45 protein-coding genes and 2 pseudogenes (1 of these 47 running past the window's edge) are annotated in these 57671 nt (G+C 43.6%); 20 read left to right on the top strand and 27 right to left on the bottom strand.

Going from position 1 to position 57671, the window contains the following annotated elements:
* The 4 genes and pseudogenes from AB4138_RS20455 to AB4138_RS20440 form a co-directional block, all read left to right on the top strand.
* Positions 1-108, top strand: the end of a protein-coding gene (locus tag AB4138_RS20455) for a hypothetical protein (RefSeq protein WP_229647521.1). The gene continues 1551 nt to the left of window position 1, outside the view; only the last 108 of its 1659 coding nucleotides appear in the window; its start codon lies beyond the left edge, outside the window; it ends in the stop codon at positions 106-108.
* A gap of 123 nt (positions 109-231) precedes the next feature.
* A pseudogene (locus tag AB4138_RS20450) lies at positions 232-1446 on the top strand (carboxylesterase family protein); the annotation flags it as partial.
* 363 nt (positions 1447-1809) lie between these two features.
* Positions 1810-2460, top strand: a pseudogene (locus AB4138_RS20445) (carboxylesterase/lipase family protein); the annotation flags it as partial.
* Positions 2461-2544: 84 nt separating this feature from the next.
* Complete coding sequence (locus AB4138_RS20440; protein WP_029235238.1) at positions 2545-4002, top strand: phospholipase D family protein; 1458 nt, start codon at positions 2545-2547, stop codon at positions 4000-4002.
* A 101-nt stretch (positions 4003-4103) separates the two neighbouring features.
* Here the strand turns inward: AB4138_RS20440 and AB4138_RS20435 are convergent, their stop codons facing one another.
* From AB4138_RS20435 to AB4138_RS20405, 7 genes are all read right to left on the bottom strand, one after another.
* Positions 4104-4868 (bottom strand): aspartate/glutamate racemase family protein, encoded by a 765-nt coding sequence (locus AB4138_RS20435; RefSeq protein WP_017070494.1) that lies wholly within the window; start codon positions 4866-4868, stop codon positions 4104-4106.
* A 228-nt stretch (positions 4869-5096) separates the two neighbouring features.
* On the bottom strand, positions 5097-6815 hold the full coding sequence (locus AB4138_RS20430) for an autotransporter assembly complex family protein (RefSeq protein ID WP_372174441.1): 1719 nt from the start codon (positions 6813-6815) through the stop codon (positions 5097-5099).
* Between the two features lie 231 nt (positions 6816-7046).
* Positions 7047-8336, bottom strand: a complete 1290-nt coding sequence (locus AB4138_RS20425; RefSeq protein ID WP_372174443.1) for a DEAD/DEAH box helicase — start codon at positions 8334-8336, stop codon at positions 7047-7049.
* A 201-nt stretch (positions 8337-8537) separates the two neighbouring features.
* Positions 8538-9278, bottom strand: coding sequence for a DUF1223 domain-containing protein (locus AB4138_RS20420; RefSeq protein WP_372307473.1), 741 nt, complete (start codon positions 9276-9278; stop codon positions 8538-8540).
* A gap of 175 nt (positions 9279-9453) precedes the next feature.
* The gene (locus AB4138_RS20415) at positions 9454-9642 is read right to left on the bottom strand and encodes a hypothetical protein (protein WP_017059812.1); all 189 of its coding nucleotides are present in this window, start codon (positions 9640-9642) and stop codon (positions 9454-9456) included.
* A gap of 313 nt (positions 9643-9955) precedes the next feature.
* Positions 9956-10957 (bottom strand): TerC/Alx family metal homeostasis membrane protein, encoded by a 1002-nt coding sequence (locus AB4138_RS20410; RefSeq protein ID WP_017059813.1) that lies wholly within the window; start codon positions 10955-10957, stop codon positions 9956-9958.
* 574 nt (positions 10958-11531) lie between these two features.
* Complete coding sequence (locus AB4138_RS20405; RefSeq protein ID WP_017069928.1) at positions 11532-13271, bottom strand: bifunctional UDP-sugar hydrolase/5'-nucleotidase; 1740 nt, start codon at positions 13269-13271, stop codon at positions 11532-11534.
* A 238-nt stretch (positions 13272-13509) separates the two neighbouring features.
* Between AB4138_RS20405 and AB4138_RS20400 the strand changes: the two genes are divergently transcribed.
* Entirely contained in the window at positions 13510-15261 is a 1752-nt protein-coding gene (locus tag AB4138_RS20400) for an ATP-dependent endonuclease (protein ID WP_017059816.1), read from the top strand.
* A 171-nt stretch (positions 15262-15432) separates the two neighbouring features.
* Here AB4138_RS20400 and AB4138_RS20395 read toward each other — a convergent pair whose 3' ends face one another.
* Together AB4138_RS20395 and AB4138_RS20390 are read right to left on the bottom strand one after the other, a co-directional pair.
* Positions 15433-15927 carry a DUF1097 domain-containing protein gene (locus tag AB4138_RS20395; protein WP_017059817.1) on the bottom strand — a complete coding sequence of 165 codons (495 nt, stop codon included), beginning with the start codon at positions 15925-15927 and terminating at the stop codon, positions 15433-15435.
* A gap of 205 nt (positions 15928-16132) precedes the next feature.
* Complete coding sequence (locus tag AB4138_RS20390; RefSeq protein WP_010429535.1) at positions 16133-17038, bottom strand: LysR substrate-binding domain-containing protein; 906 nt, start codon at positions 17036-17038, stop codon at positions 16133-16135.
* 273 nt (positions 17039-17311) lie between these two features.
* Between AB4138_RS20390 and focA the strand changes: the two genes are divergently transcribed.
* Positions 17312-18763 carry a formate transporter FocA gene (gene focA / locus AB4138_RS20385; RefSeq protein WP_017064629.1) on the top strand — a complete coding sequence of 484 codons (1452 nt, stop codon included), beginning with the start codon at positions 17312-17314 and terminating at the stop codon, positions 18761-18763.
* A gap of 274 nt (positions 18764-19037) precedes the next feature.
* On the opposite strand, the gene AB4138_RS20380 is transcribed toward focA, so the two are convergent.
* The 3 genes from AB4138_RS20380 to AB4138_RS20370 form a co-directional block, all read right to left on the bottom strand.
* Positions 19038-19607 carry a YceI family protein gene (locus tag AB4138_RS20380; RefSeq protein WP_017064630.1) on the bottom strand — a complete coding sequence of 190 codons (570 nt, stop codon included), beginning with the start codon at positions 19605-19607 and terminating at the stop codon, positions 19038-19040.
* Complete coding sequence (locus tag AB4138_RS20375; protein WP_017067366.1) at positions 19604-20143, bottom strand: cytochrome b; 540 nt, start codon at positions 20141-20143, stop codon at positions 19604-19606. Before AB4138_RS20375 ends, AB4138_RS20380 begins: the two co-directional genes overlap by 4 nt.
* Before the next feature lie 153 nt (positions 20144-20296).
* A complete protein-coding gene (locus tag AB4138_RS20370) occupies positions 20297-20542 on the bottom strand; it encodes a DUF2164 domain-containing protein (protein WP_017059821.1) in 246 nt (81 codons plus the stop codon).
* Positions 20543-20794: 252 nt separating this feature from the next.
* On the opposite strand from AB4138_RS20370, the gene AB4138_RS20365 reads away from it, so the two are divergent.
* Positions 20795-21430: a hypothetical protein gene (locus AB4138_RS20365; RefSeq protein WP_017067365.1), complete on the top strand. Its 636-nt coding sequence runs from the start codon at positions 20795-20797 to the stop codon at positions 21428-21430.
* 576 nt (positions 21431-22006) lie between these two features.
* On the top strand, positions 22007-22744 hold the full coding sequence (locus AB4138_RS20360; protein ID WP_372175682.1) for an EAL domain-containing protein: 738 nt from the start codon (positions 22007-22009) through the stop codon (positions 22742-22744).
* A gap of 179 nt (positions 22745-22923) precedes the next feature.
* On the opposite strand, the gene AB4138_RS20355 is transcribed toward AB4138_RS20360, so the two are convergent.
* Genes AB4138_RS20355 through AB4138_RS20345 form a run of 3 tightly spaced genes read right to left on the bottom strand, consistent with a single transcriptional unit; the run spans position 22924 to position 28123 of the window.
* A complete protein-coding gene (locus AB4138_RS20355; RefSeq protein ID WP_372307469.1) occupies positions 22924-25983 on the bottom strand; it encodes an efflux RND transporter permease subunit in 3060 nt (1019 codons plus the stop codon).
* Positions 25980-27035, bottom strand: coding sequence for an efflux RND transporter periplasmic adaptor subunit (locus AB4138_RS20350; protein ID WP_017065790.1), 1056 nt, complete (start codon positions 27033-27035; stop codon positions 25980-25982). Before AB4138_RS20350 ends, AB4138_RS20355 begins: the two co-directional genes overlap by 4 nt.
* Complete coding sequence (locus AB4138_RS20345) at positions 27035-28123, bottom strand: efflux RND transporter periplasmic adaptor subunit (protein ID WP_017064636.1); 1089 nt, start codon at positions 28121-28123, stop codon at positions 27035-27037. The genes AB4138_RS20350 and AB4138_RS20345 overlap by 1 nt, the downstream gene beginning before the upstream one ends.
* Before the next feature lie 150 nt (positions 28124-28273).
* Here AB4138_RS20345 and AB4138_RS20340 point away from each other — a divergent pair, with 150 nt between their 5' ends.
* A complete protein-coding gene (locus tag AB4138_RS20340) occupies positions 28274-29017 on the top strand; it encodes a TetR/AcrR family transcriptional regulator (protein ID WP_017064637.1) in 744 nt (247 codons plus the stop codon).
* Positions 29018-29132: 115 nt separating this feature from the next.
* Here AB4138_RS20340 and AB4138_RS20335 read toward each other — a convergent pair whose 3' ends face one another.
* From AB4138_RS20335 to AB4138_RS20325, 3 genes are all read right to left on the bottom strand, one after another.
* Positions 29133-30404 carry a DEAD/DEAH box helicase gene (locus tag AB4138_RS20335; RefSeq protein WP_017059829.1) on the bottom strand — a complete coding sequence of 424 codons (1272 nt, stop codon included), beginning with the start codon at positions 30402-30404 and terminating at the stop codon, positions 29133-29135.
* Between the two features lie 57 nt (positions 30405-30461).
* Entirely contained in the window at positions 30462-31073 is a 612-nt protein-coding gene (locus AB4138_RS20330) for an ACP phosphodiesterase (RefSeq protein WP_017059830.1), read from the bottom strand.
* A 205-nt stretch (positions 31074-31278) separates the two neighbouring features.
* Positions 31279-31407, bottom strand: coding sequence for a hypothetical protein (locus tag AB4138_RS20325; RefSeq protein ID WP_017059831.1), 129 nt, complete (start codon positions 31405-31407; stop codon positions 31279-31281).
* Between the two features lie 446 nt (positions 31408-31853).
* Between AB4138_RS20325 and AB4138_RS20320 the strand changes: the two genes are divergently transcribed.
* Together AB4138_RS20320 and AB4138_RS20315 are read left to right on the top strand one after the other, a co-directional pair.
* Positions 31854-33077 carry an aromatic amino acid transport family protein gene (locus AB4138_RS20320; protein WP_017064640.1) on the top strand — a complete coding sequence of 408 codons (1224 nt, stop codon included), beginning with the start codon at positions 31854-31856 and terminating at the stop codon, positions 33075-33077.
* Positions 33078-33225: 148 nt separating this feature from the next.
* Positions 33226-34650 carry a methyl-accepting chemotaxis protein gene (locus tag AB4138_RS20315; protein ID WP_017064641.1) on the top strand — a complete coding sequence of 475 codons (1425 nt, stop codon included), beginning with the start codon at positions 33226-33228 and terminating at the stop codon, positions 34648-34650.
* A 408-nt stretch (positions 34651-35058) separates the two neighbouring features.
* Here AB4138_RS20315 and AB4138_RS20310 read toward each other — a convergent pair whose 3' ends face one another.
* The 3 genes from AB4138_RS20310 to AB4138_RS20300 form a co-directional block, all read right to left on the bottom strand.
* Positions 35059-35784: an HAD-IA family hydrolase gene (locus AB4138_RS20310; RefSeq protein WP_017059834.1), complete on the bottom strand. Its 726-nt coding sequence runs from the start codon at positions 35782-35784 to the stop codon at positions 35059-35061.
* Positions 35785-36087: 303 nt separating this feature from the next.
* Positions 36088-37896: an HD domain-containing phosphohydrolase gene (locus AB4138_RS20305; protein WP_372307466.1), complete on the bottom strand. Its 1809-nt coding sequence runs from the start codon at positions 37894-37896 to the stop codon at positions 36088-36090.
* 60 nt (positions 37897-37956) lie between these two features.
* Positions 37957-38451 (bottom strand): hypothetical protein, encoded by a 495-nt coding sequence (locus AB4138_RS20300; protein ID WP_017064644.1) that lies wholly within the window; start codon positions 38449-38451, stop codon positions 37957-37959.
* 248 nt (positions 38452-38699) lie between these two features.
* On the opposite strand from AB4138_RS20300, the gene AB4138_RS20295 reads away from it, so the two are divergent.
* The 4 genes from AB4138_RS20295 to AB4138_RS20280 all read left to right on the top strand — a co-directional run bounded on the left by AB4138_RS20295 (position 38700) and on the right by AB4138_RS20280 (position 44798).
* Entirely contained in the window at positions 38700-39179 is a 480-nt protein-coding gene (locus AB4138_RS20295; protein ID WP_017064645.1) for a CreA family protein, read from the top strand.
* A 129-nt stretch (positions 39180-39308) separates the two neighbouring features.
* Positions 39309-40613, top strand: a complete 1305-nt coding sequence (locus AB4138_RS20290) for an inosine/guanosine kinase (protein WP_372307463.1) — start codon at positions 39309-39311, stop codon at positions 40611-40613.
* A gap of 294 nt (positions 40614-40907) precedes the next feature.
* The gene (locus tag AB4138_RS20285; protein WP_017059839.1) at positions 40908-42656 is read left to right on the top strand and encodes a formate--tetrahydrofolate ligase; all 1749 of its coding nucleotides are present in this window, start codon (positions 40908-40910) and stop codon (positions 42654-42656) included.
* Positions 42657-42893: 237 nt separating this feature from the next.
* A complete protein-coding gene (locus AB4138_RS20280) occupies positions 42894-44798 on the top strand; it encodes a diguanylate cyclase (protein ID WP_372307460.1) in 1905 nt (634 codons plus the stop codon).
* A gap of 63 nt (positions 44799-44861) precedes the next feature.
* On the opposite strand, the gene AB4138_RS20275 is transcribed toward AB4138_RS20280, so the two are convergent.
* Positions 44862-45467, bottom strand: coding sequence for a beta-phosphoglucomutase family hydrolase (locus AB4138_RS20275; RefSeq protein WP_017069882.1), 606 nt, complete (start codon positions 45465-45467; stop codon positions 44862-44864).
* Between the two features lie 87 nt (positions 45468-45554).
* Between AB4138_RS20275 and arfB the strand changes: the two genes are divergently transcribed.
* Complete coding sequence (gene arfB, locus AB4138_RS20270; RefSeq protein WP_017059842.1) at positions 45555-45965, top strand: alternative ribosome rescue aminoacyl-tRNA hydrolase ArfB; 411 nt, start codon at positions 45555-45557, stop codon at positions 45963-45965.
* 93 nt (positions 45966-46058) lie between these two features.
* On the opposite strand, the gene AB4138_RS20265 is transcribed toward arfB, so the two are convergent.
* Entirely contained in the window at positions 46059-46376 is a 318-nt protein-coding gene (locus AB4138_RS20265) for a helix-turn-helix transcriptional regulator (RefSeq protein WP_017059843.1), read from the bottom strand.
* Between the two features lie 200 nt (positions 46377-46576).
* Here AB4138_RS20265 and AB4138_RS20260 point away from each other — a divergent pair, with 200 nt between their 5' ends.
* Entirely contained in the window at positions 46577-46903 is a 327-nt protein-coding gene (locus AB4138_RS20260) for a hypothetical protein (protein WP_371721399.1), read from the top strand.
* Positions 46904-46994: 91 nt separating this feature from the next.
* Here AB4138_RS20260 and AB4138_RS20255 read toward each other — a convergent pair whose 3' ends face one another.
* The 3 genes from AB4138_RS20255 to AB4138_RS20245 form a co-directional block, all read right to left on the bottom strand.
* Positions 46995-48053, bottom strand: coding sequence for a trypsin-like serine protease (locus AB4138_RS20255; RefSeq protein ID WP_372307456.1), 1059 nt, complete (start codon positions 48051-48053; stop codon positions 46995-46997).
* A gap of 279 nt (positions 48054-48332) precedes the next feature.
* Positions 48333-49466, bottom strand: a complete 1134-nt coding sequence (gcvT, locus tag AB4138_RS20250; protein WP_017059846.1) for a glycine cleavage system aminomethyltransferase GcvT — start codon at positions 49464-49466, stop codon at positions 48333-48335.
* Positions 49467-49913: 447 nt separating this feature from the next.
* The gene (locus AB4138_RS20245) at positions 49914-50537 is read right to left on the bottom strand and encodes a helix-turn-helix domain-containing protein (protein ID WP_017059847.1); all 624 of its coding nucleotides are present in this window, start codon (positions 50535-50537) and stop codon (positions 49914-49916) included.
* Between the two features lie 440 nt (positions 50538-50977).
* Between AB4138_RS20245 and AB4138_RS20240 the strand changes: the two genes are divergently transcribed.
* The 3 genes from AB4138_RS20240 (at position 50978) to gcvP (ending at position 55671) form a co-directional block, all read left to right on the top strand.
* The gene (locus AB4138_RS20240) at positions 50978-52270 is read left to right on the top strand and encodes a serine hydroxymethyltransferase (RefSeq protein WP_017072175.1); all 1293 of its coding nucleotides are present in this window, start codon (positions 50978-50980) and stop codon (positions 52268-52270) included.
* Between the two features lie 51 nt (positions 52271-52321).
* A complete protein-coding gene (gene gcvH, locus AB4138_RS20235) occupies positions 52322-52702 on the top strand; it encodes a glycine cleavage system protein GcvH (protein WP_017072176.1) in 381 nt (126 codons plus the stop codon).
* 89 nt (positions 52703-52791) lie between these two features.
* Positions 52792-55671 carry an aminomethyl-transferring glycine dehydrogenase gene (gene gcvP / locus AB4138_RS20230; RefSeq protein WP_372307453.1) on the top strand — a complete coding sequence of 960 codons (2880 nt, stop codon included), beginning with the start codon at positions 52792-52794 and terminating at the stop codon, positions 55669-55671.
* A gap of 267 nt (positions 55672-55938) precedes the next feature.
* On the opposite strand, the gene AB4138_RS20225 is transcribed toward gcvP, so the two are convergent.
* Positions 55939-57522: an AAA family ATPase gene (locus AB4138_RS20225; protein WP_372307450.1), complete on the bottom strand. Its 1584-nt coding sequence runs from the start codon at positions 57520-57522 to the stop codon at positions 55939-55941.
* Between the last annotated feature and the right edge of the window lie 149 nt (positions 57523-57671).

Raw genomic sequence — 57671 nt, 5'->3', positions numbered from 1 at the left:
TTAACCGGAGTCAACAAACAGATTGGCAAGCATTACAACATGACCGTGTTGTACAACAAAGGTGAAACTCGTTCGGCTGTGACATTGAACCTTGGCTATCGCTTCTAACGGTCAAACCATCGCTCTATTGTGAATATAGATTCGTTAGAGCGATATTTTCATACGAGCCTCTGAAGCTCAGTCGTCCAGCAAGATGACAACTCTAATATATGCCATGTCGATGCTCCATAGATGGAGCGCAATACCCAATGGAACTGCAGGATTGTCGATACAAGTGCGTTTGATCGTAACTATACCGAATATTATTGTGGAAAATTAAATATGAATATTGCATACCGCTCACTTATCGCATTGTCTATTGCTACTGCCCTTATAGGCTGTGGCGACGATAGCCAACCAACGGTTCCTTTCCCTGATAAACCTGAACCTTTAATTCCAGCACCTTCAGAAACCTTTACCACTCAAATCGGCGATGTGATGATTACTGCGACCAAAGAAGAGCTGGTTGTTACATCTAATACCGAAGACGATAAACTGGCTTCTGTTGAGTCTTTTAAAGGCATTAAGTTTGCCGATGCAGAGCGTTTTGAGCACAGTGAAATGGTTGATCTTGGGAGTGACATTGATGCCACTTCGTTTGGTGATGCATGTCCTCAATTGAAGACCGTTTCACAGACACAATCTGAAGACTGTTTGAACCTGAACATTTGGCGCCCAGTAGGCGTAGATGCTGATGCAGACCTACCGGTTTATGTATTCATTCACGGTGGTGATTTCGAATACGGTTCTGGTGCAGAGCCGCTCATCCAAGGTGATACCGTGGTTGCTCAAGGAAGCGACGATGGTAAGCCTTTCATCTACGTAAGCTTCAACTACCGTCTTGGTCAGTTAGGTACTCAATGGATTAAAGGCGAGAACGAAGATGGAAACTATGGCCTAGGTGACCAAAAGCGTGCCTTGGAGTGGGTACACAATAATATCGCTGACTTCGGTGGTAACGCTCAAAACGTAACCGTTATGGGTCAAGGCTCAGGCGCTATGTCTATTGGTTTCTTGCAGCAAGATGACGATATCGCAGGTCAATATTTCCAACGTGCCATCATGCAGAGCAACCCGTATGGTTTTGAGTATCCTAGCTATGACGTTGCAAAAGATCGCAGTAAGGGTTTTACAGCAAACACTTCGCTTGACGTGATCATGGCGTCGCAAGAAACAGCTTTGGATGGTATTGAACAGCTAAAAAATTGGTTATTGAGTTCGCTATCGGTTTCAGTTTCTTATTTGGGTCAAGAGTTAGAAGTAGGCCCCAAATCAGGAAAGACCCCTATGCAAACACTGATGCCATTTGCTCCTTATCTAGGTTGTGAGTCACTTGCTACCACTGATGAGTCAGAGGCAATATGTATAGAACCATCTAAATCACCACTAAATTCTGATCTTTCTGTACAAACGATTTTGGGAAACAATGCTCATGAAGCAAATAGTTTTGGGATGTTGTTCAGTGTGACCTTTTTGATTCCAACTATCATTGACGAATTTCTTTCAACTGAAGCAATAAAAGGTAAGCGCTCAGAGGCCATTGCCTTAGATGCGTTGAAATGGCTAGATGATGAGCACAATCAAGATCGTTTATTGGCAAGAATAAATAACATGAGTTCTAAGGACGTTGCTGCAAATGAAGGTCTTTCACTCACTGCATATACAGCTGTTAGTGAACTATTTTGGGGGATGGATTCATCTGTTGATATAGGATTTCCTACGCCATTTTGTCTAGCTAAAGACGACCCAATAGAGGTAATCGAATGTATCGTAAAAAATGTAGATATTGAACTAAACGGCCATGAACAAACTAATAAAGTTTTAAACCTAACTGACTTTTTCCCTAATTCAGAATCTAGCTTAGGTGGCGCTTTTGACAACATGAAGCAATTTAAAACCCTGCTAAATGACACCTTGTTCAATGGCCCAGCTCGTTATATGGCAGCAAACAGCGAAGTAGAAGCAACGCTATACCACTTTGAGCACAAACCAAGCTTTAACATGTGGAACTATAAAACAGGTCTAAATGAAGAAACGGGCGAATACGACCAACTGTCAATCATTGATCTATTCAAAACGATTGGTTGCATCAGCGGTGCATGTAACGGTTCAGAACTGCCATTTATGTTCAACAAAGCTGTACGTTTTGATGGAAGCGAAGTAAATCCATCAAGCAAAGATAAAGCCCTTATGAACGAAATGTCGCGTCTTTGGTTTAGCGATGAATTGTTCCAGAGCTACCAGTACAGCGATGCTACCGACAATGTGCTTGTCATTGATGGTGCAGGATTCAGCGACAACAGCACTACCTTCGACTGGGACTATGTCACAAACCCAGGTGTTGATCCTAAGCTTCGTGAAGGTCGCTTAACGGGTCTAGCAGAGCAAGGTCTTATGCCTTGGGACTGGTACCTAAACTAAACATATTCAACACCCTTCCTACTTTAACGGCCAGCTCGCTGGCCGTTTCTATATCCAAATTTTATGTTTAAACGCAGGTTAGTTATGACACTTAGCAAACTAAAAACAGCATGCACAATAATGTTGATTGCTTTGGTCACAGGATGTGCCCAACCTTACCCCGATGTTGAACCTGACTTCGAAGCTAACTGGCAAAGCACAGAACATCAAGCCGAAGTCTATTTGATCCCGAGTGCGCCTGAAGCCTTTGCGCGCCGCATTGATCTGGTTCGCCAAGCAAAACACTCGATTGATATGACTTACTTCTCTTGGGAAAACGACACTCTGGGCCTGATGCTGTTAAACGAGCTGAAACACGCCGCTGACCGCGATGTGGCCGTGCGCCTCACACTGGATGACTTGTTGGTATTCAATGACAAATGGCTTGCGGAGTTGGACTCACACGCCAATATTGAGATTCGACTGTTCAACCCTTTTGAGTCACGTAAAGCTGGCTGGATTGGTCGTGCGCTCAACTTCTCTACTCATCAAAAACAGTTAGATAATCGACTGCATGAGAAATACTTTAACGTTGATCACCAATCGATGATCCTCGGTGGGCGCAACATCGGTGATGACTACTTTGGCTACAGCGAAAGTGCCAACTTCTTTGATATGGATGTGCTGTTTAAAGGCGACGTGATTGCTGCTTTCGACCGAAACTACCAAGCGTTGTGGAACAGTGAGCATGTAGTGCCAATTCAAGAACGCATTAAAATCAAAGAGAAAGAGCAATACCAAGCGTTCACCAAAGCGTTGAACAAAGGTGAAAAGAATCAAGCATTGATCACGTCTGAAGTCGAAAGGCAGATAAAGAGCTTAAACCAACCGAAGTTCATTTCAGCCTCTGTCACGCCGGTATTTGACTCACTGGAGAAACTCAATGACAACAAGCCCTACTTTCGCCAACGTATTGAACACTTGATGAAGCAAAAAGTACCGACACCTTCTAAGGTTATTATTTCTACGCCTTATATGGTGCCAAGCGATAACAAGTTTGTATTCGTCGATGCACTTAGAGAGAGCGAAGCCGAAGTCACCTTACTGACGAATTCATCGGCTTCTAATGATTCGGGCTTTGTGCCTGCGTATTACGAAAAACACCGTGAGACTCTACTCGACAAGGGCGTAAGTATCTATGAGTACAAAAGCCAAGCGATCAATGATGATCACTACTTTCATGTTGATACCTACTACCACAACAAGACAGTAATTTTAGATGAGCGTGTCACCTATATTGGCTCTTCTAACTTCGATCCAAGATCAGACTTTCTCAACGTTGAGTTTGGGGTGTTGGTTGACAGTGAAGAGTTTGCGAAGCAAGTGACACACTACTTAACACGTCAGAAAGAGGAGTTGTTCTGGGCTGTGTCGCGAGAACAATCAGGTGACACCATCTGGGCTTCAGAGGAACAAATCCATACTAAGAACCCGAACTACAGTTCATGGAACAAGGTACCTGATTGGTTATTTCGAAAAATGAATGGCGAGTTCGAGCTTTAAGTGTTCAGCTTCGAATCTTAATTTTTAATTTTCTCCAGTCCAAATGTAAAAAAGCCGCGTAATTCGCGGCTTTCTCATGTTTCAAATACACGTATCTGAGCTTATAGACGGTAGGTCATCGCTCTTTGGGCTACGTAGTTCACCATATCAAGCGTTGTGAAGATCGAATTAACATCATTAATGTTGTAATCCACATGTCCACGCTCCACATATTGCTCAGCGAGACGGTAAATATCAACGACACGCTCAGCTACCGCTTCCATAGGATCAATAAAAGTGACTGTTGGAAATGCCGTTTCAAGTTGCTTTCTAACCAAAGGAAGTTCCGTGCATCCCCAAATAACCGTATCAACGCCCTTCTCTACGATGGATTGAATCGCTACAGCAAGCAGTGCGGCATTACGCTCAAACTCGCCCGCTTTGATCCCGTTGGTTTCTCGGATTGCTTGTCCACACTCTGTCATCTCACCGGTTACTTCACCATAGATAGCACTATGCACGTTATGCTCTTGCTCAAAGGAATCTGGCTTAACGAACACCAGATTCGCGTCCGTTAGGTAACGATCATAGATTCCCGAATTGTATGTGCCGTTGGTACATAAAATACCAACAACAGATTCAGAGTTCTGCTCTTTGATTTGATCAACGGTGGTTTGAAGCATGTCGACGATATAAACGTTGGTGTGCTTTTGAACCTCAGGTCTAAAGTAATGAGCGGTGTTACAGGTCATTACGCCAAACTGAACATTGGCATGTTCTAAAATGCACGCTGACTCAATCAGTTCAGGCACAGGATCGGTACCGCCTTCGTTAATCACTTCAGATCGATCGGGGATATCTGAGTTTTTCACCACTATCATGGCCATGTGGTCTTAGTCTTTAAGTGCGCCGTGTTCAATTTCTTTCTTGGCGACGATATCTTGGAACAGAGCATCGGCTTCAGGGCCCATATTACCAAATACACCGAATCGTAGCTTTTTCATTGTTTTTACCTTTGTGTTTGTTAAAGCACAAAGGTTTTTACGCTCTTTCGATTTACTTGAATCCTATTAGATGGTTCGCATCCTCGCGAGTGCATAAACAGCGTACAAAAATCAGAATTGAGTACCAAAGGAAAAATGAATACGAAATTCGTCGCCTTCAGGCGCATCTAAGCCGTAAGCAAAATCGAGCTTAACTGGCATTAACTGTGAGTTCCAAATCAAACTCACGCCCGTCCCACGCTTCCAATCCGCTTGTTGATCAAATGCATCACCCACATCAAGAAATGCGCCCAACCAAATTGAACGATAGACTTGATGCTGATATTCGAGCCCAGCAGTTAACATATAACGTGCCCCCGTTAGTTCACCATTCTCGTCTCTAGGGGAGATAGATTCGTAACCATAACCTCGCAGGTTTCCATCGCCACCAGCAAAATACCGCAGTGACGACGGCACATCAGATAATGATTTGGCAATGTTGATGCCTACGTTGGAGCGGAAATGGAGCTTCTGCCTGTCACTAATATCCCATGAAAGGACACTGTTTCCTTCCAACCGCAACAGCCTTGAGTCAGAGAACAGACTAGGGTCAGAATACTCGACAGAATAGATGTGTCGATGATTGAGCTCCAACTGATCATTTTTACGATCAACCTGAGAAAAACTGATGCCAGGTAACAGTAATTGCGATTGCTCTTCCTCAGACGCCTGACGGTACTGTTCGTGCAAGTATTTGACATAAATGGTGCTTTGCCAATCACTGTCTAATTGCCAGTAACGTTCGAACTTAAGATCGTTTGTAAAGCTATTGGTGTCTCGATGATCAATTCGTTTCGATTCAAACTGAATACCAAAGTAATCCGTTGTGACTTTCTCTGTGGGGATTTTGTACCCCAACTGAAGTGATTGCTCCTGTTCAGACAAATATGTCTGTGTTTCAAAGCTGTGGCCTCTCCGGTTATACCAAGGCTTTGACCAACTGAGAGAGGCGCGTAAACCGAGATCTGTAGAATAGCCGCCACCGACCTGCACGATATTTCGAGAACTTGGCTCGGCAATGATTTCAATTGGAACTTCTAGGTTGTCATCAAGTTTGTCAAAGTCACCATGTACGATGACACTTCGAAACCATTGAGTGTCTGACAAATCAGATTGCAGTTCACCTAACTTGATGGTGTCAAAGTCATCACCTTTTTTAAAGGTGGGTATTTTCTCGATACGAGTAGGGTCAACCCCATCATCAGGAATACTTATAGAACCGAACTTGTAGCGTGGACCACTTGCAAAATACAAGTGTATATTCGCGATGTTCTCGCTAGGAATAACTTCAATCTTTGACTCGATAAACCTGCCGTCAAAATAACCTTTCCGCTTTGCTAAAGAGAAAATCGCACGCTTAGTTTGGTCATATTCTTGGTGAGACAAAGTTAAACCTGAGCCTAACTTGCTTTGATTGAGTATATTGATGAACTCCGCATCTAGGCTAGCTTCACCTGTTATTTTTACTATCGATTCTGCGATGCGCATGACAGGACCAGAATCGATGTTAATGATCACGTTATCAGAATCATTGAGGTCGATATCGAGCTGTGGGTGATAATAACCATAAGGGTTGAGTGCATCTTGAATACGTTTAGATAGCTTCGTTTTCGATATCTGTGATGCAGGAACATCGGCTAAAGGTTCTAAATATAATTCTACATTTTCGGTGAGAGTTTTATTAACCCCTTTAACCTCAAATTCAGCAGCACTAGAAGAGTGTTGGGTAAACAGGAAAAATGAAGTGGCCAGCACTAATTGTTTAATCGAGGTCTTCACGCGGTTACCCAATTGCTCAAAACCCGAACAGGTTATGAGCAAAGCGTTAAATCGCCGAATCTCTTATGGAGGACGCTATCCTTCGAACGGCTTATCGGGTTGTTTAACACTGCAACAGTCGTTTATTAACGACTCAAATCCCAGCCCTACAGACACAAAAAAGGCGCAATTAAGCACCTTTTGAATGTCTATTACTTATTGATTTATATGGCTTGCTGATTTATATGGCTTGCTGACTCAAGATCAGTTGTTGTTCAGCCACACATCTTGGTTTTTTGGAGCTTTCTTCTTCTTTTTCTTCTTGCCAGTACCGGCCGGTGGCGCAACAGGTTTTAGTGCTGCGATCAGTTCAGCTGTCGCTTCTTCATCCACTTCAAAGCCTTCAATTTGCTCACGCTCAAGACGAATCTTGTTCTTCTTCTCGATGATTTTGAAGTGGTGGTAATCTTCGTGATCGATCAGAGATAACGCAAGACCAACTTCACCTGCACGACCACTTCGGCCGATACGGTGCATGTAGTCTGACGGGCTACGCGGTAAGTCAAAGTTGATTACCACTGGAAGCTTCTCAATATCCAGACCACGTGCCGCGATGTCTGTCGCGATCAGAACGTCAATCTCGCCAGATTTGAAATCTTCTAGGATACGAGTACGTGAACCTTGCCCTTTATCGCCGTGGAATACTTCTGCGATGATACCGCGCTTGTAAAGCTTGTCTGCTAGGTGCTCACAGCTGTTCTTCGCATTAACGAAGATCAGAGCTTGGCGCCATTCATGTTGTTGAATTAGGTGTGCGAGTAACGCTGTCTTGCGACCTTTTTCTACTTCGAATACACGTTGAACCAGTGTGCTCGTATTGGCACTTTGAAGTTGAACTTCAATTGGATCGCTTAGAAGTTCGTGAGTCAGCGTTTTAACTTGCTCTGGGAAAGTTGCAGAGAACAACAAGGTTTGTTTTTTGCTCGGCAAGAGCTTCAAGATTGCATCAAGTTCTTCGGTAAAACCTAGGCTTAGCATTCGGTCAGCTTCATCAAGCACTAACGTTTTCACTTTGTCTAACTTGATAGCGTTGCTTGAAATAAGGTCAAGCAGACGACCCGGTGTTGCCACCAAGATATCAGTGCCGCCACGTAGCGCCTGCATCTGAGTGTTTACCGATACACCACCAAACACACAAACCGTTTTAATCGCGCCATTGAAATGCACAGCGTAAGATTTAACGCTGTCAGCCACTTGCTTAGCAAGTTCACGAGTAGGAACCAAGATAAGGCCAGAAACAAAGTTACCTTTGCCTGAACGACGGTCCAGAGGGGCATCTTCATGAATCTTTTGTAACAGTGGAAGTGCAAATGCTGCGGTTTTACCTGAACCGGTATTTGCGCCTGCAATTAAATCGCGTCCTGCTAACACACTTGGAATAACTTGCGCTTGGATAGGCGTTGGCTGTTGGTATTCAAGCTCAGATAAACGAGCCATCAAAGGAGAGATTAAGCCAAGATCAGAGAAGTTGGTTGGTGTAGTGGTGTTAGTCATTAATTGCAGGAACTCAAAGCTAAAATAATAGCGCGCTATATTAACGTATTTCAGCAGTATTACGTAACTAAATCGCCCTTTCGCTTCTATTTCACTGATTAATATCCGTCAGACGCGAAGTTATCGATGTGAGAACCTCGATACTCGCCGTACCAACTTCGTCTAAGAGTATTCCAGCTACACAATTGTCGTGGGTTGCAGTTAGTTCAGCCAACCTGCTACCGTTTGTTCCGGTGCATACGAATTCGGCTCGGTTAACCAGACAGCTACGGCATCGGGCGAAGCGACTAGCGGATCAAAGTCCACATTGAATTGCCACTCAGATTCACCACGTTGGTAGCCATCATACACTACGACAAAATCATGCTCTAACTTCTTACCTCTGTTTTCACCAGCTTTTACACTTGTGACTTCGTTCATCGCCAATAGAGCGATATGAGCAACATAATCCCCTTTGCCTTCGTAACTTACGCTGAACGTATCGCCTTTATAGTTGACCGTTAGCTTGGGGTTATTTTGTTGTTTGAGCGAAGGCAACGTTCTGTCTAACCAGTTAAAGTAACCGCGCCACTCTTTTCCATCGACAACAAAGCCGGGTGTGTAAACCCCACTTGTTAAGCCGTAAGCTTTATACAGTCGTTGCTTCTGACTGAACGCCTTGCTCGCGAACTTATCCCCCCAACCGAGGTAGTCCCAATAGTCGACGTGATAAGCGAGAGGAATGACTTGTGTCCACAGTTGTGGGTCATCTTCAAATGTACTTAGATACGCATCAGCGGGAGGACAACTTGAACAACCTTCAGAGGTGAAGAGCTCGATAACCTGTGCGGGCTGGCCTTCATTACTCCAGGTTTGTGCAAGCGACACTGAGGAATAGAAGCCGATCGGTAAGGCAAATAAACAAAGTTTAATCAATGATGAATTGCGTTTGGCGTGTGGCATACCGAGATCCTTGTACAAAGCGAATTGAATGGCGCTCAAATACAGACCGTTATGCCTAGGTTTTTCTTTCAGGTGCTTAGTTTACGAAGAGATTGAGTTTATTTCAGATACAAAAACGCCAGCTTTAGAGGCTGGCGTTTTCTTAAAATTCTATATTTACATGTTAACGCTGAGATTAACGGTTAATACCGATATCGCGTTGCATGTGACCAGATAGGTCGCTTGCGTAGTAACTACGTGGAGAGTTGTCTACGAAAAGAATATCGAAAATGTGTGCAATCAATCCTTTGAAGTTAACCGAGTAGGTTTTCTTATCCATAGAGTTAGGAACAGCGATAGTATTCATTTGTACTGCTTGAGCCATGATTGCCTCTCTATAAATTTATTAATGTGTTTCGTTCTGATGACAAGAATAATAGGTGATCTTTTGCAGGTTAAAAAATGACTAAAATTAGATTTTGGGATTAGTTTTTCTAATAAAACAAACCATTAACAATACCACAAAATAGATATGCAGATTATGTGAGTACAAATTCAATATAGTGTTTAAATCATGCATTTAGTACAAATACCCCGCAAACAACAGTGGCCAATGTCACAGAAAATTTACATAAATAAATTTTCCACTTCATCAGCCACGTGTTCATTATCGACTTTTCGATAAGTTATATTTGTTTTTAATTTACTTGTTCAATGCCTGGCTTCTTCGCATAAACCGACGCTATAACCGCAATCGTCATCGTAGAAACCAATACCGCCAATGACCAGTAAGTTGGGATAGCCCACTCGCTATCAACCAGAAGCATTTTCACACCAATGAACACCATGATGAATGAAAGCGCGGGTTTCAAATAGATGAACTTGTCCATCATACCTTGCAGTACAAAATACAACGAGCGAAGACCAAGTAACGCAAACACGTTAGCCGCAAGTACCAAGAACGGTTCTTGTGTTACCGCAAAGATCGCAGGGATAGAGTCTAATGCAAACATCACGTCCATGACTGCGATCGCACCGATGACCAACATCATTGGAGTGAATGCCCATTTAGCACCCTGTTTAACCATTAATGCAGGGCCATGGAAGTCCTCTGTTACCGGCATCACTTTACGAAGTAGCTTTTCAGGCAGAGTATTCACACTCTCCTCTTCACCCTTGTCTAATGCCAGCTTAATACCTGTACCAATCAAGAACGCAGCGAACACGTAAAGCACCCAGTGATATTCCGCCAATAGCTGTGCGCCTAGTGCGATCATAATTGCACGAAGCACCAATGCACCAATTACGCCCCAAAGAAGCGCACGAGGTCTTAGATGCTCAGGAACTTGGTATTGAGCAAAGATCATCGCAAAAACAAACAAGTTGTCTACGCTAAGGGATTTTTCTAACAAGTAACCCGTAATGAATGACACGGTTGCTTTTTGCGCTGTGTAGTCACTGTTCGGCGCATAAATGTCCCAAAATAGGTAAATCGAGCCAGCAAACAAAAACGCAAGTACAAACCAGAAAACACTCCAGATTGCCGCTTTCTTGATAGTAACGTTACCGCCACGAGTCTGATAGATATCAATAGAGACGAGAATAACCGTTAGCAGGAAAAAGCCCGCATAAGTCGTCATGATTGGCGATGAAAAAAAGGATTCACTATTTGTAGATAATAGAGATTGAGTTGAGTTCATTATTCCTCCGGGCGGAAGAACTGTACAAAGACCTTCCGCAAACAAAGCATATCAAGCTCCATTACGGATCTTGACTGTGATTGCGTTGGTCTCGTTGAAGTGAAATATGGGATTTCACTTTTACATACCGGATAGACTCTTGGCCTAACGAGATGACGATATGTAAACTTGCGCTAACTACTCCCCAAACGCGTGGATAATAATCCTCTGGTTGTGTTTCGTCTATATAAATTTGCACGGAAAAAGCAAAAAAGGAGCAAACGCTCCTTTCTGATTGATGCCACTTTGTCAAATAGACACGCGAATTGATTCTAAGAATAAATTCGCAAGTCAAACACACTATTGCACTGCGTAATGAAGTTGCAAAAAGAGCAATTTACAGCCCTGCGGCAGGTATTAAATACACTAACGCTGACCAAACTGATACCCAACCGACAACCGCTACCGCATCTAACCAATCTTTCTTATCCATGCATATCTCCACAAGAAGGCGACCTGCAGAGATAAAGCATAAACAATGCCAATTTTATAAATAACCCAAAGTAATAGTGTTAAATATCAGTATCAGCTTTAGTTATCTAAAACACTCCATACAATTCAACGGTTCATTGAGTTGAAGCGACTCTGGGTGGTCTTGCAGAAACTCGATGAAGCAGTCTGCCATAGAGTCAGTGGTGACCGTGCCATCACCGATCATATCCAACACAGCGTTATAGCCCTCTTTGCCTTTCATTGTATAGGCTGACGACGCGCCCCGGTAAATACGGTTGCGAGAAACAGCTTGCCAACCTGAATCATCAGAGTGAATTTCTAGATGGTGAATCCTGTGTCCTATAGGCGCTTCTTTGTGGTAACAAAACCTCAAATTATGTGTATAAGGAAAGCTACCTGAACCTGTGCCCACGACACCATTATCAATCGCGTTATTGATTGCACCTTCAAGCATGCCAGCGATCGTTTCACCTTTTACTTCATACACACCAATAGGTACGGCAAACGGTAGTAGTTTTCCGGCAATATCGGCAACAGAGACATCGCCGCTGTTCAGTGAATTTCTTACACCACCGGCGTTGTGAATGGCAAAGTCAACCTGATGCCCTTTCTTGTTCATTAGATGGTGAAATGATTGAGCAACCAAGGGGGCTAGTTGACTCGGGCCTTTAGCATCTGGAATACGTACATGGCGAAGTTTAGTGTCTGCATGAGCAATCACTTGTTGCTGAAGCCTTCGAACTCGCGGCTGGTATTTATCCGTCAGAATGCTCTGCAGCTCAGGATCTTTCTTACACACTGCAATATTAGGGTGATTGTTTAAAAACTCACACGCCATATCGTGGGCATCGTCTTGCCCTACTTCACTCAGTTTCGCGTCTATAAAGAGTCGACGGCCTAATAACAGTTCGTTTTTACCATTGAAGTGCGTCACTTTGCCTTGAGAATCGAACTCGATTTCGCAGTGTCCTAAGCTCATGGCGTGGAAACCCGCTTGCACAACATAGGTATCGCCAATTTTCACACCGTATTCATCATCTTTAACTAAGCCGATATCAGAGAAATCACCTTGTAAGCGATGACTATGACCACCAACGATGACACCAATACCTGTTACGTTGGCTGCTAACTCTAAATCAGCTTCGTAACCAAGATGGCTAAGTAACACAATCTTGTTGATACCTGCTTGATGGATTTGCTCAATGGTCCCTTTTGCTGTTTCCAAAGCATTTTCAAACGGTGTATCGATATCTGGGTTAGCGATGCCTGCCATCTTGTCGATGCTTAAGCCGAATATTGCGACCTTCTCGCCATCAAACTCTTTCGTTATAAAAGAAGCACTTCGTGTTTCAGGCAGATAAGGCTTAACAATGTCGTTGTCCGCTAGCGTATGAGTTTTATTGATATCCTCATTCGATAGATTCCAGTTACCGGCCAACAGCGGGAATTTGATTCTTTTCGCGAAAATCGCAACGGGCTCATTACCCATGTCTAACTCGTGATTACCGAGCGTCATGGCATCTATATTAAGGGCATTCAACAAATCGGCATTGGCTTTTCCCTTGAATAAGGAAAAGTACAACGTGCCCTGGAAGCAGTCACCAGCGTGCAAGAACAAGGTTCCAACCTTCTGACGCTGGGCATCTTGTTCTATTTGTTTGAAGCGTGTTGAAATTCGAGCAAAGCCACCAGCACTGACATAAGGTTCAATGATGTGGTTGTTCATTTTAAGTGATAGCTGTAACGAGGTTGGTTCAAAGTATGAGTGGGTGTCGTTGATGTGTGCCAACACTATTTTTGTCGGCTTATTCTTTTTAGTCATATTTTCTTCTCTCTTTGTCCCTTCATACTAGGTCGAGAATCATGACAGAATCGTGAATTTTATGAAACTGCACTGCAAAAAAATACTCGAGATAGATCAAAAATCTCATTTTGCACCGTATTAATAAACAACGGGTTTTGTGACAGGTGAGCATACCGGATTTGGATTTTTCGATTATGATTAAAGATATCTGTTAGCTTTCAAATAATTAGCAGAGCCTTCCGTTAGGAGTAAGCCTATGCAACTAGAAAGAATCGAGATTTCTGGCTTTCGAGGTATCAAGCGCATGTCACTCGCGTTTGACGAGCTAACCACGCTTATTGGTGAAAATACTTGGGGTAAGTCTTCATTATTGGATGCCCTTTCCGTCATTCTGCCCTCAGACGGTGTGCCATATCACTTTGAAATGACCGATTTTCATGTCGATTACTCTGTTTCACACCCGCAGTCTCAACATCTTCAAATTGTTCTCGCTTTAAAAGCTAACGATAAGAGCGAACTTAACGCAGGTCGTTATCGCAAACTCAAACCTATTTGGGTTCAAGATGAATTTGGCGTATTTCGCATCTACTATCGCATCAGCGCGACGTTAGAACAGTATGAGACAACAACACACTATGCATTTCTTGGTTTGGACGGTAATCCGCTCAAGCTTCATCATTCAGAAAAGCTTGCTCAAGAATTAATGACCTTACATCCCGTTATCCGTTTGCGTGATGCAAGGCACTTTGATCGTCCTTTCAACGGCAAGTCCCTTAACCACAATGCTCACCTGCCGACTAATGTTCACGCAACTAATGCAAATTCAAACGGGAACGGGAACCATCACACGAGCAATGGCACAACAAATGGAAACGGCGCCAATAACGGTAATGGTCGACAAGCAAGAATAGAAAAACGAATAGACAACACCTGCCGCCGTCTTATGGCGATACCCGGACATGTTAATAAAGGTGAAATGCGCAGTAGCCTAGAGTCGATGCAAAGTTTGATTGAGCACTATTTTTCTTTCAAAAGTACTTCTCGTCGTAACCCTAGAAAACAGCGAGACGGATTGCTTTATTCTGCGGGTACCAATGATCAGAGTATTCATCAACTCGTCGAAGAGACCAAGAACAAACAAACTCGCTTATTATTCATGGGGTTACTTAACGCTTATCTACAAGCTAAAGGGCCAAACGACTTAAGGCGATGTGCGCGCCCTCTGTTGATCCTTGAAGATCCAGAAGGTCGATTGCACCCAACACACTTGGCAAGGGCTTGGAGCTTGATGCAGAAATTGCCCATGCAGAAAATCCTGACCACCAACAGTGGCGACCTACTTGCGGCGGTCCCACTTCAATCGATTCGTCGCTTGGTTCGTCAGTCAGACAAAACCATCGCCAATCAACTCAACATGAACCATTTCAGTAAGGATGAACTTCGACGAATTGGTTTTCATATCCGCTTCCACCGCTCTGGGGCACTATTTGCTCGCTGTTGGCTATTAGTAGAAGGTGAAACCGAGGTTTGGTTGTTCAATGAACTTGCCAACCAATGTGGCTATAACCTAGCAGCAGAAGGTGTGCAGATTATTGAGTTCGCCCAATCAGGACTTAAGGCACTGATTAAGGTCGCGCAAGAGTTTGGCATCGATTGGCATGTGGTAACTGACGGCGATGCGGCGGGTAAAAAATACGCAGCAACGGTGCTATCGAAGCTTGGTAATGATCAGGAAAGACATCGACTCACGGAACTGCCAGATAAAGATATCGAGCATTACCTATATATGAATGGATTTGAGAGCTTTTTCCGTGACATGGTTAAGATTCCATACGATCACCCTATCCCTCCAAAGAAAGTGGTTGCCAAGGTATTGAAGAAACATGCAAAACCCGACCTTGCACTCGCCATTGTTTCTCATTGCGAGAATCAAGGACAAGAATGCATTCCGCTTTTATTAAGGTGGACATTAAAACGCGTGATCACCATGGCGAATGGAAATACCTAAACATAATTTGTTTTATAGATGCTATCAGTTGCTCTACTGATGAAATATTTAGCTAGTCGCCTCAACCAAAAAAGGCACACCAAACGGTGTGCCTGTATAAATCGATATACAAATTAATTGGGGGTTATCTTGCAAGAGTTCACAGTGACTAACTAAGGTTAGGTTAACGAATTAAGCCTTTGCCTGTTTAGCGTGTTGTTCAACAACTTCCGAAGATTGAGTCGATTTCTCGTGAAGCCATAGCCCCGTTGCTTTCATCAAGTATCCAAATACACCACCAAGCAGTAAAGATGGCACTACAAGTTGCCAATCACCACCTGCAGCAAACGTCGCACAGCAACCAATGAAGGTGCCTGGGATATAACCTAGCCACGCTTGTTTCGCTTGAATACACATAAAGAAAGCCACAATAGCAGTAATCATGTAGCCTAAAATCTCTAACCCTGCGAAGGTTGAGCTTTCGATAATCACCATTGCCCAGAATACGCCAGTCATGTTGGTCAATAGGCTACCTGCAAGTCCTTTAACGCCGCCTGTTGGCGAAGCAAAGTAACTGGTGCAACCTAAGAAACCTGCCCATGACAATAAGCCGAAAGAGATAGCAATCCATCCCCATAGACCTGACAAAATACCTGTTGTTAATGAAATCGCGACTAATGTACTCATACTATTTCTAAAGCCTAATTACGTAATTGAACGCAACCGGATTTAGCCTCACTTAAAATCAAGTAAGCATACTATGGGAAGATAGCCCTTATTTAGCCGATCACGATCACATTAATAATGTATGAAGTTGTTCATTTATCACTAGATAGAGACCGGAATCGCTTATTCAACACATTTAGTTATTAGCATTGGTGTTGAATAGCGGCTAAAGAACCGACCGTTTGCCTTTCATCATGCGCTTACCTTCACGCTTGATACATTCAGCAAGTGGGTTCTCTGCCATATCTGCACGCCAAATAAAGGACAAGGTTCTTTCCATTTCAAGCTCAGGGACATTTAACGTCACAAGTTGACCTGACTCAACAAACTGTTCGACATCTAGATAAGGTAAACACGTTAAATATGGGCCGTTTGCAACCAAACTTCTTAAAACAGGAACGTGTTCATACTCTCGCCATACATCGAGATCGCCAATTAAATGGTGAATAGAGCTATCAAAAACTTTGCGAGTACCCGAACCATGTTCACGTAATACCCATTTTGCTTGTTCTAATTGCGCCAAGCTTACTCGTTCACGCTTCGCAAACGGGTGATGAGCCGATGCAACCACCGTTAAATGGTCCGTACACCACACTTCTTGGTGAACTCGGTTGTCATCACAACGACCTTCGATAACACCCAAGTCATATTGATAATCTAATACGCCATCAATAACCGCATCGGTACTTTGTACGCCGAGCGAGATTCGCATCTCAGGAAAGTCGTTATCAATAATACTGATGAGGTCAGGAACTAGGTGTTCCGCTGGTGTTTGGCTTGCACCGAGTTTGAGCTCTCCACTTAGTAAATGCTGCTCATAAAAACCCATCTCAATTTGCTGCGCATCTTGCAGTAAACGCTTCGCTTTAGGCCTTAGCCACATCCCCCAATGAGTAAGAGCCATTTGCTTGCCCTGCCTTTCAAACAAAGGCCTGCCGAGCATTTTTTCCAACTGTGCAAGAGACATACTTGTCGCCGACTGAGTCAACGCCAATTTGTCTGCTGCCTGACTAACGCTCCCGGAGTCTGCTACTGCATCAAATACCGCGAGTTGCTTTAATGAATAACGCAAAATTCATCCTTAATGCTTTTAATTATTTGTGTCCTGATGCTCGTTTTTTATAAAGCCAATGAGCAATCAATTTCATTCTACGCGTAACCCAATCTATATCAATAAATTTGATGTGGTTTCTAAAAATTATCAATTTTACCTCTACCCATCAACGCCCTAATCTGGAATGGCAGGACACAACGAGCCCTGCAAAACATTACTGATTAACCATTACGGATTAACCAAGTCATTAACACTAGGAATTACACATGACGGATTGTTCAAGGGGGGGATATGGCAACCAGCACTTCTGAAAATCATCAACTGTTCTCACCAACAGAAATGATGGCGGAAGCAGAGAAGTTTGCATTAAGTAAAGCAAATAAAACCAGCAGCATGACATTGAGTTTGGCAATCATGGCTGGCGCATTCATCGGGCTTGCTTTTTTGTTCTACATCACGGTAACCACGGGCAGCGCTGATGCTGGATGGGGATTGAGTCGCTTAGCCGGCGGTCTTGCATTCAGTATGGGTTTGATCTTGATTGTGATTTGCGGTGGTGAGCTATTTACCAGCTCAGTGTTATCCAGCATCTCATGGGCTAACAAGCAAATCACCTTCACTAAGATGCTGTCTATCTGGGGCAAAGTGTATGTCGGCAACTTTATCGGTGCCATGTTCCTATTGGCTTTGGTAAGCGCAGCAGGCTTATATCAACTGGATGGCGGCCAATGGGGCTTAAACGCTCTAAACATTGCTCAACACAAGCTGCACCACAGCCCAGTTCAAGCGTTTGCTTTGGGTGTGCTTTGTAACTTGTTGGTGTGTTTAGCGATTTGGTTAACGTTCAGCTCTGCTAACGCAATGACCAAAGCAATGATGACCGTGTTACCCGTTGCAATGTTCGTAAGCTCAGGCTTTGAACACTGTGTGGCGAATATGTTCATGGTTCCGCTAGGCATCACGATTCAAACATTCGCCCCGGAAAGCTTCTGGATGCAAATCGGTGCAACACCGGCGCAGTACGCAGACTTAAACGTCATGCAATTTGTCACAGCAAACTTAATACCAGTGACAATCGGCAACATCGTAGGTGGTTCAGTATTGGTCGGCTTAGCGAACTGGAGCATCTACCGTCGCCCACAACTTAAAGCAGCAAAAATTACCGCTATTACACAAACAACAGAAATTACGTCAGTTAAGGAAATTACTATGAACACAGCAACTACTATCAAGCAAATCATGAACACTCAACCAATTACACTGAGCGTAGAAATGCCAACATCAGTCGCGATTGATACACTTTTAGACGCGCAACTTGTTAGCGCTCCTGTTTGCGATGTTGAAGGTCGTCTAGTGGGTATCTTCTCTGTTCATGACGTAATGGTTGACCTTTGGTGCCAAGATTACATCCCAACTAAAGGCCAAAAAGTTGTAGACCTAATGAGCCGTGACGTTGTGGCAATCGACGCAAACGACAAGCTAGTGGACGTTGCTGAGTTCCTATGCATCGACAAAGAGCAACTGTACCCGACGACAAGCATGGGCTTCGCTACTCGCCTGACATCTCTTTCTCTAGAAGAGCGTGCAAAAGCGATGAAAGTAAGCCAACCACATATGCTTCCAGTGTTAGAAAATGGCGTGATGGTGGGTGTGTTGACTCGCATTGAAGTGATGCAAGCACTGCGTCCAATCTACGGTGACCGACTAAACGTGGTTCCTCAAGCTGAACTAGAAACAGCTTAACTAATCGTAAGTTGAACTATTAGGGATTAGTAGTTCAATTAGATAACTCAGTCATGGCAACGTTGACTGGCTAGAGGCAAATGGTGGCTTTTAACGTACTAAACGGTTTGACACAAAACAGACCTAAACGCGTTGCCATTTATCTCAATAAAAAAGGCGCAAAGTGAAAACTTTGCGCCTTTCTCTATTTCTAACTGCTGACCTATTTAGTATCGACCAAACTTTTGATATTTCTAAATAATGTTGATACCTGTCAGAGAGCTAGAAAGCTAGATTACTTTTTTACGCCTTCAACGTGTAGTTCCATGTCTACATAGCTTGAAGCGCCCATTACTGGAATGTTGAAGTCAGCAAGTTCTAGACGAGTTGTACCCACGAAACCAGCACGCTCACCGCCCCAAGGGTCTTGACCAGCACCGATGAATTCAGCTTCGATAACGATTGGCTTAGTTACGCCGTGAAGCTTAAGGTCACCCATTACTTCAAGTTTGCCGTTGCCTTTATCAACCACTTTTGTGCTGTTGAAAGTAGCGTCAGAGAATTTACCTGCATCAATGAAGTCAGAGCTACGGATGTGCTTGTCACGCTCTGCGTGGTTTGAATCAAGGCTTGTTGTATCAATAGTTACGTTTACTTTTGATGCTTCAACGTTGCTTTCATCAAATGAGAAATCACCTGAGAATGTGTTAAAACGGCCTTGGATAAAGCTATAACCTAGGTGGCTAACTTTAAAGTTAACTGAAGCATGCGCACCTTTTGTATCAATCACGTAATCAGCGGCGTTCGCAGCGAAAGGCATTGCCATAGCAAATGCTAATCCTGTAGCGATAATTGACTTTTTCATTTTGAAGCTCCTATCATTTTTCGTAGCGTATCGTCTTTGTCGATAACGTGGTGTTTTATCGCCGCTAAGGCGTGCACTGATGCCATAATGATCAGTACCCATGCAGCATAGTAGTGAACCGTACCTGCGAGATCAGATTGGTTTGCAAACAGTTCGCCCATACTTGGTACAGTGAACCAATTGAATACCTCTATCCCGCGGCCATCTGATGTCGAAATCAAATAACCTGAAATAAACAAAACCGCTAAGTTGATGTACATGAAGCCGTGAGCGATCTTCGCTGCTGCAACTTCATAGCTTTTACCTTCCACTTTAGGTGACGCGGTAACCAGTTTCCAGACCAAGCGGATAACGGTAACGGCAGCCAAAAGAATGCCTACCGAGCGGTGATAGTCTGGCGCTGTTTTGTACCACTCGCTGTAGTATGAAAGATCAACCATCCACAGGCCTACACCAAATAAGCCAAATACCGCGAGAGCTGAAATCCAATGCATCGCTCTTGCTAAAGGGTTGTAATTTCTAACGTTGTTGTCCATGCATCTCTTCCGAATGTTAACGAGTAGTGTAGTTTCGAAAAGCGTACCCTACACCAAGTTTGTGTAACATATTATTTACCAAGCTTTACATTGGTAACATCATTTCAAATTAAACGAGTTATTCAAATTATTTGAACAAGTTTGGGCTAAACGTTAGATTTCAACGATTTGTTCGATCTCGTAAAGCTCATCTGAGATATCTAACATTTTACGTTCCATGACTTTTTGAGCGTCTTCTATCCCTTTGTTGTAGTAAACCGCCCCAAACTTTTTACTTATGAAATCGACCAAGAATTCTGTGTCGAACTGACCAAGCTCCACATCGAGTTCATCCTGCAGGTACTTTTGGAGCGTATGAGTAAGCTCAGACTTTTGTTTCGAATCTAATTGAATGGTCATGAATGTTTCCAAATAAAGAGTAAGTAGATCAATTGTGATTTGCTGACTAGACTATAGTCGAGGTAACTAGCTAGAATTCCTCATAATTTAGAATACAGACCTGTAGAGCGCCAGTGCTATCCATAAAATCACTCAGCAATGGTTAATTTTGATATAGAGATCAAGAACTCGCACTTTGACGATAGGTAACGGAACCGCAATTACCGTACTATTGCCCATCAATAAGATAGTAGCTGTGTATAAGGGACTTCATTGTTATTAGATCTAGTGATTAAAAGCGTTAATCAATTTCAAGACGATTGCCTAAAGCTCTGTGAACGCCACTACCCTACTGTACACAATCAAGGGATCAGTGAGCACCATATAGGTAAGGCATTTGCCCGCCGAATGGAGCACACCTTCGTTAGCTTTAATCATGCAAGCAACATCAGCCCACTTGAAATGCTTTCCTCTAGAGAAACGCCTCGACACTTCCGAATATCTTCCGAAATCGGTACCGTTTGGATGATCAGTCATCATATGGTGAGCGCCGGGAAAACCTGTCGTAGAAAGTTAATGTTGGACATCCATAATTGGCAACAAGAGTATGGATTTTCCATTCAACCCAATGACGTTTTGATCATTGTCTCCGACCATTGGATTAGCCGAAGTAAAAACAGTGGTGAATTATTGCATTGGTGGATGGGTGAACTCCCAGACGAGATCACGGAATATAGCCAACAAGGTATCACGCTAAGAGAGAGTGATTCTCAATTCGCTACTGACTTAAATAATAATTTTAAAATCAGCCCTTGCTTCATTAAATTTGGACACCCTTTAAAGCGGTCAGGAAATCAACAACTGGTTCGTAAATATCTGCAACTTTACGCAGTACTTCAATGGCAGTAAGAATACGGGTCAACTTTTTTAATCAGTCTTGAAAGTAAATAGTTAGACCTCCATCCCAACATTTTATAAAACCTAACTCAAGCCCTACCCAATAATCAATCAAAGTTTATCTTCGATAAAATAATAACTTATCAGCTCATCGATCATATTTTGAGAAGTAGATATCATTTATATGCAAACAGAGTTGTTTGTTAATAATGTAACTTTGACATTCCCCCATAACCTGAGGCTTTATCCTTACTTTCACCTGGTGTATTGGCGTTGAAAGCTTATATTGATTGGTGTTGATATGAGATAGATTACTCAGAGATTAAATTCACAATAGTCATTATTAATGGTGAATGATAAGTAATTTTAATGACTAATATCAATTATCATGCTGTTTTTTCGTTAATTATATTTATTTAAATATTGACTCTACAAATGAGTTTTTATTAATTGACAATTTACTTACACCTGTCAATATTGTGACAGCCGCGACATGTACGTCCGCCATTGAATAAGCCCTCTTTACTAGCGACTATGATTTTATCAGACAGAAGTGAATTTATTAGCTGTATATCCGTAGATGCTGATATGCAGTTTATTGCGAAATACCAAGACCTGACGCTTAGAAGCGTCTATCAACCTATATTCGACTCTTCTATGACTCAAATAGGTGTTGAGGCTTTGGTGCGCATTTCAAATAACAAAGGTGATATTGTTCGTCCTGATCACTTCTTCCATTCCGACGAAACCTCAAGCACAGACAAAATCAATGTAGAGAGGTTGAGTCGAGCGATTCATATCCGTAACTTCGCACAATCGACAATCCGTCATTTACATCTATTTTTGAACGTTCTTCCAAACGTTGGTGAGTTGTTTGCTGCAGAAAAGGTCAGCGATAGCTTGTTAGCTAAACGCCTTCACGAGCTTAACTTATCGTGCGAACAAATTGTGATGGAGTTGGTCGAGCTTAATGTAGAGAGTGAAGAACGTTTGAAAGACGCAGCCCATTCATTGGCGGAAAATGGTTTTCAAATCGCTGTTGATGATTTCGGAACACAAGCGTCAACAGAACAGCGGGTTCGCCATATTAATCCTCATATCATCAAGATAGATCGCTCTGTGATGTTGGATTTTGAACAAGGCGACACAAGTGAAATGGAGTTGGCCCTAAAGCTTGCTACTCAAATCGGTGCGAAGACGGTAATCGAAGGGATAGAAACCCAACAACAACTCGAAGCGATGCAGGGCTTAGGCTTCAATATGTATCAAGGCTACCACTTAGCCATGCCAAAGCCGATTGAGTTAGACATACGGCTAGCAATTTAGAATCGCCCTATTGTTCTTAAAGCCGCTTGCCCATTGAGTAGCGGATTTTTTAATGCTTGCCTATTCGTACCCTCTTACCGCTCTCACGTGTCAACACATTTCAGGACGGGACAACACGCATAAAAAACCCAGTCAAATTTGACTGGGCTGGCTTAAAAGAATCTGTTTTATATCATTCCCTAATAACCCGCAGTGGACGGTTTGATTCTATATAAAATAGCGAACATCACCGGTACTACTATTAGCGTTAGTACGGTAGCAAAGCCTAAGCCTGCCATGATGGTAATCGCCATCGAGCCGAAAAATGCATCGAATACCAAAGGAATCATACCCAAGATAGTCGTTAATGCTGCCATAGATACCGGTCGTACACGACTGATCGCACTGTCGACAACCGCTAAATATGGGTCTTTACCTGTTGATAGCTCACTGTTGATCTGGTCAAGCAGTACAATGCCGTTCTTCAAAATCATGCCGCTTAGACTCAATAAGCCAAGGAACGCTGTGAAGCTGAATGGCATATTGGTACCTAACAGACCAATTGAAACACCAATGATAGAGAGTGGAACCGTAAACCAAATCACAAGCGGCTTACGAACCGAGTTAAACAGAAGCATCGTGATGATAAACATCAGCAAATAACCCATTGGCAGTGAGCCAAACAGAGATTCTTGCGCATCTTTAGAGCTTTCGTACTCACCACCCCAGCTAATGCTGTAGCCTGCTGGTAAATCTAATGCTTCTACCTTTGGTTTCACACGAGCAAACAGACTCGCTGGCGTTTCATCACCAAGAACATCGTGGTCAGCCAATACTGTTAGCGTACGTTTTCTGTCGCGACGCTGAATCAGTGGCTCAGACCATTGAAGCTCTACGCCATCAATCACTTGCTCAACTGGGATGTAAGTTTGTAGTGATGGGCTCCAAATCTTCACATTGTTTAGCGATTCGAAATCAAAACGCTCTTCTTCCGGTAAACGCGCCACGATAGGTAACATATGAGTACCATCACGCAGTAGGCCGATGTTGTAACCGCCAAACGCCATCTGTAATGTCTCAGACAAGTCAGTTTTTGAAATGCCTAGGCGACGAGCCTTAGATTCGTTGAACAGTGGTACAAGTTCTTTAGTGCGTTCACGCCAGTCATGACGAACATTTCGAGAGCCTGGATCGGCAAGCAAGATGTCTTCGACTTCAACTGCAATGTTACGCAGTACTTGTGGATCGGCACCGATAATACGCGCTTCAATTTTTGAAGCGGGTGACGGACCAAACTCAATCAACTTGAACTGGAACGTCGGTTGCTCAAATTCGTTCGCTAAGTCTTTGTCTAGCGCCGCTAGAGCCTTAAACATAGTGTCGCGGTCAGTGGTTCTTACTTGTAACTGGGCGTACGCTTCGTAGCTTTTCTCTGGTTGGTAAGTCAGTGCGAAACGTTGCATGCCCTGCCCAACCGTTGTCGTTACAAACTCCACGTCGTCTTGCTGGCGAATGTAGCTTTCAACCTTTTCAGTCTGCTTGATGGTTTCACGAACATCTGTGCCTTCTGGCATCCACATGTCTACGTAAAACATTGGGGTATTTGACGGCGGGAAGAACTGCTGCTTCACCATACCAAAACCGACGACAGAAACTGCTAATAGAGCGACCATACTAATTACAGTAAGCCATCTAAATCGAAGTGCTACTTTCAGACACGCACCGAATACCACAAACAGGATGCCTTTGTATGGGTCTTCGTTCTCATCAACCTTGTCTTCTTCTTTAAGCAACATCTCGGCAAGGAATGGCGTTAGTGTTAGTGCAGTTACCCAACTCAAAAACAGTGAGAAACACAGTACCCAAAACAGTGAACCCATGAATTCGCCTGTCGCATCCTTCGACAAACCAATCGGTGCAAACGCTGTGATAGCGATAATGGTCGCACCTAACAGTGGCCATTGTGTTTGCTTGACGATGTCTTTCGCTGCTTGAAGCTTGGTTTTGCCTTTCTTCAAGCCCACCAAAATACCTTCAACGACAACAATCGCATTATCCACCAGCATACCCAGCGCGATGATCAGTGCCCCCAGAGAGATGCGGTGCAGTTCAACATCGTTGTAATCCATCAGGATGAAGGTACCGAATACCGTCAATAGAAGAACCAAACCGATGATCAAACCACTGCGTAAGCCCATTGCGAACAACAATACAATGATAACGATGGCTACCGCTTCAACTAGGCTGATTAAGAAGTCAGCCACAGATTTGTCTACTTCTTGCGCTTGGTTGTAGAAGTAATTCAGTTCTACACCCGCTGGCTTAATGCTTTCTAGGCGATCCAGTTCCGCATCCAGTGCTTTACCAATCTCAACCACGTTTACACCAGAAGAGAACGCAATACCCAAGTTGATTGCTGGTTTACCGTTGTACGTTAATACATTGCCCGGCTTTTCTTGAATACCACGAGTTACTTCAGCGACATCTTTCAAGCGAATCAGGTTACCTGTATCGCGACCATGAATGATCAGGTTTTCTAGTTCTTCAACCGTGCTTAAGGTGCCGTTTGGCTTGATCGTAAGGCTTTGACCATTCAGCATCACCTCGCCTGCCGATACCACACTGTTTTGCTGTGCTAGCAGTGACGTAACCGTCGACATATCTAGGTTCAATGCGGCTAAGCGTTCCAGTGACATCTCAACAAACAGTTGTTCTTGTTGGTCACCTGCAATGCTAACTTTACCGACACCGTCAACCAGTTCGATTTCACGCGTTAGGTAATCTGCGTACTGTTTGAGCTCAACGTAATCGTAACCATCACCGGTCAGCATGATCATCACACCAAACACATCACCAAAATCATCGATGATCTGAACGGAATTTACACCACTTGGCAGTGTTGGTTGTAGATCGTTGATCTTACGGCGCATTTCATCCCAGATCTGAGGCAGCTCGTCTGGACCGTAGTCCATCTTCATACTGACCATAATTTGGGACATACCGTTCGATGATGTCGAGGTAATCTTGTCGATGTACGGAAGCTGTCTTATCTCTTTTTCTAGTGGGTAAGTCAGCTCTTCTTCAACTTCCATTGACGTAGCGCCAGGGTAAGTTGAAATAATCATTGCATCTTTAATGGTAAAAGCTGGGTCTTCTAAACGGGATAGATTACCAAAAGACGTCACACCGCCAATGGTCAAAATGACTAGAAACAGCCAGCTGATTACTTTGTTCTTTATTGAATATTCTGCGATGTTCATTCTGCTTTTCCTGACAATTGGATTCCGTCACGGAGTTTTCTTAAATTCGAATTTACGAGTAGCTCACCTTGCTCAACACCATGAGCGATGAGTGCGCCTTGGCCACTGATCTTGTCGACTTCTACTTCGCTTTTGAATGCTTGTCCGTCTTCCATTTTCCACACATAGAACTGATTCGCTTCAGAGCCCGCTTCTAGCGTTGTCATTGGTAATTGGTAGCCTTGAACATCGCTCAGGCCCGCTTTCGCCATATCTACATTGACCGTAACGCTCGTGCCTGGCAGGATTTCACTTTCAGGCTGCTGCATCTGCATCCAAAATTCGTAGGTACGGGATTGTGGGTGCAGTTCACTGGTGTGTTCTAGATACGTCAGTGGATATTGGCCTGTGTGACCGCCAAAGGTCGCCTCAGGACGATAGCTATTTGAACGCATGTCTGGGCTAATTGACGCCAAGATCGAATCTGATACTTGAATTCGCACATACACCTTGTCGTTCTGGTACACACTCAGTAGTGTTTCTCCAGGCGTCGTATTTTCGAATCGTTGCTTATCGACAGTTGAAACTGTTCCTGAGAACGGCGCTAAAAGTTCTGTGTAACTCAGCTTGCGTTTCGCCGCCGCCAAATTCGCCGATGCGAGCTTATAGTTAGCCGTCAGTTGGTCGTGTTCTGATTGCGATAACATTTCGCTGCCAAACATCTCCGTTCCACGGGCCAACTGTTTGCTTGCCAGTTTGAATTGAGATTGAGCATCAGTCAGATCTTGTACGTACGTTGCGTTATCTAAGGTGGCTAATAACTGCCCTTTTTCGACATTGTCGCCCGCTTCTACTAATACTTGTTGAATCTCGCCTGCTAGCTTAAATGCCAAGGGAGTCAATTCAGCTGGCATCACCTGTCCATTAAAACTTCTGAACTGATTAGTAAGCGGTGCGCCAACTTCAAAGGTAGAAACCAACAAAGGTGGTTGTTCACGGTGTACAGCTTCATTGTTACAGGCTTGAAGTAACAGAACCGACGCGACAACAACTGATAATTTTGAAAGGTTCATTAAATACCGCCCTCACGAAGCCAAGCTTTTACTTGTTGTCCGTCTGATAACACATCCACACCCGCTTCAACGATAAGGTCACCAGACGACAATCCGTCGATAACCTTGCCTTGCTCATCAAGAAGGACTTGTACTTTAGAAATCAGTTGAGAGTCAGGGTTATAACGCCATAGTTCACCATGGCCTACGTCTTTGTTTAACCAAGCTGAATCCACAATACCAATGCCGTAGTCAGATTTACTTTTCTGAACTTCAACTTGCGCTGTCATACCAGAAAGTAGATTGATGCCTTCTGGCTTTTCGATAGACACAACCGCTTGGTAGCTGTTGGTATCTTCATCTGGTTGCGTTGAGATTTCTTTAAAGCGAGTCGGGATACGAATGCCGCGGTGGCTGTCCATCACAACCCACATGTTTGAGCTCGTTAGGTCTTGAATAGAACGGTCTTCAAGCTTTGATACTGGAATTGAAAACGTCACATCCATTTCACTGTGATTCAAAATATTCAGTACAGGCTGCTTTTCTGCGATCAATTGATATTGCTTTCCAAACACCATCGATACCACGCCATCGAATGGAGCAACTAAGGTAGTGTAGCCAAGGTTTGTTTTTGCTTGGTCCAACTCAACTTCAGCGGCAGTAAAGGTGTTTACGGCTTGGTCGTAGTAATCGGTACTGACCAGTTTTTTCGCATACAACTCAGAAGCTTGTTTGTATTGGCTGTTCGCCAGATCAAATTTAGCTTGGGCTGCGTCAACGGCAATACGGTAATCCGTCGCGTCTAATACGGCTAACACCTGACCTTTCTTCACTTCTTGTCCCATACGAACATCGAAGGTTTCTATATCTCCACCCACTTGGAAAGAAAGTGCCGCACGGTCGGTTGCATCAACCTTTGCAATGAAGCTATCGAGATCAATATCAGTCTGTTGTGGGATTTCGAACAGCTTGACTGGCTTGATTACCTGCACATTTTCCTCTGACTGAACTTTGTCACATCCAGTTAGAGAGCCTGCGAGCAATAGTGCTGCAATAACAGCTCCCATGCGCTTGCTCGATATGGCATTGATCGACAAATTGAACTGCATGATGCCTCTCCGTTTAATTATTATGATTTATTACACAGGTGGGCAGTATATTTAATATTAAATAATTCTCAAGCTTTACTTTCCACTTGTGCAGTATTTTTTATTTCAGTAAAAACAGTGTAGAATGTTGTAATCAGGTAATTATGTGAAATGAAGATGACCGAAAAGAAGCAAGGTAGAAGAAGTGCAAAAGACGCCGAAGAGACGCGTTTTTTGATCATGAGCGTTGCCGCAGACATGTTCTGTGACTTTGGCTACGATCGTGTATCACTGCGAAACATCAGTGAAAAGGCAGGCGTCTCGCATAGCCTTATCCGCCACCACTTTGGTAGCAAAGAAAAGATTTGGCATGCAATAAGTGATTGTTTACACGATTATTTTCAGTCTTACATCAGTAAGATTATGGAAGAGCTGCCAAAAGATGTTGCGCCAAATATCGCTATCTACCTGTTTAGCATGCGTCTGTTCACCAACATGATTCACTCACGTAGGCCAATGCAGCTTATTTCAGACTCTGTTCGCCAAGAAGACAACCTAGTTGATTACTTCATCGACAATGTCGGCGATGTTGAAAAAGAGATTAACGGGCTTGCCGCTGAGTACAATGCAGCTAACCCAGACAAAATGATCAACATTTACGAAGTTAAATGGCAAATGATCATGTACGCAAACGGCGCTGTATGCCTCACTCCCTTTATGGAAAGCACTTGGAATGAAGGTGATATGGTCACCTCACCCGAAGACGCCCTACTTAAGCATTGGCAGCTTTTCAACACGCAGATGGTCAGCAAGTTCAATATTGATGAAGAGTGGGCTCTAAATCCAACCTCGATTGAAGAGCTGATTTATGAAGTGCCATGTGAATGGAAGTGTAACCAGGAACATAAAGCTTAATCAGGTTCATACCCATGATGAGCTTATAAGATACAAAAACGCGCCGTTACAGAAGTCACTGTAACGGCGCGTTTTTATATGTATAGATCTTTAAACTGGAGCTTTGTACAGCTTATTAGCGACGTGCTTTACCGCGGTTTTGGTGAATCTTAAGCTTCGCTTTCATCTTACGTTTTTCTGATGAACGGCTTTTGCTGCGACCACCACGATCGGGCGCTAGATCTTTTTCAAGGCTTGGTTCAAAGCCCTCTAGCCACTCTTGAGGCAAGCGCGTATCAAGTAATCGCTCAATGTCACCCAATAGGTAAGCTTCATCCTGACTCATCAAAGAGATCGCTAAGCCGCTGTTACCCGCACGGCCAGTACGTCCGATGCGGTGAACATAATCTTCTGCTTTAAATGGCATGTCATAGTTCACAACTTGTTCTAGCTGCTGAATATCAATACCACGAGCTGCCACGTCGGTTGCGATCAACGCACGAACTTTGCCTGACTTGAAATCGTCTAGGGCTTTTTGACGCGCACCTTGGCTCTTATCGCCATTGATTGATGCCGCTTTAATGCCGTCTAACTTAAGCTCTTTAACGAGAGCATCAGTGCCCTGCTTAGTCTTTGTGAACACCAACACTTGTTGCCAGTTTTTTGAACCAATCAAATACGCTAATAGCTCACTTTTACGCGACTTATCTACCGGGTAAACCATCTGTGTTACGGTTTCAGCGGTGCTGTTTTTTGGCGTAACTTGGATTTCACTTGGCTTCTGCATCATACGGTGTGCAATCGCTTTGATTTTGTTATCAAACGTTGCAGAGAAGAACAGAGTTTGACGCACTTCGTTCATGCGAGAAAGAATACGCTTAATGTCAGGCATGAAGCCCATATCTAACATACGGTCAGCTTCATCCAGTACCAGTACTTCCGTTTGGCTCAACATGATGTTTCTAGTGAACATGTGATCAATAAGACGACCAGGCGTCGCGACAAGAATATCTGCGCCACCGCGTAAGTTATCAGTTTGCACCTTCATGCTAACGCCGCCGTAAGCCACCACGACTTTAATGTCGGTGCCCTTTGCGTAGCTAGTTAAGTTATCGAAAACCTGTTGTGCCAATTCACGAGTTGGCACTAATACAAGCGCACGAACGAGCTTAGGGTTCGGAATAACGTTGTCTTTTGTCTCGATTAATCTTTGAATAATCGGTAAACCAAACGCAGCCGTTTTACCTGTACCCGTTTGAGCACCAGCCAGTACATCTTTGCCTTCTAATACCAATGGAATTGCTTGTTCTTGAACACTGGTAGGAGCCGTAAAATTAAGCTCAGACAACGTGGCAAGAAGATGCTCAGATAATCCTAGTTGGTTAAAAGATTTTGTAGATTCAGACATAGTATGATGCTCAAAGATTAAATAGGCGCGGATTGTAGCAAACCTGCATTACGCTGTTTACCTTTCCTTTTGATTTTTCTTCATTTGAAGCGCATTAAACTGCTTAGCTTCCTCTAAAACGTTGGGATAAAGCTCATTAAAGTGACACTGCAACGTATCATAGTGACGTTCGAGGTCATCGTAACATGCCTCGAGCATACCGAGCTTAGGCCTTCTCAACGCCATTCGCTGCAACACCACCTCTATAGATGACATGTCTTGATAGCTCTCTAACCATCTATGCTCAGCCATTTTCTGATGAACCATAACGAAATTTTCAGGCCAGTGTGGCTCTTGATGTTCAAAGATCTGCTCATGGCTATCTAAACAAAAACGCTCTAATGTCTGCTGTGAAAACTGATCCCAATGATTGGCTAAGCAGTGATCCCAAAATACATCGAGTGCGATAGGCGCAAAGCGTCGTGTTTGGTCTGAGAAAAGTGATTTTGCAGAACGAGATACATCATGACGATCAGTATAGCTATCAACAAATCGATGAAGCCTAATACCGTCAGAAAGGGAATCAGAATAGTGTTTATTAGGGTCGCCTTTAACAAAATCACCTAACAGGTTACCTGCTAAGTTGCTGTTACAGTGCTTGGCGATGTGAAGGTGTGCGAGAAAGTTCATTGAACCTCATTAAAGTATCGAGAACTAAGTAACATGGTAAACGTACTCGTTTATCTTCGCGAACTTTAATGAGGATAGTTTTGGTATGACGTGTGAGCGAATACGATTTGCTCAGTTTAGAATTGTTTGCTTTGAGAAGCTTTAGCTAAGAAAACTTTTAGCTTTAAAACGTTTCAGTTGAAACTGAATTAAAGATCTTAAAAGCTTAGTTCGAAGACTTGAAAAGCTCTTCTGCTAACTGTTTCACTGTCTGCTCATAGTCAGACAAATCAATGCCAATTTCCATAGCATCTAACAACTCTAGACTTTCGTCATTATAAGATTGGTCACTCATTGTGCCCCCTCTATTCCTTGATGTGGACATGATGTCCGATTAACTAGTGCACCATCTTGGACTTATATTATGTCACTTTGATGAACGCACTCTACTCTACCCATTCCATATTCATAGCTTAAAGCTACTCGCGATCATTAACGCTTTTTTGCGCTAAAGGGGTATACGCGAACGACATATGTACTGCCACCTTACACCAAGTACAATAAATTACTCTATAAATTTTGAAACCGATCATGGTCAAACGTTTGCTTTGCTCATTTGAATGCTGACACGCCCCTTTGTGTAAATATTAATTTACAGTGGATGTTTTTAATTACAATAAGAATTGCATTTGGAATTAAACTCAATCAGAATACTTCAAAATCGAGATATTCTTTGGGTTTATGCGCTTAAGCTAGAAGAATTACAATGAAAACACACCCTAACGTAAAGAATTATATACAATGAATAAATCAAAGGTTTTTGGTAGTACTTTGATCATTGCAGGCACAACCATTGGTGCTGGCATGCTCGCTCTTCCACTTGCTTCTGCAGGTATTGGCTTTTCAACTTCACTTTTCTTGATGCTGGGTTTATGGGCGTTAATGGCTTTTACTGCGCTATTAATGGTAGAGCTTCACCAATTCGCAGAATCTGACGCTACCCTACACACGTTAGCTCATACCATTTTGGGGACAAAAGGAAAGTGGATTGCGAGCTTCGCGGTGATGTTTCTTTTCTACGCTCTGTGTGCGGCATACATAGCTGGCGGCGGTGCGCAATTTAACCAACGAATTTCGGATATCGCGGGTATCGAACTTAATGCTCAAATCACCACGCTTCTATTTACCCTATTAGTTGCCGGCGTTGTTACGATTGGTACACACAGTGTTGATAAAGTTAACCGCGTTTTGTTTGGCTTAAAGCTTATCGCGATGGTTTTGGTACTCAGCTTCCTAGCGCCAAACATTACCTCTCAATACTTAATGAGCATGCCTTTACAGCAAGGCCTGATTGTTGCGGCTATTCCGGTTGTGTTTACCTCTTTTGGTTTCCACGGCAGCATCCCATCAATTGTTCGATACCTAGATGGTGACGTTCGTTCTTTACGTAAGGTAATGATTATTGGCTCGGCACTGCCTCTGGTTATCTACGTTTTCTGGCAAAGTGTTACTTTGGGCGTGATTAGCCAAGAGCAGTTGTTGTCTGACACAAGCTTGGGCGCGCTATTAGTCTCGCTATCGCAAACGGTTCATCAATCCAACCTAAGCGTGATCGTCGGTGTGTTTGCAGACCTTGCACTGCTGACATCTTTTATTGGTGTGAGCTTGGGCTTATTTGAATTCATGGGCGACTCACTGAGCAAGAAACTAGGTAACGCAAAACGTGTTAAGACAGCTGCTATCACCTTCTTACCGCCACTGGGGTTTGCCTTATTTTACCCACAAGGCTTCATCATGGCTTTAGGCTACGCAGCCATTGCACTTTCAGTGCTCGCGATTCTGTTACCAACAGTGATGGTCTACAAGGTTCGTTACACTGATTTCTCTGTCAAACCTCAATCTGCAGAAGCCAGTTACCAAGTGTTAGGCGGTAGCAAAGCGTTGTTTTTAGCAGGTAGCGTTGGCGTATTTATCATTGCGATTCAAGTTCTTATTTCAGTAGGGTTACTGCCTTCTTTAGGCTAATAAACCTATACAGAACTAATTTACTTGATTCAGATCTCATAAATGACATATCACTATCATTAATTTTCACAATTAGTCGATTGAAGTCACATTTTTATTGAGGTCGGTTATTTAGAGTCCACGGTAAAGGATTTACCGTGGAGTTTTTATGAAAGAAGTACAATTTCGAACGATAGACAAACTGTTTATTAAGATGTCGATCAACGACAAATTTTGGGTCATTTTCTTAATCTTTTTTGCCGCTTTGGCAAGCCTAGCTGGACTGAACTACGTCAACAAAATGGAACACATTGACGTAACTGCAAAACAGCAGGTCGAGTATCAACTGCAAGGCATTTTATCAGCATCAGATTCCCCTGCTTCTGTTCGCTCTGTTAGCCAGCAAACTCGCGCTCAACAAACCACTATTTCAAACAATGGTTCGGTGACTGCCACAGCACTCGCACAAGATGGCAACTACTACTCACTTACCGTTTCAACTAACGATATACAGAATCAAAAGCAGCAAGCACTGTACACTTTATTACTGAGCTTCTTGTGGTGTGTGCCTTTTGGTCTTTTCTGTTACTGGGTAGCGACTTTCCTAGGCGGCGCACTTTGGGTTCTTTATTCAACGACTCAAAAGATTGGTGATGGTGACTTAACATCACGCCTTGGCTTCCACCCTGGCCGTGATGAGTTCGGCACGATTGGTTGTGCGCTTGACCGTTCAATGGACACGCTTAGTGAGTTAGTCAACAACGTAAACCACAGTGCAGCAACGCTAAGCGAAACATCGGCTTCTTTCGAAACTGAGATGAAGCGCAGCGAAACACAAATCATGAGCCAAAATGCCTCTCTAGACTCTGTAGCGACAGCAATGGATCAGATGACAGCTTCGGCAAATGAAGTCTCTAACATCTCTGCACGCTCAACTGAACAAACAGAACAAGACGCGCAGCAAATCAACGATAGCCACGCGAAGGTTCAACAGGCAATCTCGGAAATCACCACCCTTTCTTCTTTGATTGAGCAAACCTCATCTTCTGTTACTAGCTTGAATGTGAATACGAGCCAAATTAACGAGGTCATCACGACGATCAATGCTATTTCAGAGCAAACTAACTTACTTGCTTTAAATGCCGCGATTGAAGCCGCTCGTGCGGGCGAGCAAGGCCGAGGTTTCGCTGTTGTTGCTGATGAAGTAAGAACACTGGCAAGCCGCACTCAGTCGGCTACTGTAGAAATCCAAGCGATGATTGAACGCTTACAGCAAGAGAGCCAAAATATCGCGAAGATCACCGAACAGACGGTTGACCAAGCGCAAACCAGTAGCCAGTTGATTTCAAACATTGGTCACGACGTAAACTCGATTGCAGATTCAGCTCAAGCACTAATGGACATGAGTATCCAAATCGCAACATCAGCCGATGAGCAAAGTAACGTTGCCAATACGATTGCAGCAGAGCTTAACGATATTCGAAGCCAATCCGATGTGATTAAAGACGTGGCTCAGAATTCTTCAAATGGCGTATCTAGGCTAACAGAAGCGTCGGTTTCTCTATCTCAGACATTGGCACGCTACCGAACTTAAGGATCAACTGGTGAACTAGCGGCGTGAATTGAAAACAAACTAATGAGGACTCGTAATGGGTCCTTTCTTTTTGGCTTTTGTTTAATAACATTACAAGAACCATGGTCAATAACGATGACATTGTCAATTACCATGAAGCAAGTCGCAAAGGAGAGATTAAGAAGTGTCAGAACTGTCTAATATTCGAGCTTAGGAGTAATCTAATTGAACGGGTCTTTTTTCGCTTACCCCCTTGCTGCAGGTGACACATAATGAATAAAACAGAAACACCAAACACCGACGACATTACATGCCCTTTATGCCAACACGACGAGTATCTGCTTTCAGAAAGTGGAGAAAAGTTTACTTGTGCATCTTGCGGTTTCCACACCAAACAATTTAGTAAGGTAGTCAGCCTTCAACTAAGCTCTACCCCACCAAAGCTGCAGAATTCGATATACCACCATTTGAGCAGTGCTTGCCATTAATCCAAACTGAAATTTCTTCTAAACTGTAGATATCCTGAGCCGCGAGTTCTGCTGAGTCGGCTTCGGGATCTACGATTGCTTCATCAATACTCGGGCGTAATCGAAACGATTGGATACCCGCGCGAACACCAGCCTCAATCCCTTTCAACGTATCATCCACGTAGATGCACTCATTTGGCAGAAAGCCCATGTTCATGGCCGTGTACATGATTAGATCAGGCTCTGGCTTCCAGCTGTTAGCATCAAAAGCTGAGAACACTTTGCCTTTGAAGTCGTCTAGCATGCCTGTCATCGCCAATGAAGATTCAACCCTAGATTTCGGTGCATTGGAAGCAATACAAAACTCGATGTCTTGTTGTTTGAGGAATTCAATAAGTTCGATAGCGCCATCCATCGGTTTTAAATGACGCTGGAACAGTGCTTGTAATTCATTGCGATATAACGGCTCAAGTGTATCAATCGAGATAGATAACCCAAGACGTTCTTGTGTATCCATTAAGATGTCGGCTAGCTTCCCGCCTTGAAAGTGCGCATAGCAGTCGTTGACGTTTAGCTCCGCTCCAAAGCCAGTGAAAACGTTCACCAAAGCTTGGCAGCACAGCTTTTCACTATCGATAAGTGTTCCGTCACAATCGAAAATCACACATTTAGTCTGTTCTAACCGCATAGGTATCTCACTCAGATTGAATCCAAGTTTTATCCTATAGTGTTCTTTCAATGCGCGAGATGATTGAGGTAACAGTTTGCAGATACAGGCTTATTTCTCTTCGCGAAATATGGAGTTGATCACTTTATCGCTCAGCATAAGCAACAGTTTTCATTAAATTAACCCAGATTCTACGAAACCAAATACTGCGAGGTTTACATAAGCTACTCAATTTCAGGAGAAAATATAAATCACTACTTCCTAGCCGGATCGTGGTGAATCGATAAAAAAAATGGCTTATAGGCTACTCAGATAGAGCGACAATTAGCTAACAACCGACTCTTCTAAGACCTTAGCTTCAAGCGAAGGTGAAGACGCATATTCTACAGTTCCAGTATCGGGGTACGAATCTCGGATAGCGACAAACTCGGATAAGTGTTTCAGTAGCAATTTAGTTAGCTGAGGATCAAACTGGTAGCCACACTCTCGCTCAAACAAATCGACCACCATATCTAACGGCCACGGTTCTTTGTAGCAACGTGCACTAAGCAGCGCATCAAACACATCGGCTACGGCAGTGATACGAGCAAACAGGTGTATTTCATCACCCACTTTTCCATTCGGGTATCCAGCACCATCCCAACGCTCGTGATGTTCGTTAGCAATGATTGCCGCGAGGTTGGTAATATCACCCGCTCCGCTCTTTAGTAAGTTATAGCCAGCCGTAGTATGAAGCTTCATCACCTCCCACTCTTGGTCGGTTAATTTCCCAGGTTTATCCAAGATTGATTCAGGGACTGAAATCTTACCCACATCGTGCATTGGGCTGATGATCTCAATCATCTCGACCTCGCGATGGCTCAAGCCACGATACTTAGCAAGCAGTGCAGACAACTTGGCTACACGCTTAACATGATTACCAGTTTCGCCAGAGCGGGTTTCAATTGCCTCTCCGAGAACATGAATCATATCCTTTTGGATATTCAAGGTCTGTTTCTGAAGCTTTAAGATTCGTTTGTTCTTATTCGCCAACTCTTTCTTTTGGCGCAGAGTGACAAATTGCATCAAGATGATCAGGCTCAAACCCGCAATCACCATCGACAGCCCCAATAACAACTGGAAGTTTTTGCGAATAAAGGATGAAGGCTCGTTAATGAAAACCGCTTCGTCAGGTAACGCGTTTCCACTAATCCCGTATCTCTTCATTGCAGGGTAATTGAATACAAAACGTTTGTTGTCTCCGGGAGTTAACGGTGTAGTAAAACCAAGTGGAAGGTATTTATCCAACGCATCGACGGCCTGTTCACCCATGCTTTGTGAGTGATTAACGTAACCACCGAGTACATCACCCGAAATATAGAACTGCCATAAAGCAAACACCGGAGCAGCACTCGCTTTTGACAACGTATACGCAATCTCTTGGTAAGTGTGATAAACCCCTTGCTTTAACTCGGTGTTGTAATGACTGAGCAATACCGCATCGTCCGCAGAGATCCCTTCCAAAAATTGGCTCGTATGCTCCAGCGACAAGTCGCGAATTTCTACGAGATTGATATTTGAAAATTCAGCCATCATTTTGTTCATTTCTTTATGAATCAATTCAGACGTGACACTGTAATCATTTACAAAATAGAGATTCTTTAGATTAGGTCTTAATTTGGAGATCAGCTTAATATTAACGTCTATCTGATCGTTCTCGTAAAGCACAGTTGCTCTGTCAGACACCGCGTACATGTCGGTGCTGAAATCATTGATGCCGGCTGCAACGACAGGTGTTGAGCGATCAATCAAATTAGGCAGAGATTCAAGAAAATTGGCCGCGTTATCGTCCGTCGCAATTACGCCATCAAACTTATAACCTGCATATTTCGCACGTAAGTAGTTCGCGAGAGAGTCGTAATACTCTCGGCTGTGAACACGCTTAGAATCCAAATACTCTATTGAGAGTTTAACTTCGGTTTGAGACTGGCTGAACGCACTGTCTATCCCTTTTTGGAAGTCAGCAGTCCATTGATAAGAAGGTTCGTATGAGTGTAAAACTAGGATGCGTTTTATATCCCAGTCGTTAGCAAAGCTGAGTGAAGAATAAGCGCTAACACACAATACAGCGATTGATATCAATAGCTTGTACATACAATACCTTTTAAATAAGACGGGGTATTGTACTTAGATTAACGCTTTGTCAAAGAATCTTTAGTTCTCGATCCACACTTTATCGCAAGAAGCATGATCTTGTGCCCAAAAATCGTGTAACTGCTTAGCAAAGTTGTTGATACTTTGACCATTTTCAGCAACGACATCCGAGATCAATAGGGAACCATCCGCTTCTGTGACGATAGCGCTCGCCACAACTTCACCGTTTTGAGTACCAATATATAATACATGATCGTCAGAAAGCATAATTTGGCTCAAGAACTCAAGCATGTGTGCCCTTTCGATTTCATCTTGGTAAACGCTTGCTTGGTTGAGTGAAAATAGCACGGTCAATTTATGGAAATCGACTTTATGCAGTTCATCAATTTGGGAAGGAGTTTGATCTTGTGCTAGGAGTTGGTATGTCTTGGATGGAAGTTTGCTTTGATAAAGTTCACGGCCGAGGAGGCTCTCTTTTGCGGGGTAAGCAATATCGAGCTGACTAAATAGCCATTGGTTTTTCTTGTGTGCAATTTCAGGTATTTCGTTATTCATTCTTTTAGTACCTACGGTTAGTATCCCCAAATATCGCAGTTATTTGGAAGACATACGGTCGGCTGAGGTGCCGAGCTACAAGCAGAGAGCATACAGAGCATGACCAAGGCCAACAAGTACTTTAAATGCTTCATATTTTTCATTATCCAACAACATCCTTTAAGAACTTAACGAAAAGCTCTACACTCGTATCCAAGCTTTCAATATCCTTATAGTAAACAGAACTATATAAATAAAAAGGACTTCTTATGAAAAAAGCCTTAATAGCAGCAGGTATCGTGACAATGTTAGCTGGCTGTTCGGACAACGAGGTTGGCGACGTCTCACTGGGTTTCTTCACAATGAAGGATATCAAGATGTCTTCATTAGATGACGATAAGATCGCGGGTGTTACCTGTCATATCGCATCAATCGAAGCAAACCTTAGCCTTTCTGATCCAAGTGATAGCTCTATATCTTGTCGTCAAACAGGTGAAATTACACCAGAAATGATTGCTCAAATAGACAAGAGTAAGTCTGGCGAAGTGGTATTCAAGCAATCGAAAAGTATCTTCTTTAAAACAATGAAGGTTCGTCGTATCTACGATGCAGAGAATCAGTCGCTGCTCTACTTGTCTTACACCACCAAAGAAACAGAAGGTAGCTTCAAACACAGCCTTTCAACTGTTCCACTATGGGGTACAGAGGCTTACGTTGATCCAGCGACGTTAGTACAGCCAACCGAGTAGTTTCAAACATATAGTTAGTTGAATCACCTGTACAGACATTGTGCAGGTAATTCAAAATGTAATAAAAATGAAAGAAACAGAAACAAAATGTGATATCATGCGGCAAAATTTTTTCACTGTATTTTTCATATGAAGTTTCCTGGACAGCGTAAATCTAAGCACTACTTTCCAACTCACGCACGTGATCCGTTGGTCAACCAAATTCAACAAACGCCTAAGCTTCACCGCGCAACGATTGTGGGTGTTGGCCAAACGATTGTTGATATCGAAGCCCGTGTTGACAACGAGTTCCTAGAAAAATACGAGCTGAGTAAAGGTCACTCACTGGTATTGGAAGAAAGTAAAGCAGATGCGCTGTATGAAGAGTTAGTTGAGCGCGGTTTGATCACGCATCAATATCCTGGCGATACTATCGGCAACACACTGCACAACTATTCCGTACTTGCGGACAGCAAATCTGTCCTGCTTGGCGTAATGTCTAAGAAGATTGAAGTTGGCTCATTTGGTTATCGTTACCTTTGCCGCACTTCTTCTCGTATGAATCTAAACCACCTTCAAACTGTTGATGGTCCAATTGGTCGTTGTTACACGCTGATTTCTGAAGATGGCGAACGTACGTTTGCAATCAACGAAGGCCACATGAACAAACTTCTTCCAGAAAGCATTCCTGAAAAAGTCTTCGAGAAAGCTTCTGCATTGGTTGTGTCGTCATACCTAATGCGTGGCAAACCTGAAGATCCGATGCCAAAAGCGGTACAAAAAGCGATTGAATACGCGAAAGCGCACAATGTGCCTGTTGTACTAACACTTGGTACTAAGTATGTGATCGAAGGTAACGCTGAATGGTGGCAAGAATACCTGAAAGACAACGTAACCATCGTCGCGATGAACGAAGACGAAGGTGAAGCCCTAACAGGCGAAAAAGATCCTCTGCTAGCTGCTAACAAAGCACTTGAGTGGGTTGACCTAGTTCTATGTACTGCAGGCCCTATTGGCCTATACATGGCAGGTTACACTGACGAGCCAGCGAAACGCGAAACCACACTGCCATTGTTACCGGGTAATATCCCTGAATTCAATAAATACGAATTTAGCCGCGCTATGCGTAAGCAAGACTGCAAAGACCCAGTAAAAGTGTATTCTCATATTGGCCCTTACCTCGGTGGCCCACTTGAAATTAAGAACACAAATGGTGCTGGTGATGGTGCACTTTCAGCACTGTTACACGACATGGCAGCAAACAGCTACCACCACGTGAATGTACCAAACTCAGAGAAACACGAGCACACTTGTCTAACTTACTCTTCACTGTCTCAAATTTGTAAGTACGCAAACCGTGTAAGCTACGAAGTGTTGACTCAGCACTCTCCTCGCCTTTCTCGTGCATTACCTGAACGCGAAGATAGCTTAGAAGAAACATACTGGGATCGTTAATCGGCCATATTAGGTAGTTACCTCTTAGAGGTTAACGCCAAGTGAGATTACCCATTCCTTGAAGGGCTGCTATATGCAGCCCTTTTTGTATTCAACGCCAATATAATTGCAACTGAAGGTAATCAGAACGAATATTTTGCTCGTTTAAGATTTGATCTCGCGCAATGACTCTTTAGATCTGTTATCTTCCAGCACATAATTCGTGTGGTTTGCCTTTACTTGGCAAATTTATACAGTACTATCGCCACGCAAACGTTTACGTACCGCCTTTCGGTTCTGATATAAGGATCAAATATGCTGTCTGATATTGATATTTGTCGCTCTACTCCCCTTAAAAACATCAGTGAGGTTGCCAAGCAAGCTGGCCTGCACCACAACGAACATCAGCCATTAGGGCAATTCAAATCTAAAGTGTCTCTCACGTCACTTGAACGCCTCGCCAACCAACAAGATGGTAAATTAGTCGTAGTCACGGCGATCACACCGACACCTCTTGGTGAAGGCAAAACCGTCACTACTATCGGATTAGCACAAGGCCTCGCAGAGATTAACCAATCTGCAATGGCCTGCATTCGCCAGCCTTCAATGGGTCCGGTATTTGGTGTAAAAGGTGGCGCTGCGGGTGGTGGTTACTCTCAAGTTGCCCCTATGGAACAATTAAACCTGCACCTGACGGGCGATATTCATGCTGTTACGGCCGCTCACAACCTCGCCTCTGCCGCCATTGATGCACGTTTGTATCATGAACAACGGGAAGGCTTAGAGGCGTTTGAAGCGCGTTCTGGCTTAAAAGCCTTGGATATTGACCCAAGCAGAATCGTTTGGCGACGTGTACTTGACCACAATGATCGCGCACTACGCATGATCACGGTTGGCAAGAACGAAGCAGACAAAACAATTAACGGCTTTGAGCGAGAAGATGGATTTGATATCTCAGCTGCTTCAGAGCTAATGGCCATTCTTGCTCTAGCCAATGACCTTCAAGATTTGAGAAAGCGCATCGGACGAGTGGTACTTGCCTACAACAAACAAGGCTTGCCGTTGACCGCAGATGACTTCAACGTTGCAGGCGCAATGACCGTAACCATGAAGGATTCTATTGAACCAACATTGATGCAAACCCTTGAAGGCGTTCCTACCCTAATTCACGCCGGGCCTTTCGCGAACATCGCACATGGTAACTCTTCAATTATTGCCGATAAAATAGCGTTAAAGCTGAGTGACTTTGTGGTAACTGAAGGTGGTTTCGGCTCAGACATGGGCTTTGAGAAAGCGTGCAACATAAAAGCGAAAGCGTCGAACAAGAAGCCCGATTGCGCTGTGGTTGTCGCAACCTTACGTGGATTAAAGGCTAACTCTGGTTTATACGATTTGAGACCGGGCACTCCGTTACCTGATTCAATCTTTAATGATGACCAAGACGCGCTAATTGCAGGCTTTGAGAACCTAAAATGGCACATCAACAACGTTAAGCAATACCAAGTGCCTACAGTTGTTGCGATTAACCGATTCCCACAAGACTCAGCTCAAGAGCTCGATGCTTTGAAACAGATGATCACCGACTTCGACTCAAGCGTTAACGTTGAGGTAAGCGAAGCATTTGGTCAAGGTGGCGAAGGCGCAACTCAACTGGCTCACGCTGTAGTCAAAGCTTGCCAAAAACAGAGTGAATTTAAGCCTTTGTATCACTCAGAGCAAAGCCTAGAAGAAAAGCTGATGGCAGTTGCTGAAGTTGGTTATGGCGCGGCAAGTATTTCGCTATCTCCACTGGCTAAAAAACAACTGGCTGAATTCAAACTGCATGGCTATAGCGACCTATCAGTTTGTTTGGCAAAAACACCACTATCGATCTCGACAGAAGCACACGTAAAAGGTGCACCAACCCAATTTGACGTGCCGGTTAGAGAACTAAAATTGTGTGCTGGTGCTGGCTTTATTTACGCGTTGTGCGGCAATGTAATGACCATGCCAGGCTTGCCTGACAAACCGGCGTTCATGTCGTTAGATATTGATAGTAATGGAAATATCGTCGGCCTAAGCTAGCTGCCCTTAGTTAGATAATCGGCAATTAATCGCGATTAATTTAGCTTAGGTTTCGGAGCAGTGTTCTATATTGAGCAATCATTTACTAACGAAGTGATTGCTCAACAATCAAGCTTAACTGCAAAAAGTTGCACTTAAATCGTAGTTATATGCGAATCTTGTCTTAACTTCTCGGTCAAGATCACATTAAAAACCCTATAAAATATATAGTATTGCGCTGATTCTTTGAGGACAGTGATGAATACAAGTATAAAAAAACTAGTCAGCCAATTTCTATGTACCATCTTTGCCCTAGGACTAGTCCCTGCCCTCTACATCAATTCTGAACTTGACAGAATTGATGCTCAGCACACTCTAAATATTAAGCAGTCTAGCCAAAATCAAATCGAATACAGCTTTCATGAACTCGCTGTTATTGTTGAGCAAATCTCTAACTCTGTTCCGTCAATCGCCGACTCTCAAACACTACTCCGAGCGATTCGAGAACCTTCTATTATCCATAAAGAAACCCTGCAAGATCTTTGGGTGATGTTAGCTCGTGGCCAAAAATACTATTCCCATCTTCGTTACCTCGATCTAGCCGGCAACGAAGTGTTCCGTGTTAACTACAAAGACGGTCGAGCAACAGTCGTCCCCGAGAGCGAACTGCAGAACAAATCTTCTCGAGATTACTACCAGATGCTACAGAAGTTAGAGATTGGCGATGTCAGCTCTAGAGGCATTGATCTTGAAATGGAAAATGGAGAAATCATCCACCCGTTAACGCCGGCGCTACGCATTATGACGCCAGTCGCTGAAAACAACCGCATTATTGGTTACTTCATCGCAAACCTGAACATGCTTGAGATTTATAAGCGCCTTCACTATCAAATTGGTGCATCTTCTGCTGTTCCTATTATTCTCAACAAAACCGGACACATAATCATGGGGCCGGATCCTACGGAATCTTTCGGACATGTAATTGAATCACGTTCAGAGCAGACTTACGCAAAGTTATACCCTGAGCTTTGGACTGCGATTCAAGACAAGACATCTTCGAGCTATTTCGATGGTGAGAACTGGTATTTTCATTCCGACATCAGCCCTAAAATCAAACAGTTTGAAGGCCCTATTTACATGGTTCTTCACATTGAAAATCAGCAGTTCAGCAGTCAATACCGACAAGAAAAACAAGCGATCGTCGTTCAGATCATCACCTTGTCTTTCTTGATTTCGATGATCTCCGCTGGCTTCGTATTGTGGAACAGCAACCACAAGAAGAACAGTATCGAGAGCCAACTTGCTAAGGCCGCAATGAATGGCATGTCTGCCTTGGTGATTACCGACAGAAACAACCGAATCATCAAAGTAAACCAAGAGTTCACCCGTGTGAGTGGCTACGAGTTAGAAGACGTAAAAGGCCGCCAACCGTCCATGTTTGCCTCTGGTCGCTACAACGAAGAGTTCTACATCAAAATGTGGAGCATCATCAAAGAGAAAGGCATGTGGGAAGGCGAAGTGGTTAATCGTCGTAAAGACGGGTCTTTGATCACGGAAATATTGCGAATCCAAACCATTAAAGACTCGAAAGACGTGATTCAGTTTTATGTCGCTTCATTTGTGGATATAAGTAAACACAAAGAGCTAGAAAACAAACTGAGAAACCTGAGTGAAAAAGATGCCTTAGCTGGGTGTTGGAACCGCCGTAAATTCGATCTTGAGCTGCGAGATGAGTGCTCTCGTGTTAATCGTTACCCTACTCGCGAACAGTCTTGTTTAGCGATTTTGGACATAGACCACTTCAAACGCATCAACGACAGATTTGGTCACGATTATGGAGATCGCGTCATTCAAACCGTTGCTCAAGTATTACAACGAGAGTGCCGAGAAACTGATTTTGTGGCTCGTATTGGTGGCGAAGAGTTTGGCGTTATTCTGCCTCATACCACAACAGAAGAAGCTGAGTATGTACTTAACAGATTGAGAATCGCAGTCAGTATTGAGCTCGATAACGTGGTGACGGTCAGTGGTGGAATTACCAACCTGACCAACGACCCTGCTCTTAACTACAAGTGCGCCGATTTAGCACTTTATGAAGCCAAAGCAGCAGGTCGAAACAGTGTGTGCCTGTTCCTAGACAGCGAAATGAGCGAAATCGCCTAACAGAAAATCAGTATTGTTCCGCTAGGCTATTAGTTTGGCTGTTTAACAACCCAATCCTTGCAATCAGCTTGGTGCAGGATAGAACTCTAGTTTGTTCCCCTCTACCACTAGAATACAATCCATGTTCGCAGCATGAGCAGCCTGCTTACCTAGGTTCGTATCTTCAAACACAACACACTGCTTTGGCTGCAAACCCATACCAAAACACGCATCTAAGAAAGTATCCGGATTTGGTTTGTGATTCTTAACGTCTGTTGCTGTCACGAGAATATCGAGCTTACTCAAGATCTCTGTCTTATCCAGTAACTGTTCGGCACTTTTACGTTGACTGCCCGTTCCGACTGCAATCTTCTTGTTACCCAGATGCTCTAACAACAGAGAGTGAGTACAAGGGATAACGTCTCCTTTGTCTTCGATAGCCGCAAACGACGCCATTTTAAACGTAGAAACCGCTTGTGGGTCGAGCGATAAACCGTATTTGCTGTTCACCTCACCGGCTATCTTATAACTCGGCATGCCACCTAAGCTATGCAGCCAAGACGCTTCAAAATGAAAGCCAAACTCTTCAGCCGTTCGCTCCCACGCCTTTACATGTGCAGGCATTGTATCGATCAACGTACCGTCCATATCAAAGATTAATCCTTCATATGCCGTTAAATCTATTTTCATCACTACTACCACTCTTAAATAAAGTTACTGATACCATAACCAATATTCAGTATCATGGCGCCATATTACCGTTCAAAATGGATGTTTATGTTACAAATATCTAACTCTGTTTCGATTCAAGACTGGGAACTCCAGTTAACAGCGATCAGAGCACAAGGAGCCGGCGGTCAGAACGTCAATAAAGTATCGAGCGCGATACATTTACGTTTTGATATCAAGCACTCTACCCTACCTGACTTCTATAAAGAAAAGCTCCTCGCACACAAAGATAGCCGCATCACCAAAGACGGTGTGATTATCATTAAAGCGCAACAGTATAGAACTCAGGAACAAAACCGAGATGATGCTTTAGTGCGCTTGAAAGAATTGATCTTGGAAGCGACAAAGGTTCAAAAAGTAAGACGAGCAACTAAGCCGACGCGTGGCTCTCAGAAAAGACGTTTAGAAAGCAAAAAACAAAGAAGCACCACCAAACAGCTGCGTGGAAGAGTGAGCTGATGGCTTCATGCCCTCAGAGAACACATTACCCTAGAAGTATCTGTCAATTTGACTAACGAATCGATCTATTACGCTGTTTATTTGAAAGAAAGACTACTGCTTCTTTTTGACCGACAAAATCAGCTTGATCAACAACAGGCGCTCTTCGCTGGTCAGCAGACGACTGACCGCAGCTACATCTTCCGCTGTTACTTGTGATGCGCCAACAATATCAAGCACCACATCCAAATCCGTCACTTTTAAGGTTCTAGTGATTGAACGATACTGAGACATCTTGATGTCCGCCTCTCCGCGTTCAATCCTTTGATAGGTTTTTAAGCTCATTCCTGCACTCGAGGCTAACTTTTCTTGAGACAAGTTGGCTTGTTTCCTACGCTCAATCAGCGCCAATATTATGGGTTCTTGTGACATAAGCTCATCCTCAAAAGACAGTTATGTCCTAAATTCAGCAAGAAGCAGACCATATTGACTTGTGATGGTTTACATAAGCCATCAAAGGCATATTATTCGCTTGATAAAACCGTTACGTTTCATAAGCCTTCACACTGATATCAGTTGTGAACGTACAGGCTAGGTAACTTGAGTATTCAAGTGTTGGGAAATTAGAAAAATTGCAAATTGCGAATAAGAAAGACGTCATATTGGAAATTGCGAATCGTTATAAATTGGCATTTCCTTGCATTAAGCACGCATTAGAAACGGACAATGCCCGCTCCGAAATTATTGCAGTGCAGCATAGGCTACTCACTTACAAAGAAGTGCTGCTGCACGGAAGTATGTTGGAAGAGAAAGAATTGAAGCAGGCCTTTTCTGCTCTGAACCAAAATGAAAAAGGTGTCGCACAAGGCGGTATTCAAAGCATCAACGACGCAGTTAAAGAGATGGATGTGATTGTCGAAAGGTACAGTAGAAAAGCGTCTACTGAATTCTGTGCCTAATCCTCTGAACGGCTTAAACAAACAAAACAAAAACGGCCAGTCATAGTTGAATGACTGGCCGTTTGTTTAGCTAACATGAAGACGTGGGTATCTAACAAGACATCGCTCTTCTAAACCTACCGAGTAACATCAACGCGCCTAGCACGCCAAACGACAAACTGCCTCCACTGCCGCCTGAACCAGATGAAGTCCGTGCATTCACATAAGCCGTTCGCTTAGCATCAGTAGAAACAAACTTAGCTGTTTCAGTACCAGCAATAACACTGTCTATCCAAGCTTCATAGTCATAGATTTCAGTGAATACCGATGTCACAGTAGCACTACCACCACAAGTATCTGGTCCAAAACTGGTAATACCAACTTGTCTGTAATCAGCACCGTCTTTCCAATACACTGGGCCGCCTGAATCGCCTTGGCACGTACCGCCGTACAAGCCAGAAGCAGCTCTGTCACCAACAAAACAGATTTGATTATCAGTTAACGCAGAACCATCAGTAAAGGCTGAAGCACAAGTAGCGTTATCTACGTAATTCAGGTCAGCCTTCTGCAACAAAGTTGTCCCGTCAAAGCCTGAACGTGTATCACCATGGCCAACAGCAACAAAGTCATTAACACCAATTCGATAGTTCGTGTTTGACGGACGCTTAACAACATCATTAATTGAATCGATATTCAGTGCGCTTTCTAACTTAAGTATTGCAACGTCATTGCGTAATAGGTCGCTCAACGCATTTGAATAATCGCTGCGATAGTAAACCTCAGATACACGAGCTTTTTGGATGTTACCGTTGGGAAACTGAGAAGTATCTTCAATTTGAGGGACGACAACAGTAAACAACTGCCCTTCTTCATTACCGTATATACAATGCGCTGCGGTTAGAATATGCGTTGGATCTAAAATTGTCGCACCACAGTAAGGGCCTGTTGAGTAAACACCGTCATAATCAATACGATCAATGAACAAGCTTGCCATCGAAGGAAATTCCGTGACTGAAGCGTCGCTACCATTCACAATATAGGGTGTTACACCCAAATCAGGAGTACTTTCGTCCGTGTTTTCCGTTGCCATAACACTTGATGTGTAAATTAATGGCGCTAAAAGCCCTAAAACGGCTTTACGAACCGGACTCATTGTATGGTTTACGTTCATAGTTAACTCCTTGTAACCCCTACTACTTATTTACAAAAATGATGAATCGCCACCATAACACGTCACAATCGTGATTATAGTAAGTATTTGTAACGATATCGCCACATATCTCATTTTATAAACGAATTTTAAGTAACCGTTGTTAGTGGGTAACGTTAAAAGCAATACGTTACCAAAGACATACGCTACCAAAATCAAAAAAGCCTACCGTTAGGCTTCCCAATAAAGAGAAGCAAACAATAGGCTTTCATTTAGCTTAGTGGTTTCTCTTAAAAGAGATTAGCCACGATAGTAACGCTGAGGTACGAATGGCATTTTTTCTACTGTCATTGGTAGCTTCTTGCCACGAACTTCAGCGAATACTTCAGTGCCAATAACCGCTAGGTCAGTACGAACGTAAGCCATAGAAACAGGCTTGCCCGCGTTAGGACCCGCAGTACCACTTGTTACAACGCCAATCTTGTTGTCTTCAGCATCGAACAGCTCAGCGCCTTCACGTACTGGTGCTTTAGTCTGACCAACAAGACCAACACGCTTGCGTTGAACGTCTTTAGTCGCGATTTGCTCAAGGATGATATCAGCGCCAGGGAAACCGCCTGCACGTTCACCGTCAGTACGACGCACTTTTTGGATACCCCATAAAAGGCTAGCTTCTACCGGCGTTGTTGTTGTATCTAGATCGTGACCGTACAGACATAGACCACACTCAAGACGAAGTGAGTCACGAGCACCAAGGCCAATCCACTCTACTTCTGCTTCTGATGTTAGTTTACGAGCAAGTGCTTCAGCGTGATCGTTCGGTACTGAGATTTCGTAGCCATCTTCACCGGTATAACCACTGCGGCTTACGATGCACTCTACGCCGTCGATATCGACTTTTTGAACATCCATGAACAGCATGTCTGCAACGCTTGGTTGGAAACGAGCCAGAACTTCAGACGCTTTCGGACCTTGAAGTGCTAATAGAGCGCGGTCATCAATCACTTCCATTTTTACGTCTGCAGGAAGGTGAGCCGTTAGGTGGTCGATATCTTGTGTTTTACACGCCGCGTTCACAACAACAAATAGGTGATCGCCAAGGTTAGCCACCATAAGATCATCCATGATGCCGCCCTGTTCATTAGTAAAGAAGGCGTAGCGCTGCTTACCAGAAGGCAGGTCGATAATATCTACTGGAACCAGAGATTCTAAAACAGCGGCTGCATTTTCACCGTGTAGACGCAGTTGCCCCATGTGAGAAACATCAAAAAGACCAGCAGCGTCACGAGTGTGTAAGTGCTCTTTCTTTACACCTAGTGGATACTGAACTGGCATGTCGTAGCCAGCAAAAGGAACCATTTTTGCGCCGACTTCAACGTGAAGTGCATGCAGAGGTGTTTTTAGTAGGTCTTGATTAGCGTGTTCTTGAGTCATTTTATTCTCCATGAAGCGTTGCAGGCTTTCCAAATCGAATCTGCCGCTTATATCTCTATTTAGAGTCGCCTCTAACGATATGGGTTAACGTTAGAAACAGTAGATAGTAAAAAGTGATGTCTTCTATATAGGCTTTTATTACTAGCGATATAAAAAGAGGCTTCTGTATAAAAGCTATACGACTCACTTTCTAAGAATTCACTTCAGTAAACTTCAATCAACATGAGTAAACCGTGTTCACTATAGTAAACAAGCCTGAGTCAGTTTTACACCCTTAACAAGATTAAAACAGCTCAAAATGTGATATTTAACAATTTAAAAACAACTTTCAGTCGCATACAAAAACGCGATATTGATGCTTTTCACACCAACATCGCGTCTTTTGGCAAACGTTAGAAACAAAAGCAAACGTTTGCATTCACTATAAGAAATTCTAACTTTGTTAACTTATTTTGCAGTCACCCACAAAATCAGTGCATCTTCTGTACTAGTAGAAATCAACATATGCCCCATGTTGGCGTCGTAATACATGCTGTCACCTTCGCTCATGGGTACCGGCTCATAGAATTCTGAGTAGAACATCACATCACCAGAGATCACCATCAAGAACTCCTCACCATCGTGGCGAACCCAATCGTTATACTCTTCAAAGGTGCGTGCTCTCACTCGGCTCTTGAACGGCATCATCTTCTTATTCGAAAGTTCTGTCGCGAGCAGTTCATGCTCGTAAGTCGGAGTTGGGTGAGGTTTGCCCTGACCTGCTTTAGTTAAGTCACGACGTCCTGTGGCAACCTTTTTTCTTGGTGGCTCAAAGAGTTGCGGCATATCAATTTGCAAACCCATAGCCAATTTCTGCATCGCTTGGAACGTCGGTGAGATTTGTTCGTTCTCGATTTTACTCAGCGTAGAGCGCGCCAAACCAGTACGTTGGCTCGCCTCTTCTAACGTAATGCCCAGCTTGCTGCGGATATCTTTAATACGCTGGCCGAGCCTAAGTGGTTCGATATTCTGATCTAACGTCTCTTTCGCCAACGTTAAAGATGGGTACTCATCATAAATGTCTTCTGACATAGGTCCCTCATTCATTTCTTACTTCCTGTCTATTGATTTCATTGTTGCATGAAGCGCTTTGTTGATTAAAGAGCACACAGGGAAATAAAGCGTGCTCCCTGTAGCAAAACGAGAAAATCTGTTTCCTATTGGAAATTTTTGTTGAAAATTGATTTTATCGGAGCTATGTTATCGACTTGTTAGATGAAGAGATGCTACTTCAGCTTGCAGCAAGTGATAGATTTAACATTTGTAAGAGCTGTTTTTTACCCGAAATTTTTGGGAACCAATTCGTGCTGCATTGACCCTACAACGATCGCTTTGACGCTATAGTCGTATAAATAAGAAGCAACGCACTATTTATACACCTATATAACGCAAACGATACCGATGCAGAAATCAACGTAAGACCTAATGGACTATAAAAACAATCACCATTAGCTTAATGAAAGGTCTCGACAATGAACGCTTATCAAAACCATAGCTTAGACAGTTTTTTCTCTACGAACCTATCTGCGACTGACGACGCAGTATTTGCTGGAATCCAAGCAGAGAACACTCGTCAAAACGAACAAATCGAACTTATTGCTTCTGAGAACATCGTTTCTAAAGCAGTAATGCAAGCTCAAGGCACTTGCCTTACCAACAAATACGCAGAAGGCTACCCAGGTCGTCGTTACTACGGTGGTTGTGAGCACGTAGATACAGTAGAAGCTATTGCGATTGAACGTGCTAAACAGCTATTCAAGTGTGAATACGCGAACGTACAACCTCACTCAGGTGCTCAAGCGAACGGCGCAGTTAAACTTGCCCTACTTCAACCTGGCGACACTATCCTAGGTATGTCTCTTGACGCTGGTGGTCACCTTACGCACGGTGCACGCCCTGCGCTTTCAGGCAAATGGTTCAACGCAGTTCAATACGGCGTAGACCGCGACACTCTTGAAATCGATTACGAAGCGGTACGCGCTCTCGCTATCGAATGCCAACCTAAAATGATTATTGCAGGTGGTAGTGCTATCCCACGCGTTATCGACTTCGCTAAATTCCGCGAAATCGCTGACGAAGTTGGCGCTATCCTTATGGTAGATATGGCACACATCGCGGGTCTTATCGCGACAGGTGCTCACCCTAGCCCACTACCACACGCACACGTTGTTACAACAACAACGCACAAAACACTTCGTGGCCCACGCGGCGGTATGATTCTGACGAACCACGAAGACATCAACAAAAAGATCAACTCTGCAGTGTTCCCTGGCTTACAAGGCGGCCCACTCATGCACGTTATCGCGGCTAAAGCAGTGGCGTTTGGCGAAGCACTTGGCCCAGAATTTAATACTTATATTGATTCAGTGATCGACAACGCAAAAGTTCTTGCTGAAGTGTTGCAAACTCGCGGTTGTGACATTGTGACTGGCGGAACAGACACGCACCTAATGCTGGTTGACCTTCGTCCTAAGGGCTTGAAAGGTAACGTAACTGAAGAGGCATTAGAGCGTGCAGGGATCACATGTAACAAAAATGGTATACCATTCGATTCAGAGAAGCCTATGATTACCTCTGGCATTCGTTTAGGTACGCCAGCTGGAACCAGTCGTGGTTTTGGCACTGAAGAATTCAAACTTATCGGTGAATGGATCGGCGATGTACTTGATGGCTTAGTTGAAAGCCCTGAAGGCAACGCTGAAGTTGAGCAACGTGTTCGCAAGCAAGTTAAAGAGCTTTGCAAGCGCTTCCCTCTTTACCGTTAGACCGTTTTTAAGATTTAAATTAAAACCTCATAAATTTTTGGAGAATAAGCAATGGACAATACACTAAAGTTTGCAGACAGCCACGAGTGGGTAAAAGACAACGGTGACGGTACTGTAACTATCGGTATTTCTGAGCACGCTCAAGAGATGCTAGGTGACGTTGTGTTTGTTGACCTGCCTGACACTGACGACGAAATCGAAGCTGGCGAAAGCTTCTCTCTAGTTGAGTCAGTGAAAGCTGCTTCTGATATCTACGCACCAATCTCTGGCGAAATCGTAGAAATCAACGAAGAATTAGAAGATAGCCCAGAGCTAATCAACGAAGAACCTTATGAAGGTGGCTGGATTGTTAAAGTGAAGATGTCTGATGCGTCTGAACTAGACAACCTTAAAGATGCGGAAGAATACCTAAGCTCTATCGAAGAAGACTAATAGGTAACCTCATTACGATAAAGCTGCTCTTTTGAGCAGCTTAATTTTAGGGGCTAGCTCACGGCTCCAGAGAGAAAGTAGAACATATCATGACTGAATTACTTCAAAGCCAATTACTGAAAGACCTGGGTACTCAAAACGAGTTTGTTGCTCGTCATAACGGCCCAAATAAAGCAGACCAGCAAAAAATGCTTGAAGCGATCAACGCGACTAGCCTAGACGCACTGATCGACGAAACGGTTCCTGCACAAATCCGTCTTGAAAAACCAATGACACTTGCTGCGCCACTAAGCGAAATGGACATGCTGGCCTCTCTTAAAGAGATCGCTAACCTAAACCAAGTGAAACGTACTTTCATTGGCCAAGGCTACTACAACACATTCACTCCAAACGTTATTCTACGTAACGTTTTAGAGAACCCAGGCTGGTACACAGCTTACACACCATACCAACCAGAGATCTCTCAAGGTCGTCTTGAAGCTCTACTAAATTACCAACAAATGGTAATGGACCTTACAGGTATGGAAATCGCGAACGCGTCTCTTCTTGACGAAGCGACAGCGGCTGGCGAAGCAATGACACTGTGTAAGCGTGCTGGTAAAAGCAAGAGCAAAGTATTCTTCGTTGCTGACGATGTTCACCCTCAAACACTAGAAGTTGTTAAAACTCGTGCTGAGTACATCGGTTTCGAAGTAATGGTTGGCGCTCTTGAAACACTTCCAGAGCAAGACGTATTTGGTGCACTAGTTCAATACCCTGGTACAACAGGTGAAGTACGTGACCTAACAGACGTAATTGCTAAAGCTCAAGCAAACAAAACGCTTGTAACTGTTGCAACAGACCTACTTGCTTCTGCTCTACTTAAGCCAGCAGGCGAAATGGGTGCAGACGTAGTAATCGGTTCAGCTCAGCGCTTTGGTGTTCCTATGGGTTACGGCGGTCCACACGCTGCATTCATGGCAACTCGTGAAAAGCACAAGCGTACAATGCCAGGTCGTGTAATCGGTGTTTCTATCGACACGCACGGTAACCAAGCGCTACGTATGGCAATGCAAACTCGTGAGCAACACATCCGCCGCGAGAAAGCGACATCGAACATCTGTACAGCTCAAGCACTTCTAGCAAACATGGCGTCTTTCTACGCGGTTTACCACGGCGCAGAAGGCCTACGTACTATTGCTCGTCGTACACACCACATGACAGCTATCCTAGCGGCTGGCCTGACTAAAGCCGGTTACGAGCTAACGAACAACAGCTTCTTCGATACCATCACAATCAACTCTGAAGAGAAGACAGATGCACTGTACGCGAAAGCGCAAGCAGCAGACATCAACCTACGTCTACTTCCAGGTAAGATCGGTATCAGCTTAGACGAAACAACGACAGTGGATGATGTGAATGCCCTATTCGCTATCTTCGACGTAAAAGAAGACGTTCAAGCACTATCTTCTGACATTGCATCAAACGAGTTTGCAGCAATTCCAGAAAACTGCCGTCGTGAATCTGAGTTCCTAACTCACCCAGTATTCAACACGCATCACAGCGAAACGCAAATGATGCGTTACCTAAAACAGCTTGAGAACAAAGACTTCTCACTAACGCACGGCATGATCCCACTGGGCAGCTGTACGATGAAGCTGAACGCTGCTGCTGAGATGATCCCAGTAACATGGCCTGAGTTTGGTTCTATTCACCCATTCGCACCTCTAGAGCAAGCGGCTGGTTACACAGCGCTAGCGAAAGATCTTAAAGAGAAGCTATGTGAAATCACTGGTTACGACGATTTCTCACTACAGCCTAACTCTGGTGCTTCTGGTGAATACGCGGGTCTAATCGCGATTCAACGTTACCACGCAAGCCGCGGTGAAGCTCACCGTAACGTTTGTCTGATTCCAAGCTCTGCGCACGGTACTAACCCGGCAACTGCATCTATGGTTTCTATGAAGGTAGTGGTTGTTAAGTGTGATGAAGATGGCAACATCGACATGACAGACCTAGCAGCGAAAATCGAGAAGCACAAAGAAAACCTATCAAGCATCATGATCACTTACCCTTCTACGCACGGCGTATACGAAGAGCAAGTGAAAGAAGTGTGTGAACAAGTTCACGCAGCGGGCGGTCAGGTTTACCTAGACGGCGCGAACATGAACGCTCAAGTAGGTCTAACTTCACCTGGCTTCATCGGTTCAGACGTATCCCACTTGAACCTACACAAAACATTCTGTATCCCACACGGTGGTGGCGGCCCGGGTATGGGTCCTATCGGTGTTAAATCGCACCTAGCACCTTTCCTACCAGGTCACATCGAAAACGGTGTTCAAGGTTCTGACTACGCGGTATCAGCAGCAGATCTAGGTAGTGCTTCAATCCTACCTATCTCTTGGGCTTACATCTCAATGATGGGCGAACCTGGCCTAACAGATGCAACGAAAGTAGCGATTCTGAACGCGAACTACGTGATGGAAAAACTACGTCCTCACTACCCTGTTCTTTACCGTGGCACTAACGGCCGCGTAGCGCACGAATGTATTATCGATATTCGTCCACTTAAAGAAGACACAGGCATCAGCGAAGAAGATATTGCTAAGCGTCTAATGGACTTCGGTTTCCACGCGCCTACAATGTCTTTCCCAGTTGCCGGCACGCTAATGGTTGAGCCAACTGAATCAGAAGATTTAGAAGAGCTAGACCGTTTCTGTGAAGCGATGATCGCAATCCGCCACGAAATGGCAGCAGTGAAAAACGGTGAATGGCCACTAGACAACAACCCTCTAGTGAACGCTCCGCACACACAAGTTGACCTTTCAGGCGCAGAATGGGATCGCCCTTACTCTCGTGAACTTGGTTGTTTCCCATCTAAAGCAACGAAGAACTCTAAGTACTGGCCAACAGTTAACCGTGTAGACAACGTATACGGCGACCGTAACCTAATTTGTTCTTGCCCAAGCATCGACAACTACGAAGACTAATTCGTAGCGTTGATCACAGATAACCAAGTTGGAAACTGTGATAACCGAGTTGGAAACCGATAACCGAGTTGGAAACTAACGTGAATAACAAAAGGCGAACCATTTGGTTCGCCTTTTGATGTGAGCAATCAAACTGAGTCAATTGCTGCTATTGGTATCTACTGGTTAACATATATCCTTATGATGATTTCGATGTTCATAGCTTACAAACAAATGAAAGCACCATAAAAATCAAGAAGCTAAAGTAAATGTGTTATCAAAACCCTATCACAATCGTGATATGCGGTGAAACCTTTTGCTGAACGCCTCTCGTCCACCTTCCATTATTTCACAGACTTCGTCTCTAATATGTTGCTCTATTAAACTACCACTGGCTTTGATTTGTACTTGTCCTCCGCGAAACTCCATTACATTGACTAGTTCAGCGTCTCCATTTACCACAATGTTAGGGTTATGCGTAACAATGATAATTTGTCGTCGTGCCTTATTATTTTGAATCTGATTAACAATCAAGCTATAGACTAGAGCATTATCTAGATCATCTTCAGGCTGGTCGATAATGATTGGTTCCTCTCCGTGACTTAACAAGAAAGCGAGTATCGCAGCGGCCTTTTGACCAGCAGATCCTCTGCTAATACTTGCAAAATGAGTCCCATCCCCACGTGGTGAGTACTTAACTTCTAGCAAATCATCGGGCTGCCAACAGTCTAACCTTGCCATAAATTCAGGCTCTCGCTCATACCTTTCTGTAAGGAAATCCATGAATCGACGATCAATTCTGTATCCATTAGGTTGTTCACCCAATACCAATGATTTTATAGCACTCTTGAGTTCCCCAAGTGCCGATGTTTTTTCTTCGAAAGTACTACTTGCATTGAAAAGTCCATACAGTAACGAAGTATCATTTCCCTCTTCGTATACAGAAGAAGAGAATCTATCATGCCCGACAATAGTTCTGAATTGACGCTCTGCTTTGGATAAGTCTGAAAATGGTTTGATTGTCATCTGAACATAATCGTTATTGATAAGAACACTACCTATAAACTCTTGCCGCTTAGTCTGTAGTTCACGTCTAAGTTCTAACATCGTATTAAGTACACCTTCCTTTTGTGCACTTACTTCACTCAACCGCGCCTTGTCTACTTCGATGCATTCTAGTTGTTGTTCTATCCTCACTTTTTCTGAAGTCCACGACTCATATTCCTGTGTATTAAATTCAGAGCCACGTTCTTGATATTCACTAACAAGGTCTTGATAACGCTCATCCGACAACACTTTTTGCGTATGCCAATTGGATGATTGAATAGCTTGGTCACGTAACTCCTTAGCTCTAACTATCCGAGTTTTAAGTGTTTCAATTTGGCCTAGTACTTCATTCACTTCAGTTTCAAATGCACTTTGTATAGCAACAAGCTCTTCCTTAAGAGGATCCTCAAGCAACTCTATTTGAGTCGTATTCAAGCTAGGAACGGTTTCTTGAAGCAATTCATCGAAGCTGTTCGAAATATCATCGATGTTACCTGCATTCGAAAGTAGACGGCTTGATGTCGTCATCAGTTGGTTTCGAATCAATACTTGACTATGCCCACCAGACTCAAAGCCATTTATGTCGCTCATCAATTCTTGGAGCCTTGAGTTCTTAGAACCTTCTTTCGAAATGTTGCGACTTAGCTGAACTTCCTCTGAACTTAGCTCCATATAGAGTCGCTGGTGAGGTTCAAATCGAGAATTCCAGCTTTCTATATCTACAATAGGAGAACGATCGACTAGTTCTAAAAGGCTTGTTGGGTTTGAGGCAAGTGCGTTTATTTGCTTTTGGCTGTATATATTAACGGCATACCTTTCACTCACATCGCCTTCATCTACAACCCAACTGTAGTGGTACGCTGAATTTGGTCACTTAGTTAGAGGTGATATCATCACCTCATAAGTTAACAGGTGACACTATGACAAAACGTACAAGAAGACTATTTAGCGCTAAATTCAAATTAGAAGCGGCA

It is taken from the genome of Vibrio sp. 10N.286.52.C3 (genome assembly GCF_041468865.1).
Classification (GTDB): Bacteria; Pseudomonadota; Gammaproteobacteria; order Enterobacterales; family Vibrionaceae; genus Vibrio; species Vibrio crassostreae_C.
Note: the sequence above shows the minus strand (reverse complement) of the source record. Positions and strands in the feature narration are given on the sequence as shown.

Coding starts and splice junctions, on each gene's coding strand:
- AB4138_RS20440 (WP_029235238.1), top strand. CDS start 2,545: ATGACACTTAGCAAACTAAAAACAGCATGCACAATAATGTTGATTGCT.
- AB4138_RS20435 (WP_017070494.1), bottom strand. CDS start 4,868: ATGGCCATGATAGTGGTGAAAAACTCAGATATCCCCGATCGATCTGAA.
- AB4138_RS20425 (WP_372174443.1), bottom strand. CDS start 8,336: ATGACTAACACCACTACACCAACCAACTTCTCTGATCTTGGCTTAATC.
- AB4138_RS20420 (WP_372307473.1), bottom strand. CDS start 9,278: ATGCCACACGCCAAACGCAATTCATCATTGATTAAACTTTGTTTATTT.
- AB4138_RS20415 (WP_017059812.1), bottom strand. CDS start 9,642: ATGGCTCAAGCAGTACAAATGAATACTATCGCTGTTCCTAACTCTATG.
- AB4138_RS20410 (WP_017059813.1), bottom strand. CDS start 10,957: ATGAACTCAACTCAATCTCTATTATCTACAAATAGTGAATCCTTTTTT.
- AB4138_RS20405 (WP_017069928.1), bottom strand. CDS start 13,271: ATGACTAAAAAGAATAAGCCGACAAAAATAGTGTTGGCACACATCAAC.
- AB4138_RS20400 (WP_017059816.1), top strand. CDS start 13,510: ATGCAACTAGAAAGAATCGAGATTTCTGGCTTTCGAGGTATCAAGCGC.
- AB4138_RS20395 (WP_017059817.1), bottom strand. CDS start 15,927: ATGAGTACATTAGTCGCGATTTCATTAACAACAGGTATTTTGTCAGGT.
- focA (WP_017064629.1), top strand. CDS start 17,312: ATGGCAACCAGCACTTCTGAAAATCATCAACTGTTCTCACCAACAGAA.
- AB4138_RS20380 (WP_017064630.1), bottom strand. CDS start 19,607: ATGAAAAAGTCAATTATCGCTACAGGATTAGCATTTGCTATGGCAATG.
- AB4138_RS20375 (WP_017067366.1), bottom strand. CDS start 20,143: ATGGACAACAACGTTAGAAATTACAACCCTTTAGCAAGAGCGATGCAT.
- AB4138_RS20370 (WP_017059821.1), bottom strand. CDS start 20,542: ATGACCATTCAATTAGATTCGAAACAAAAGTCTGAGCTTACTCATACG.
- AB4138_RS20360 (WP_372175682.1), top strand. CDS start 22,007: ATGCAGTTTATTGCGAAATACCAAGACCTGACGCTTAGAAGCGTCTAT.
- AB4138_RS20355 (WP_372307469.1), bottom strand. CDS start 25,983: ATGAACATCGCAGAATATTCAATAAAGAACAAAGTAATCAGCTGGCTG.
- AB4138_RS20350 (WP_017065790.1), bottom strand. CDS start 27,035: ATGAACCTTTCAAAATTATCAGTTGTTGTCGCGTCGGTTCTGTTACTT.
- AB4138_RS20345 (WP_017064636.1), bottom strand. CDS start 28,123: ATGCAGTTCAATTTGTCGATCAATGCCATATCGAGCAAGCGCATGGGA.
- AB4138_RS20340 (WP_017064637.1), top strand. CDS start 28,274: ATGAAGATGACCGAAAAGAAGCAAGGTAGAAGAAGTGCAAAAGACGCC.
- AB4138_RS20335 (WP_017059829.1), bottom strand. CDS start 30,404: ATGTCTGAATCTACAAAATCTTTTAACCAACTAGGATTATCTGAGCAT.
- AB4138_RS20330 (WP_017059830.1), bottom strand. CDS start 31,073: ATGAACTTTCTCGCACACCTTCACATCGCCAAGCACTGTAACAGCAAC.
- AB4138_RS20325 (WP_017059831.1), bottom strand. CDS start 31,407: ATGAGTGACCAATCTTATAATGACGAAAGTCTAGAGTTGTTAGATGCT.
- AB4138_RS20320 (WP_017064640.1), top strand. CDS start 31,854: ATGAATAAATCAAAGGTTTTTGGTAGTACTTTGATCATTGCAGGCACA.
- AB4138_RS20315 (WP_017064641.1), top strand. CDS start 33,226: ATGAAAGAAGTACAATTTCGAACGATAGACAAACTGTTTATTAAGATG.
- AB4138_RS20310 (WP_017059834.1), bottom strand. CDS start 35,784: ATGCGGTTAGAACAGACTAAATGTGTGATTTTCGATTGTGACGGAACA.
- AB4138_RS20305 (WP_372307466.1), bottom strand. CDS start 37,896: ATGTACAAGCTATTGATATCAATCGCTGTATTGTGTGTTAGCGCTTAT.
- AB4138_RS20300 (WP_017064644.1), bottom strand. CDS start 38,451: ATGAATAACGAAATACCTGAAATTGCACACAAGAAAAACCAATGGCTA.
- AB4138_RS20295 (WP_017064645.1), top strand. CDS start 38,700: ATGAAAAAAGCCTTAATAGCAGCAGGTATCGTGACAATGTTAGCTGGC.
- AB4138_RS20290 (WP_372307463.1), top strand. CDS start 39,309: ATGAAGTTTCCTGGACAGCGTAAATCTAAGCACTACTTTCCAACTCAC.
- AB4138_RS20285 (WP_017059839.1), top strand. CDS start 40,908: ATGCTGTCTGATATTGATATTTGTCGCTCTACTCCCCTTAAAAACATC.
- AB4138_RS20280 (WP_372307460.1), top strand. CDS start 42,894: ATGAATACAAGTATAAAAAAACTAGTCAGCCAATTTCTATGTACCATC.
- AB4138_RS20275 (WP_017069882.1), bottom strand. CDS start 45,467: ATGAAAATAGATTTAACGGCATATGAAGGATTAATCTTTGATATGGAC.
- arfB (WP_017059842.1), top strand. CDS start 45,555: ATGTTACAAATATCTAACTCTGTTTCGATTCAAGACTGGGAACTCCAG.
- AB4138_RS20265 (WP_017059843.1), bottom strand. CDS start 46,376: ATGTCACAAGAACCCATAATATTGGCGCTGATTGAGCGTAGGAAACAA.
- AB4138_RS20255 (WP_372307456.1), bottom strand. CDS start 48,053: ATGAACGTAAACCATACAATGAGTCCGGTTCGTAAAGCCGTTTTAGGG.
- gcvT (WP_017059846.1), bottom strand. CDS start 49,466: ATGACTCAAGAACACGCTAATCAAGACCTACTAAAAACACCTCTGCAT.
- AB4138_RS20245 (WP_017059847.1), bottom strand. CDS start 50,537: ATGTCAGAAGACATTTATGATGAGTACCCATCTTTAACGTTGGCGAAA.
- AB4138_RS20240 (WP_017072175.1), top strand. CDS start 50,978: ATGAACGCTTATCAAAACCATAGCTTAGACAGTTTTTTCTCTACGAAC.
- gcvH (WP_017072176.1), top strand. CDS start 52,322: ATGGACAATACACTAAAGTTTGCAGACAGCCACGAGTGGGTAAAAGAC.
- gcvP (WP_372307453.1), top strand. CDS start 52,792: ATGACTGAATTACTTCAAAGCCAATTACTGAAAGACCTGGGTACTCAA.